Annotated in this window: 54 protein-coding genes (1 of these 54 running past the window's edge); 43 read left to right on the forward strand and 11 right to left on the reverse strand. The window is 55.3% G+C overall.

What is annotated here, in order from left to right:
* Positions 1-47 precede the first annotated feature (47 nt).
* The 5 genes from BUB22_RS12665 to BUB22_RS12685 all read left to right on the forward strand — a co-directional run bounded on the left by BUB22_RS12665 (position 48) and on the right by BUB22_RS12685 (position 4,259).
* Positions 48-359: a hypothetical protein gene (locus tag BUB22_RS12665; protein WP_073115632.1), complete on the forward strand. Its 312-nt coding sequence runs from the start codon at positions 48-50 to the stop codon at positions 357-359.
* Between the two features lie 16 nt (positions 360-375).
* Positions 376-837, forward strand: coding sequence for a GNAT family N-acetyltransferase (locus BUB22_RS12670; RefSeq protein ID WP_073115635.1), 462 nt, complete (start codon positions 376-378; stop codon positions 835-837).
* Between the two features lie 45 nt (positions 838-882).
* The gene (gene purB / locus BUB22_RS12675; protein WP_072812693.1) at positions 883-2,325 is read left to right on the forward strand and encodes an adenylosuccinate lyase; all 1,443 of its coding nucleotides are present in this window, start codon (positions 883-885) and stop codon (positions 2,323-2,325) included.
* A 272-nt stretch (positions 2,326-2,597) separates the two neighbouring features.
* Complete coding sequence (locus tag BUB22_RS16440; RefSeq protein WP_139258994.1) at positions 2,598-3,131, forward strand: hypothetical protein; 534 nt, start codon at positions 2,598-2,600, stop codon at positions 3,129-3,131.
* Positions 3,132-3,140: 9 nt separating this feature from the next.
* Positions 3,141-4,259, forward strand: coding sequence for a radical SAM/SPASM domain-containing protein (locus BUB22_RS12685; protein ID WP_073115641.1), 1,119 nt, complete (start codon positions 3,141-3,143; stop codon positions 4,257-4,259).
* Positions 4,260-4,381: 122 nt separating this feature from the next.
* Here BUB22_RS12685 and BUB22_RS12690 read toward each other — a convergent pair whose 3' ends face one another.
* Positions 4,382-5,359, reverse strand: a complete 978-nt coding sequence (locus BUB22_RS12690) for a M23 family metallopeptidase (protein ID WP_073115644.1) — start codon at positions 5,357-5,359, stop codon at positions 4,382-4,384.
* Positions 5,360-5,553: 194 nt separating this feature from the next.
* Between BUB22_RS12690 and BUB22_RS12695 the strand changes: the two genes are divergently transcribed.
* The 12 genes from BUB22_RS12695 (at position 5,554) to BUB22_RS12750 (ending at position 18,374) form a co-directional block, all read left to right on the forward strand.
* The gene (locus tag BUB22_RS12695) at positions 5,554-6,870 is read left to right on the forward strand and encodes a M23 family metallopeptidase (RefSeq protein WP_073115647.1); all 1,317 of its coding nucleotides are present in this window, start codon (positions 5,554-5,556) and stop codon (positions 6,868-6,870) included.
* Between the two features lie 27 nt (positions 6,871-6,897).
* The gene (gene rsgA / locus BUB22_RS12700; RefSeq protein ID WP_073115651.1) at positions 6,898-8,094 is read left to right on the forward strand and encodes a ribosome small subunit-dependent GTPase A; all 1,197 of its coding nucleotides are present in this window, start codon (positions 6,898-6,900) and stop codon (positions 8,092-8,094) included.
* Between the two features lie 22 nt (positions 8,095-8,116).
* Positions 8,117-8,515 (forward strand): hypothetical protein, encoded by a 399-nt coding sequence (locus BUB22_RS12705; protein ID WP_139258995.1) that lies wholly within the window; start codon positions 8,117-8,119, stop codon positions 8,513-8,515.
* 13 nt (positions 8,516-8,528) lie between these two features.
* On the forward strand, positions 8,529-9,143 hold the full coding sequence (locus BUB22_RS12710; protein ID WP_083535534.1) for a hypothetical protein: 615 nt from the start codon (positions 8,529-8,531) through the stop codon (positions 9,141-9,143).
* A gap of 14 nt (positions 9,144-9,157) precedes the next feature.
* Positions 9,158-9,787 (forward strand): nicotinate-nicotinamide nucleotide adenylyltransferase, encoded by a 630-nt coding sequence (locus BUB22_RS12715; protein WP_073115654.1) that lies wholly within the window; start codon positions 9,158-9,160, stop codon positions 9,785-9,787.
* A gap of 15 nt (positions 9,788-9,802) precedes the next feature.
* Positions 9,803-11,260 (forward strand): DUF2914 domain-containing protein, encoded by a 1,458-nt coding sequence (locus BUB22_RS12720; RefSeq protein WP_254794748.1) that lies wholly within the window; start codon positions 9,803-9,805, stop codon positions 11,258-11,260.
* Positions 11,261-11,271: 11 nt separating this feature from the next.
* The gene (locus BUB22_RS12725) at positions 11,272-12,222 is read left to right on the forward strand and encodes an RluA family pseudouridine synthase (protein WP_073115752.1); all 951 of its coding nucleotides are present in this window, start codon (positions 11,272-11,274) and stop codon (positions 12,220-12,222) included.
* A gap of 118 nt (positions 12,223-12,340) precedes the next feature.
* Complete coding sequence (locus tag BUB22_RS12730) at positions 12,341-13,654, forward strand: FKBP-type peptidyl-prolyl cis-trans isomerase N-terminal domain-containing protein (RefSeq protein WP_083535535.1); 1,314 nt, start codon at positions 12,341-12,343, stop codon at positions 13,652-13,654.
* A complete protein-coding gene (gene mnmG / locus BUB22_RS12735; protein ID WP_073115663.1) occupies positions 13,654-15,573 on the forward strand; it encodes a tRNA uridine-5-carboxymethylaminomethyl(34) synthesis enzyme MnmG in 1,920 nt (639 codons plus the stop codon). The genes BUB22_RS12730 and mnmG overlap by 1 nt, the downstream gene beginning before the upstream one ends.
* Before the next feature lie 126 nt (positions 15,574-15,699).
* Positions 15,700-16,005 carry a hypothetical protein gene (locus BUB22_RS12740; protein WP_072812656.1) on the forward strand — a complete coding sequence of 102 codons (306 nt, stop codon included), beginning with the start codon at positions 15,700-15,702 and terminating at the stop codon, positions 16,003-16,005.
* 63 nt (positions 16,006-16,068) lie between these two features.
* Positions 16,069-17,241, forward strand: a complete 1,173-nt coding sequence (gene nirJ1 / locus BUB22_RS12745; protein ID WP_072812654.1) for a putative heme d1 biosynthesis radical SAM protein NirJ1 — start codon at positions 16,069-16,071, stop codon at positions 17,239-17,241.
* Between the two features lie 95 nt (positions 17,242-17,336).
* Positions 17,337-18,374: an Lrp/AsnC family transcriptional regulator gene (locus tag BUB22_RS12750; protein WP_073115666.1), complete on the forward strand. Its 1,038-nt coding sequence runs from the start codon at positions 17,337-17,339 to the stop codon at positions 18,372-18,374.
* Between the two features lie 7 nt (positions 18,375-18,381).
* Here the strand turns inward: BUB22_RS12750 and BUB22_RS12755 are convergent, their stop codons facing one another.
* Positions 18,382-18,942: a hypothetical protein gene (locus BUB22_RS12755; RefSeq protein ID WP_139258996.1), complete on the reverse strand. Its 561-nt coding sequence runs from the start codon at positions 18,940-18,942 to the stop codon at positions 18,382-18,384.
* A gap of 8 nt (positions 18,943-18,950) precedes the next feature.
* Entirely contained in the window at positions 18,951-19,763 is an 813-nt protein-coding gene (locus BUB22_RS12760; RefSeq protein WP_073115672.1) for a hypothetical protein, read from the reverse strand.
* A gap of 237 nt (positions 19,764-20,000) precedes the next feature.
* Between BUB22_RS12760 and BUB22_RS12765 the strand changes: the two genes are divergently transcribed.
* The 9 genes from BUB22_RS12765 (at position 20,001) to hemL (ending at position 31,228) form a co-directional block, all read left to right on the forward strand.
* Positions 20,001-21,152 (forward strand): CotH kinase family protein, encoded by a 1,152-nt coding sequence (locus tag BUB22_RS12765; protein WP_073115675.1) that lies wholly within the window; start codon positions 20,001-20,003, stop codon positions 21,150-21,152.
* A gap of 95 nt (positions 21,153-21,247) precedes the next feature.
* Positions 21,248-22,678, forward strand: coding sequence for a hypothetical protein (locus BUB22_RS12770; protein WP_139258998.1), 1,431 nt, complete (start codon positions 21,248-21,250; stop codon positions 22,676-22,678).
* 21 nt (positions 22,679-22,699) lie between these two features.
* Positions 22,700-23,878 carry a hypothetical protein gene (locus BUB22_RS12775; protein WP_139258999.1) on the forward strand — a complete coding sequence of 393 codons (1,179 nt, stop codon included), beginning with the start codon at positions 22,700-22,702 and terminating at the stop codon, positions 23,876-23,878.
* Between the two features lie 27 nt (positions 23,879-23,905).
* Entirely contained in the window at positions 23,906-25,192 is a 1,287-nt protein-coding gene (hemA, locus tag BUB22_RS12780) for a glutamyl-tRNA reductase (protein ID WP_073115683.1), read from the forward strand.
* Entirely contained in the window at positions 25,185-26,249 is a 1,065-nt protein-coding gene (hemC, locus tag BUB22_RS12785) for a hydroxymethylbilane synthase (RefSeq protein ID WP_073115686.1), read from the forward strand. Before hemA ends, hemC begins: the two co-directional genes overlap by 8 nt.
* A gap of 29 nt (positions 26,250-26,278) precedes the next feature.
* The gene (cobA, locus tag BUB22_RS12790) at positions 26,279-27,985 is read left to right on the forward strand and encodes a uroporphyrinogen-III C-methyltransferase (protein WP_254794749.1); all 1,707 of its coding nucleotides are present in this window, start codon (positions 26,279-26,281) and stop codon (positions 27,983-27,985) included.
* Between the two features lie 39 nt (positions 27,986-28,024).
* Entirely contained in the window at positions 28,025-28,942 is a 918-nt protein-coding gene (locus BUB22_RS12795; RefSeq protein ID WP_073115689.1) for an NAD(P)-dependent oxidoreductase, read from the forward strand.
* 37 nt (positions 28,943-28,979) lie between these two features.
* The gene (hemB, locus tag BUB22_RS12800; protein ID WP_072812632.1) at positions 28,980-29,945 is read left to right on the forward strand and encodes a porphobilinogen synthase; all 966 of its coding nucleotides are present in this window, start codon (positions 28,980-28,982) and stop codon (positions 29,943-29,945) included.
* A complete protein-coding gene (hemL, locus tag BUB22_RS12805; RefSeq protein WP_073115692.1) occupies positions 29,942-31,228 on the forward strand; it encodes a glutamate-1-semialdehyde 2,1-aminomutase in 1,287 nt (428 codons plus the stop codon). Before hemB ends, hemL begins: the two co-directional genes overlap by 4 nt.
* Here hemL and BUB22_RS12810 read toward each other — a convergent pair.
* The 4 genes from BUB22_RS12810 to fabF form a co-directional block, all read right to left on the reverse strand.
* A complete protein-coding gene (locus BUB22_RS12810; RefSeq protein ID WP_073115695.1) occupies positions 31,225-32,976 on the reverse strand; it encodes an AMP-binding protein in 1,752 nt (583 codons plus the stop codon). The genes hemL and BUB22_RS12810 overlap by 4 nt on opposite strands.
* A 23-nt stretch (positions 32,977-32,999) precedes the next feature.
* The gene (locus tag BUB22_RS12815) at positions 33,000-33,770 is read right to left on the reverse strand and encodes a polysaccharide deacetylase family protein (RefSeq protein ID WP_073115698.1); all 771 of its coding nucleotides are present in this window, start codon (positions 33,768-33,770) and stop codon (positions 33,000-33,002) included.
* Positions 33,771-33,778: 8 nt separating this feature from the next.
* Positions 33,779-33,907 (reverse strand): hypothetical protein, encoded by a 129-nt coding sequence (locus BUB22_RS17195; protein ID WP_255252241.1) that lies wholly within the window; start codon positions 33,905-33,907, stop codon positions 33,779-33,781.
* Positions 33,908-33,993: 86 nt separating this feature from the next.
* Entirely contained in the window at positions 33,994-35,241 is a 1,248-nt protein-coding gene (gene fabF, locus BUB22_RS12820) for a beta-ketoacyl-ACP synthase II (protein WP_073115701.1), read from the reverse strand.
* Positions 35,242-35,411: 170 nt separating this feature from the next.
* Between fabF and BUB22_RS12825 the strand changes: the two genes are divergently transcribed.
* From BUB22_RS12825 to BUB22_RS12875, 11 genes are all read left to right on the forward strand, one after another.
* Positions 35,412-35,834, forward strand: coding sequence for a hypothetical protein (locus tag BUB22_RS12825; protein WP_073115704.1), 423 nt, complete (start codon positions 35,412-35,414; stop codon positions 35,832-35,834).
* Positions 35,835-35,917: 83 nt separating this feature from the next.
* Complete coding sequence (locus BUB22_RS12830; protein ID WP_072812620.1) at positions 35,918-36,304, forward strand: hypothetical protein; 387 nt, start codon at positions 35,918-35,920, stop codon at positions 36,302-36,304.
* Positions 36,305-36,345: 41 nt separating this feature from the next.
* Complete coding sequence (gene nirJ2, locus BUB22_RS12835; RefSeq protein WP_073115707.1) at positions 36,346-37,335, forward strand: putative heme d1 biosynthesis radical SAM protein NirJ2; 990 nt, start codon at positions 36,346-36,348, stop codon at positions 37,333-37,335.
* Between the two features lie 38 nt (positions 37,336-37,373).
* Positions 37,374-37,916 (forward strand): tRNA adenosine(34) deaminase TadA, encoded by a 543-nt coding sequence (gene tadA, locus BUB22_RS12840; protein ID WP_073115711.1) that lies wholly within the window; start codon positions 37,374-37,376, stop codon positions 37,914-37,916.
* A 44-nt stretch (positions 37,917-37,960) separates the two neighbouring features.
* Positions 37,961-38,791 carry a hypothetical protein gene (locus tag BUB22_RS12845; RefSeq protein WP_073115714.1) on the forward strand — a complete coding sequence of 277 codons (831 nt, stop codon included), beginning with the start codon at positions 37,961-37,963 and terminating at the stop codon, positions 38,789-38,791.
* On the forward strand, positions 38,791-39,510 hold the full coding sequence (locus BUB22_RS12850; RefSeq protein ID WP_072812612.1) for a right-handed parallel beta-helix repeat-containing protein: 720 nt from the start codon (positions 38,791-38,793) through the stop codon (positions 39,508-39,510). Before BUB22_RS12845 ends, BUB22_RS12850 begins: the two co-directional genes overlap by 1 nt.
* A 9-nt stretch (positions 39,511-39,519) precedes the next feature.
* Positions 39,520-40,434 carry a hypothetical protein gene (locus tag BUB22_RS12855; protein ID WP_073115716.1) on the forward strand — a complete coding sequence of 305 codons (915 nt, stop codon included), beginning with the start codon at positions 39,520-39,522 and terminating at the stop codon, positions 40,432-40,434.
* A gap of 8 nt (positions 40,435-40,442) precedes the next feature.
* Positions 40,443-42,149 carry a fimbrial protein gene (locus BUB22_RS12860; RefSeq protein WP_073115719.1) on the forward strand — a complete coding sequence of 569 codons (1,707 nt, stop codon included), beginning with the start codon at positions 40,443-40,445 and terminating at the stop codon, positions 42,147-42,149.
* A gap of 3 nt (positions 42,150-42,152) precedes the next feature.
* Positions 42,153-42,788, forward strand: coding sequence for an OmpA/MotB family protein (locus tag BUB22_RS12865; RefSeq protein ID WP_072812605.1), 636 nt, complete (start codon positions 42,153-42,155; stop codon positions 42,786-42,788).
* Positions 42,788-43,444 (forward strand): hypothetical protein, encoded by a 657-nt coding sequence (locus BUB22_RS12870; RefSeq protein ID WP_073115722.1) that lies wholly within the window; start codon positions 42,788-42,790, stop codon positions 43,442-43,444. The genes BUB22_RS12865 and BUB22_RS12870 overlap by 1 nt, the downstream gene beginning before the upstream one ends.
* A gap of 40 nt (positions 43,445-43,484) precedes the next feature.
* Positions 43,485-43,895 (forward strand): hypothetical protein, encoded by a 411-nt coding sequence (locus tag BUB22_RS12875; protein WP_072812600.1) that lies wholly within the window; start codon positions 43,485-43,487, stop codon positions 43,893-43,895.
* A gap of 233 nt (positions 43,896-44,128) precedes the next feature.
* Here the strand turns inward: BUB22_RS12875 and ilvN are convergent, their stop codons facing one another.
* Both ilvN and ilvB read right to left on the reverse strand, forming a co-directional pair.
* Entirely contained in the window at positions 44,129-44,623 is a 495-nt protein-coding gene (gene ilvN, locus BUB22_RS12880) for an acetolactate synthase small subunit (RefSeq protein ID WP_072812598.1), read from the reverse strand.
* A 15-nt stretch (positions 44,624-44,638) separates the two neighbouring features.
* The gene (gene ilvB, locus BUB22_RS12885) at positions 44,639-46,357 is read right to left on the reverse strand and encodes a biosynthetic-type acetolactate synthase large subunit (protein ID WP_073115726.1); all 1,719 of its coding nucleotides are present in this window, start codon (positions 46,355-46,357) and stop codon (positions 44,639-44,641) included.
* Between the two features lie 449 nt (positions 46,358-46,806).
* Here ilvB and radC point away from each other — a divergent pair, with 449 nt between their 5' ends.
* From radC to BUB22_RS12915, 6 genes are all read left to right on the forward strand, one after another.
* The gene (gene radC, locus BUB22_RS12890) at positions 46,807-47,514 is read left to right on the forward strand and encodes a RadC family protein (RefSeq protein WP_072812595.1); all 708 of its coding nucleotides are present in this window, start codon (positions 46,807-46,809) and stop codon (positions 47,512-47,514) included.
* 182 nt (positions 47,515-47,696) lie between these two features.
* Positions 47,697-50,672 carry an OmpA family protein gene (locus tag BUB22_RS12895; protein ID WP_139259000.1) on the forward strand — a complete coding sequence of 992 codons (2,976 nt, stop codon included), beginning with the start codon at positions 47,697-47,699 and terminating at the stop codon, positions 50,670-50,672.
* Between the two features lie 377 nt (positions 50,673-51,049).
* Entirely contained in the window at positions 51,050-51,289 is a 240-nt protein-coding gene (locus tag BUB22_RS12900; protein ID WP_073115730.1) for a hypothetical protein, read from the forward strand.
* An 84-nt stretch (positions 51,290-51,373) separates the two neighbouring features.
* The gene (locus BUB22_RS12905; protein WP_072812591.1) at positions 51,374-52,186 is read left to right on the forward strand and encodes a thymidylate synthase; all 813 of its coding nucleotides are present in this window, start codon (positions 51,374-51,376) and stop codon (positions 52,184-52,186) included.
* A gap of 66 nt (positions 52,187-52,252) precedes the next feature.
* Positions 52,253-52,741 (forward strand): dihydrofolate reductase, encoded by a 489-nt coding sequence (locus BUB22_RS12910; protein WP_073115732.1) that lies wholly within the window; start codon positions 52,253-52,255, stop codon positions 52,739-52,741.
* 154 nt (positions 52,742-52,895) lie between these two features.
* Entirely contained in the window at positions 52,896-54,188 is a 1,293-nt protein-coding gene (locus BUB22_RS12915; RefSeq protein ID WP_073115734.1) for an MgtC/SapB family protein, read from the forward strand.
* Between the two features lie 206 nt (positions 54,189-54,394).
* Here BUB22_RS12915 and BUB22_RS12920 read toward each other — a convergent pair whose 3' ends face one another.
* Positions 54,395-56,059 (reverse strand): diphosphate--fructose-6-phosphate 1-phosphotransferase, encoded by a 1,665-nt coding sequence (locus BUB22_RS12920; protein WP_073115737.1) that lies wholly within the window; start codon positions 56,057-56,059, stop codon positions 54,395-54,397.
* Between the two features lie 233 nt (positions 56,060-56,292).
* Positions 56,293-57,464, reverse strand: the 3' portion of a protein-coding gene (locus BUB22_RS12925) for a CotH kinase family protein (RefSeq protein WP_073115739.1). Its footprint extends 1,081 nt past the window's final position; only the last 1,172 of its 2,253 coding nucleotides appear in the window; its start codon lies off the right edge, out of view; the stop codon is at positions 56,293-56,295.

Consider the following 57,464-nt stretch of genomic DNA (forward strand, 5'->3'; position numbering starts at 1 on the left):
GTATACCACTTAACAAGAAAAAAGGATATATTTTAACTTAACCGGTAATGAATATGGTTGTTCATGAACCCACTATTAAAAAACCTACAAATCCACTGATGCATAAAATAGAGTCGCAGGGGAGATGGCTAGAAGGGAAGATTAATGAGTGGACGAAAAACCGTTATCCTGTGTATAGAGTTGGTATTATGATAGGGGCGTATGTGGATAATATCAATAAGGATTTCTCCAAATATTGGATAATTAATGATGGCGCCTTTGCCGGGTTGTTTGATAAGGAACGGGAAAAATATCCTTTAAACGATGTGTTAAGAATTGCGGATTCTCTTCAACGTTTTATAGAAAAGCCGATAAACTGATATAGAAGTTGTTTATATGCTTGATAACTCCAACAACATTGTAGTCCTGCGGGCGGAAGAGGAATGGCAGCGCGCAGGGGCGTATTCTGTCCGCATACAGGGCATGAACCGGCAGCACCATATTTCGCTGCGGGAGGAATTTGACGAGCACGATGGCGATGGCACGAAGTATATCGTGCTGCTTGATGCCGGGTACCCGGTGGCGACGTGCAGATTCTTTGAAACGGCTCCTGGGCATGTGACGCTCGGGCGGGTGGTCGTTCTGCCGGAATACCGCGGGCGAAAACTGGGCGTGATGGCGGTTTGCGAGGCGGAAAAGTGGATTGCGGAGTGTGGCTATTCCGAAATCGACATTGAAAGCCGCATCGAGGCGGTAGAATTCTACGAAAAACTCGGTTATGCACGGGTGGACGACAGCGTTGTCCGGAGCGGCGTATTTGACTGCGTCCGCATGAGGAAGTCCCTTCCGGCTAGGTAGTTTTTTCTAAATTTATCCTTGCAAAATTCAAACAAGGATAAAAACATGCGCGATCAGTTCGAAAGCCCGCTTATCAAGCGTTACGCCAGCAAGGAAATGAGTTTCATCTTCAGCCCGCAGTACAAGTTCCAGACTTGGCGGAGGCTTTGGATTTACCTCGCCGAATCCGAAATGGAACTCGGTCTCCCCATTACGCAGGAGCAGGTGGACGAACTGAAGGCCCACGAGAAGGACATCAACTTCGAAGTCGCCGAAGAAGAAGAAAAGCGCCGCCGTCACGACGTGATGAGTCACGTTTACGCTTACGGCGTGCAGTGCCCGAAGGCCAAGGGCATTATCCACCTCGGTGCAACGTCTGCTTTCGTGGGCGACAACACCGACCTCATCCAGATGCAGCAGGCCATGATTCTCGTGCGCAAGCGCCTTTGCCGCGTGATGGACAAGCTTTCCAAGTTTGCGATGGAATACAAGGACATGGCCCAGCTCGGTGCAACGCATTTCCAGGCGGCCCAGCTTACGACGGTTGGCAAGCGCGCTTGCCTCTGGCTCCAGGACATGCTCATCGACCTCGAAGAACTCAACTTCCTCATCGAAGTGCTCCCGTTCCGCGGCGTGAAGGGCACCACCGGTACGCAGGCGAGCTTCATGGACCTGTTCAATGGCGACGAAGAAAAGATTATGGAACTGGACCGCCGCGTGACCGCCAAGGCGGGCTTCAAGCGCGTGCTCACCATCACCGGCCAGACCTACACCCGCAAGTGGGACAACCGTGTGAACCAGGTTTTGAGCTCCATCGCTCAAAGTTTGCACAAGTTCGCCACCGACATGCGCCTCATGCAGGGCGTCAAAGAAGTGGAAGAACCGTTTGAAAAGACTCAGATCGGCTCCAGCGCCATGGCTTACAAGCGTAACCCGATGCGCAGCGAACGCATTTGCTCCCTCGCTCGTTTCGTGATGGCCCTGGTGAACAGCACCGCCTTTACGCAGGCGACGCAGTGGTTCGAACGTACGCTTGATGACAGTGCGAACAAGCGTCTCGCCATTCCGGAAGCGTTCCTCGCCATGGATGCCATGCTCATCATCGCCGAGAACGTCACCAACGGCCTCGTGGTTTACCCGAAGGTTATCGAAAAGCGCATCATGGCCGAACTCCCGTTCATGGCTACCGAAAACATCATCATGGAAGGTGTGAAGAACGGCGGCGACCGTCAGGAACTCCACGAAGAAATCCGCGTGATGTCCATGGAAGCGGGCAAGGTCGTCAAGGAACAGGGCAAGGACAACGACTTGCTCGAACGCGTCCTCAAGAACGAAAAGTTCCAGAAGCTCGGCATCACTGAAGCGAAACTCAAGGAAATCCTCGACCTCCGCAAGTTCGTGGGTCGCGCTCCGGGCCAGGTTGTGAAGTTCGTGACTGAAGAAGTCCGCCCGGCGATTGAAAAGATACCGGATTGGGCTAACATCGACGCCGGCGAATTAAAAGTGTAAAATCGCTTTATAACACATCGCAATACTTTGTCACGCGAGCTCTCGCAGTATGTTTTATACAGCTTCGGCTCGCGTTTCGCGTCTTGCTCGGTTCTAAAGCGATTTTTTTGCTCGTTTCTGGGCGAATTGCGTTCTAAAGCGATTTTTGCTTTTTATGAAACAAATTGTTCTATATAGGCTGTTTTGCTTGGGAAACTTGCGAAAAAAATGCATTTGCATGTTAGTTTTGGGGTGATTTAGTTTATATTTTTGTGTGTAGAGGAGAAAAACTTATGGATATCAAAAAAGCAAAAGTTTCCGGCAACTGTGAGTGGTCGCCTTCCACGCAAAAGAAGCTCGCCTCGATGCTCGGGGTGTCGGCGGCAACAGTGCTTGCCAGTGCGGCGCTGACGGCATGTGATACGACATCAGCTACCAGTGGCGATGTTGTAGAACCCACATCTTCCGAGCAGATGACTTGCGGGGAAATGCCATGCGATTGGGAGTATCATGAATCCAGTTCGTCGGTGGCACAGTCCAGTTCTTCCCAGACAAGATATTCCTCGAGTATTGACCCAGTCGGCGGGATTTCTTCGAATAGTGAACCGCCAAGGCCTTTGTCCAGCAGCTATGAAATTGACTCGCTCGAAGTGACTTCGGGCGAGCTAATTCCGCCGGAATATATTGAACCGGAATCGGGCTCCAACATTGATACCGGGCACCTGGAATCTTCTAGTTCGTCATCCTCTGGTGATGCGATTCCGCCATCCTCCTCTTCTATGGAATTGGTGCCGCTTGCGGGCGACCCGGTTGTACCTGAACAGTAATTTTCGTCAATGAACCTGGTTCTTTCTCTAACGGAACGGTGTAACCTGCGTTGCACCTACTGCTACTACAAGGTGAGCCATGAGACCCGCAGCCTGGTGATGTCGAATGACATTATGGAGGCGGCGATTAGGCTTGCTTTTGAACGCACGCTTTCGCTGAACCAGCGTTTTTTGAACATCACTTTCTTTGGCGGGGAGCCGTTACTTTGCATGGATTCCATCCGCAGGGGAGTGGAGCTTGCGAAAGGCTTGGTGCATGAACGATTTGGCGAAGACGTGTTGCTCGGGCCGCCGACTTCGAATACGACATCGCCGAAGTTTCGTTTGCGTTTCGCGGTCAACACGAACGCTACCTTGCTGAACGAAGATATCATCGAGTACCTGAAGCGCGAAAAGTTCCGTATTTACCTCTCGCTCGACGGCCCCGAGGCTCACCACAATATCTGCCGCAGGCAGGTGGGCGGGGAGGGTTCCTTCAAGCTGATTGAGCCGCATATTCCCGTGCTCACCAAGCTCGATACGGTTGTGCTTTCGGTGGTGACCCGCGACAACATGCGCTCGCTTACGGATGCGGTCCGCTGGATACAGGCGCAGGGGTTCAGGAACATGACCGCCGCCGTGGATTTCGACGGCAAGTGGACGGGGGAGGAATTCGATGTCCTTGCCGCAGAATACGAGAAACTTGCCGAATTCTGGCTCGAACTCAAGCGCAAGAAAGTCCCCTTCTACCTTGGAACAATTCAGGACAAGTTAAAGTTCAGGCTTACTGGGCAGCGCCACCGCACGTCTAGCTGCCAGGTGGCCGAGGGCATTGTCGCCTGTGCCGCGAACGGGAACCTTTTCCCCTGCACGCGGTTTATCACGAGCAAGCCGGATGCTCCCTACATTTTGGGCAATGTCTTTGACGACCCAGCGCAAATCTGGAATGGAGCGGTGGCCCGCGATATCCTGGACTTCTTCAGTCGCGACAAGGAAGACTGCAAGGGTTGTGCCATACGCTTCCGCTGCCATGCGCACGAATGCGCCTGCACGTCGTTCTATTCCACGGGCAGCATTCACGGGGTTTCACCCGAGGTGTGCACGCACGAACGCATGCTCGCCGCCATATGCGACGATGCAATAGTTTAAAAATGAAGAGTAGTGTGAGCGGTTGCCCGTGAGCAAAAAGCGACCGGTATCGACCGGTCGTGTTTGCGAGAGTGAGCGCAATCCGGAGTAATTTAAAACCGGAATGTAGCGCGAACGGTCGCTTAAGAGCAGCGGAGTGTCTGGCCGATGCGGAGTATCGATGTGCGCTTGATGCCGTTCAGGCGGCAGAGCCTCTCGATGGTCGTTCCGTACTTGATGGCAATACGCCCCAGTGTATCGCCCGGGCGAATCCTGTGATAACGGTGTTTTGAGAGTTCCTTCTGGATTTCGTTGTGGCTTTCTACAGCCGGGGCGAGAGCGTACTGTTCGGAATTTTCGAGCAGGGTGCCTTCTTCGAGGTTGAAAACCGTTGCCGGGTCGATGTTGATTTCGCCGTAACGGATTTCGAAATGCAGATGCGGGCCGGTCGATCTGCCGGTATTGCCGCCCCAACCGACAAGCTGGCCGCCTTCAACCATGTCGCCCACTTTCACGAGCCTCTTTTTCAGGTGGCCGTAGAGCGTGCGGGTGCCGTTCGCGTGCTCGATCATCACGTAGTGGCCGTAGCCGCGACGGTTGTACTTGGAAACGATGACTTTTCCCGGGTAGACGGCCACGATGGAGTCGCCAATGGAAATGTGCAGGTCAACGCCCCTGTGCAGGCGGAACTTGCGGATACCGTAGGGGGAATTGATGCGTGCCCCGTGCAGTGTCGGGAAATGCGCCCCGCTAAAGTCAAGAAACTGGAGCGTTCCTTCTGCAAGGTTGGAATTCTCGAGAGAATCGAGTTCCTCGGATTCTTCTTCGGGTTCGGCGACGGCGACAAATTCTACCGCCGATGCGGAATTGCCGAGGGTGGAATCCGCTGTTGCGGAACTGGAACCTGCGGCGATGTCTGCCTCCGAGGCGTTTTCTGCCGGGGCGACCGCCTCGGTAACTTCGGACGCAACGCCTTTTGCAATTTCGTCCTTTGCTGCTTCGTTCTCTTCGACTGTCTTTTCGACGGCGCTCTCGACCGCGTTTTCGGCAGGAACTTCTTCGCCGAATGAGAGCGCGGGGAGCATTCCCAGACAGAGGATGGATACGTTCAGCAGTTTCATTGTGGTGCGAAAGTTAGAAATTTTTTGCAATATTTCAAGTTTATAAATGAATGTCAAGTTTGGACAAATTTTCAAACGGCTTCAAAAACGCCGAATTTGACTTAAAAACGGCGTTTGCGTGCCGCGCCTGTTTCGGAATCCCATCCATTTTTCTAAATTAACGTGATAACCGACAACAATTATTTGGTCATTTCATGAAATTTTTTTACCCGTTCCTTTGTGCGTTTTTAGTGTTTTTTTCGGCGTGCCATGAAGAAGACAAACTGGCTGCGCTCCGGAAAGATGTTGCTGCTCTTGAAAATAGCGTCGATTCCCTGCAGAAGGCGAAGGAAAAGTTGCAGAATGTGCCCAACTATACCATCCTCTCGGATACAGTCCGTGCGGGTGAGGGGCCGTTCCATGTGTTCTCGCGCCTGAAGGCGATGGTGGAGGGTGGCGATGCCGACCTGGGCAAGGTCTACCTTGCCATGCAGGATAGCGTGGAGTTCAAGTTGCGCGTGGGCGAGAAGTTCTATATCGCGGTGGATGCGGACAGGCATGTGCAGCGGTTCCGCTATGCGCCGAACGTGATTACTTCGCATGTGGTGGTGCGGACCGACTCGGGCTTTGTCTATAAGCTGATTGAAAAGCCTGTGGTACGCAAGCTCTCCGTGTACGAGGGCGCGCTGGAAGAGGGGAGCACGCTGAACGGCATTCTCCTGAAGGTGGGCATCCCGCGCCGCATGGTGGGCGTGGTGAGCGGCGTGTTGCAGTGCAAGGTGGCGTTCCCGCTGGCCCGCGCGGGTGACCGCTTCCGTATTTTGCTGGAAGATTCCTATTTCCAGGATTCCATCTGGGTGTCGGGCAAGGTCGTGTATGCCGAATTTGAGGGCAGGAACGTGGGGCATCACGAGGCTTTCCGCTATGAGGACCCTGACCCGAAGAGTTCCTACAATGCGCACTACACCGAGTCGGGCGACGCGCTTGTGTTTGACGGCCTGCGCTACCCGCTGGAACACCTGCGCATCACGAGTTCGTACGGTTCGCGCGTGCACCCGATTACGGGCCGCGTGACGGTGCATTACGGCGTGGACTACGGTGCCCCGACGGGTACTGTGGTGCATGCGGTTGCCGAGGGCGAGGTGACTGTTTCGGGTTTCGACAACCTGAGCGGCAACAAGATTGCCATCCGGCACAGGGACGGCACGACCAGCTGGTACATGCACCTCTCGGCGCGCGGCGTCGGGGTGGGCGCGAAGGTTTCGCCGGGGCAGGCGATCGGGCGCGTCGGCTCTACGGGCAGGAGCACGGGGCCGCACCTGCACTACGGTTTCAAGAATGCGCAGGGTCAGTGGATAAACCCGCTCTCGAAAACCATGATTGCGACCCCGAAGCTTTCGGGCGAGCGCCTTGCCCGCCTGAAGGAACAGGTGAAGGATATCCGCAAGGAGATAGACCTCACGCTTGCCGCCCCCGCGGTGAAGGTGAACGATTCCACCGACGTGATGGTCCGTACCCGCGTATTGAACTAGAGGCACGCTTTTTTGAACCGGTAAGGCATGATGCTTGAAGATGATGAACTGCGGGAAGTAAGGACGTCGAGGCGCGCACACCGTTCGCGCCGTATCGACGTGATGCGCGAATGGGATTCGGGCATCGTGGACGACCGCCCGACCAAGGAGCGCTTTAGCCGCGAGTTCAAGAAGGCTAAAATCAAGCACCTGAAGAACCCGGTGGAAAATATCGGCGAGGAGAACTGCGTCGAGGGCCTGGTGCTGGAAGTGCACCGCCGCACCTGCGAGGTACGTTTAGACGAAAGAGATATTGATGAAAAAAAAGATAATCTATCGTCTATCGTCTACCAGCGAAGCGGTCTTTCGTCTAATACAGTTACCGCGATGTACCGCGCGACCACGTCCAAGCAGTTGGGGGAATTCCCCGCGGTGGGCGATCGTGTGCTTCTCGGGCTCGTGAACGACGGCGAAGATTCGGGTGACGGCGTGGGTTCGCAGAAGTATTGCGTGGTGCGCGTGCTCCCGCGGAAGAGCGAACTCAAGCGCCCCGGCCCGCGCGACACGTTCTACAAGCAGCAGACGCTTGCCGCGAATATCGACCAGGTGGTGATTGTCGCGAGCGTGACCCAGCCGGAGTTCAACTACGGGTTCATGGACCGCTTCTTGCTCGCCTCGAACCTGAATAGCCTGCCGTTCATTCTGGTGCTTACCAAGATGGATTTGCTCCCGAACGGGGAGGCAGACCTTTCGGAAGATATTCGCGATTTTATGAGCATCGCCGACAAGGTGATTCCCGTGAGCGTCAAGACGGGGGTCGGCCTCGACGACCTCCGTAACGAGCTTCTGGGCAAGTCGTCGGTGTTTAGCGGCATGAGCGGGGTCGGCAAGTCCTCGCTGGTGAACGCGCTGGTGCCGCACGCCGCGCTTGCGACGGGCGAGGTGCGCGAGCGTGACGGCAAGGGCCGCCATACCACTATCTCGTCGAGCCTGTTCGACTTGCCGGGAGGCGGGATTGTCATCGATACGCCTGGGATCAGGGGTATCGGCCTCATGGATTTGGACAAGGAAACCCTGGCGAAAATCTTCCCGGGATTCTTCGAGGACGATATCTTTACGTGCAAGTTCAGCAACTGCATACACGTGAAGGAGGCGGGCTGCGCCGTGCGGGCCGCCGTCGAGTCGGGCAAGCTCTCCAGGGCGCGTTATCGGAGCTACCTCCGCATACTGAATTCTTCGGATTGATTATATTGTTGATATGGATGTCGTGTCTAAAATAACTCTGGTGGCCTCCATCGTGCTGATGGGTTACAGTGCATCGCAGCTCGTGGCAAATTCTGCCGAGTTGAGCGAGAAGGCAGACGAGATCAAGACGCTCATGAAGGTGAGCGAATCTCGCGAACGTGGAATTCGCCTGTTTAATTTTGCGATTTCGTTCTCGTTATTGCTGGCCTATGTGTTTCTTGCCCATTTTTCGGGCCTTGCGTACTGGGTTTCTGCCGTTATAGCCTTGAAACTTGCGTTTACGCTCTTTTTTTCGGACCGGGAACTCCGCATGGAAATCCGTGGCGAGGATATGGGCCGGCGTGGAATCCTGATGGACAAGGCGGATTCGTTCTTGAACGTTTTGCTCGGGCTTTCCATCGCCCTGGTTTTGGTACTGTAGCATGGGAAACAATATGAAAAAGATTCTCCTTGGCGCTGTATGCGCGCTGATGTTCTGCTTCGGGACTGTCGCTGCTCAGACGAATTCCTCGGGTGCGTCTGCAGCATCTGCTTCATCGGGTGCCGCCTCCCAGGCATCGCAGACGACCGGGATTCACACGCCGCTCTTTTTGGGCAGTGCGCTCGGCTTCGGTACGGGTACGGGCGTGGGGTCCGAGAGGGGTGTTGGCCTCAGACAGATTGAGCCCATGTTCGGGATATGGTTCCCGCACGTGGCGTTCTTCCGCGCAGGTTACGGATTCTTTGATTTTGATGGCGAAGGCGAAGACGGTTCCGAAACGGAAATCGAGCATTACAACCTCGACGTGGAGCTGGGCGTTCACGTGTTTGGCGACTTGTATGTAGTCGGCAATTTCTCGAGGGCAAAGGAACTCTCCGATGTGGGCGATGTCTCGTGGAATGAATGGGGCGCCGGTTTCGGGACAATCTTCAGCATATTCTCGAAGACGATGCTCTTTGCCGATGTGGGCTACCGTTGGGTGCTTGACCACTACGACCCCTTCTTGAACAAGAATGTTTCGGGCAGCCGCCTGCAGATGAACCTGGGTTTCATCACTTACATTTACTAGGGCAAGGTTCCGCGATGAAGAATGTTGCCATTATGGGTGGTGCGTTTGATCCGGTTCACATGGACCATGTTGCGGTTGCGAGGCTCTGCCTGAAGCACGGGCTTTGCGACGAAGTGTGGTTTGTGCCGAGCCCTGACAGGTGGGATAAGACGCTCAACGCCTCTCCCGAAGACCGCTTCGCGATGCTTGAACTTGTAACCTCCGACGAACCGCGTTTTGTGCTTTCGGACGAAGAAATCCGGCAGGGAGATTTTCGCGGGTCTTACGTGTTTTTGAAGGGCCTTGCGGAAAAGTACCCCGAGGTGAATTTTCGCCTGCTTGTAGGGGCGGACAGTTACGAGAATATTCCGCACTGGCGCGACCCCCTGCATTTTTATGGCACGGAGTACAACGGCCACCTGCTGTTGCGCGACTTCAGCCTGATTGTTTTTGCGAGGAGCGGCTACCCGCAGATTGATATCGATGCGCATCTCGCTAAGGGGTATGCCCCGCTGTTCTGGCTAGGGGAAAAAGAAGGCTTTGTGGGAAAGTTCTCGAGTACTGCGATACGCAGGGAGTTGCTCTACAACAGGGGCGTAAGGCCTGCGGGATTAGCCCCTGCGGTGTACGACTACATTCTGGAAAATGACTTGTATAGCGAATAATTTGGGGTAGGACAAATGAAATTTGTAGATAACTTGAGGCAGAAGCCCTTCGTGCAGAAGGTGGAGAAGTTTTTCCCGGCGATTGCTTTCCTCGGCGGTTTCGGCTGGGATTCCATAACGCTTGGGCGGCAAATCGACAATACCGACCTGCTGTTCCTGCTGGCATACTATACGGGTGCGTTTATACTCGTGATTCTTCTTTCGGCACACCTGGAGCATCCGGAGGGCTGGACCCGCGAACGCATTATGGCGGCGAAGGCATCAACGGGCGGTAACGCCCCGGCGAAACCCGCGGCTCCGCAAACGGCAGCACCTGCAAAGCCTGCCGCCCAGCCTGCGACGGCAAAGCAGCCTGCAGTTCAGGAGGCGAAGGCTCCGTCTCCGACGAACGCTAAACTTGCAGCCGTGGCGGGGAAGATGGCGAATATCGCGAAGCCCGCGACGACTGTGGTGGCCTCGAAAATCAAGAACGTGGCCGACGCATCGGCGACGAAAATCAAGAATGCTGCGGATGCCTCGACCGCCGAGGCGAAGAAACTTGCCGACAAGATTGGGTATGAATCCATGGCGGTTCCCAAGAACGCCATTGTGGTGGAACACCGCTTTTTGGACCGCGAGTGGAGCGAAGTGTGGAAGGACCGTTTCTCGTGGATGTTGCAGTTCCTGTTCGGCGGCATGTTCAGCGCGCTCGTGGTTTGCTACTTCAAGAGCAGCGGCTCGCTTGCATCGCTCCTGCTCGTGATTGTCCTCGCGGCCCTTCTGGTGGGTAACGAATTCCTGAAGAAGAAATATGAAAGTTTCGGCGTGAGCCTCGCGTTTTTCTGCCTGCTGGGCACGATGTTCATGAACTTCACCATCCCGCACGTGGTCCACAGGATTGGCTTTATCTGGTTCCTTTTGAGTACGGTTGTCTCGTTCCTCATCTGCGTGGGAATCCAGAGGCTCTCGCACCACAAGAAGCGCGTGCTCATCGCCCCCGCAATCATAAGTTCTCTCCTGGTTATTGCCTATGTAATGAACTGGGTCCCGCCGGTCCCGCTCGTGCTCAAGCAGCAGATGGTGTGCCAGAACTTCGACCGCAAGACATATTCCTGCGATATCGACGCCCCGACATTCTTGCAGACATTGGGCATCAAGTTGCCCTCCGTTCACCGCACGGACAGTTCCGAGGTGTATTTCCTGTCGTCGGTCTACGCTCCTACTGATTTGAAGGCCGAACTCGAATACCGCTGGTACTATATGGACCCCGCTACGGGCAAGTACAGCCTTACCGACAAGATATCCTCGGGCAGGATGACCATCGTGGGCGGGCGCGAGTCTGGCTACCGCAGCTTCACGAAGAAAAAGAACATTCCTGCGGGCCGCTACAATGTGGAGGTCGCCTACAAGAACGGCGCCGTCATCGGTTCGCAGAAGTTCGAAGTGTTTGAGGGCGAACCTCCGAAAGGCTTTGCCCGCGATACGTTGAGGTAGTGGCGTTCGTCATGAAGGCTCCCCGCGACATGTACTTCGAGAGCGTCGTCCGGCCCGAACACGACCGGATGCTCCTGCTCGATAGCCTCTGCTACCGCTTTACCTACCATAGCCGCGAGCAGTGGAAGGAAAACCTGGAGCGCGGGCTCGTTACCGTCAATGGGGAGGTCGCGGGGCCCGAAACGGTTGCCCGCAAGGGCGACAAGGTCGTGTACCATGTGGAAAATTACGACGAGCCCGAGGTGCCGACTGATTTTAGCATCGTGTTCGAGGACGAGGAATTCATGCTGGTCGCAAAGCCTGCGGGAATCCCGGTCCACCATACCGCCCGCATATTCTACAACACGTTTGTTTCCGTAGTGCGCCGCGAGACCGGCTACGAGACGGCGACGCCGATGCACCGCCTGGACCGCGATACGGGCGGGCTCATGCTATTCGCAAAATATGCGGAGTCGGCGGCGCGTTTCCAGAAGAACCTTGACCGCATACTGCTCCGCAAGTTCTACATGGCGGTGGTGCGCGGGGAATTCCCTCACGAGGAATACCGCTGCGACACGCCCCTTCGCGAAGACCCCGCAAGCAGAATCCGGCTCAAGATGTACCCGTTCGATGACGGCAAGCCCTGCACGACCATATTCCGGAAGGTGCGCTCGGTTGTTCGCGACGGCGAAACGTTCACGGCCATCGAATGCGAACTCCTGACCGGCCGCAAGCACCAGATACGAGCCCACCTCGCGAGCCTCGGGTTCCCGATTGTGGGGGACCGCCTTTATGCCTTCGATGGCCTGTACTACGAAAAGATGGCGGAAGGCGCCCTTACGGAAGACGATTTCCGCGTTTTAGGCGCGCATAGCCATATGCTCTATGCGTACAAGGTAGAACTCCTGCTCCCGTACTGGGATACACCGCGTACGTTTGTGTGCGAGAATTTCCCGACTGAAATGAAGGACTTAATCCGCTAAATTCGCTCAAAAACGTCTTTTGTGGAGGCTGAACCCGCGCAAATTCATGCTCCGGGCTCCCTGTTTTTTGTATCTTTTATGCGTAAAATTTTGAACCTACGGTTCAAGGAGTTGAAAAATGAAATCTAGAGTCCTGTTGGGCCTGGCCTGTGTCTCCATGATGATGGCCGCCTGTGATTTACAGAAAAACGATGCTCAGAATGCCGAAGCCAAGGTGACTGGTACCTCTACGGACGACCAGAAGTTCGCCTACATGCTGGGTGTGCAGTTCGGTATGCAGAATTTCAAGATGCTCCCGCTCCAGATGGGTGAGGAACTCGACGAGGACGTGGTCGTGCAGGGTGTTCTCGATGCCATGAAGGCTGAAAAGGACACGAACTTTAAACTGCAGATACCCGTTGATACTTTGAGGCAGGTCAGTTTTGACTACAATTCCGTGGCTCGTACCCGTATGGAATCCATTCGCCCCGATAGCGCGACGAACGCTTCCTTCAACGGCGACCAGTCGAAGTTCCGTGCCTACATGGATTCTGCGATGAAGGCCCTTCCGGTGGTTCCCGCTCCTGCTCCGAAGAAGGCTCCGGTGACGATTGGTGAAACCCCGACCAAGAACCAGAAGCTCTCCTACTTTATCGGCGTGCAGTTCCAGAACCAGTTCAGCGCGATTGGTGGCCAGTTCCAGACGGAATTCGACGTGAACTACTTCGTGCTCGGTATCCGCGATGCCGGCGCCAAGACCCGCGATACCACGCTCACGAACGCCTTGCCGGATGATTCCCTCAGGGCTGTTGGCGAACGCTACAACGAGAAGATGAAAGTTCTCCGTGAAGAAGCCATCAAGAAGGCCCAGGAAGAAGAAGCCAAGCTGAAGGAAGAGGTGAAGGGCCTCCGTGGCGATACGCTTGCGAACGGCATGCCTGCCAAGATGAACTACAAGGTGAAGGTTACTGGCATCACGAACAAGGCCGAAAACCTCGAGACCTGGGCTGGCAAGCCTCTCCTGATTTTCTACTTCTCCGCGACCTGTGGCCACTGTGCACATGCCGCTCCGCAGATTCTCGACATCGCGAAGGAATTTGCCCCGAAGGGCCTTACGACGGTTGCCGTTGCCAGCGGTGGAAACAACAAGAGCGGCATCCGCAAGTTTGCCGACAATGCGAAGTTCGACGACACCATCAACATCGTGTGGGATGAAGCCCGCCAGTTCGGTGAACTCTACAGCGATGGCTATGTGCCGAAGGTCTACCTCGTGAACCCGGATGCATCGTACAAGGAATACGTTGCCTTCGAGGGCGAGAAGGAAACCCTCAAGGCCGAAATTGCCGCCCTCATGGATGGCAAGCCGGTCGTTTGGAATCCGGAACCGCCGAAGCCGGCCGTGGTCGATACGCTCAAGCCCGCCGCCGCTACTGCTCCGGCTGCCAAGAAGTAGTGTCTACAAACGCACAATTTGATGTCGTCGTAGTCGGTGGCGGCCATGCCGGCATTGAGGCGACGCATGCCGCCTGGAAGCTCGGTGTGAAAACCGCCATGCTCACGATGGATGTGAATGCCATCGGGCGTATGAGCTGTAACCCGGCCGTAGGCGGGGTGGCGAAGGGCCAGATTGTGCGCGATATCGATGCGCTCGGTGGCCTGATGGGCCTTTTGACCGACAAGGCCGGGATCCAGTTCCGCATGCTCAACATGAGCAAGGGGCCCGCCGTGTGGGGCCCGCGCGCCCAGTGCGACATGAAGTATTATAGCGAGATTGCCCGAGAGGTCATTACGAACCTTCCCGGGCTTTCCGTTATCCAGGGGGAACTCGCCGCGTTCGAGCGCATGCCCGATGGCCGCCTGGAACTTACACTTTTGAATGGCGAACGCTACGTGACCCGCGCGCTCGTGATTACGAGTGGAACTTTCCTTGCCTCCAAGATGTTCACCGGGCTTGAGACGAGCATCGGTGGGCGAGTGGGCGAGCCGAGTGCAGACAAGCTTTCGGAATGCCTTGCGGCTAACGGCATTGCGCTGCGCAGGCTCAAGACGGGTACGCCGAGCCGACTCGACCCGGATACCATCGACTTTAATGAATGCGACGTGCAGCACGGCGACGATGTTGCCTGGCCCATGAGTGACCGCCATGTTGCAGAAACGGTCCCCGGCCGCGATGCGGATTATTTCTGGGGAGACGCTACGAACAAGTTTGTGCGTAACGATTGCGTGTGCTGGATTACGCGTACGAATTTAAAGACTCACGATATATTGCGGAGCGGCTTCAAGGACAGCCCGATGTTCAGCGGTCGTATCCACGGCAAGGGCCCGCGCTACTGCCCGAGTATCGAGGACAAGATTAACCGCTTTGGCGACCGCGACGGTCACCAGCTGTTCCTTGAACCGGAACAGGCGGACATAGGTCGCGTGTACATCAACGGTTTCAGTTCCAGCCTGCCTGCGGATATCCAGCTTGCTGCAATCCACACGATTCCTGGCCTCACGCGCGCTCGCGTGTTGCAGATTGGCTATGCGGTGGAATACGATTCCGTAGATGCCACGCAGCTTTTCCCGACGTTTGAATGCAAGAAGGTCCCGGGACTCTACTTTGCGGGCCAGGTCTGCGGTACGAGCGGCTACGAAGAGGCTGCGGGTCAGGGTCTTTTGGCCGGCATCAACGCGGCTCTGAAAATAAAGGGCGATTCGCCCTTTATTTTAGGTCGTTCCGACAGTTACCTCGGGGTGATGGCGGACGACCTTACGAACATCCTGCTCGACGAGCCGTACAGGATGTTCACGAGCCGCGCCGAATACAGGCTCTTCCTCCGGAGCGACAATGCGGAAACCCGCCTGAAGGAACGCGCGCACGCAATCGGGATGATTTCGGACAGCGACTACGCCGACTGGAAGCGCCGCTGCTCCCTTGTGGAAACGGCCCGCATGCGCCTCGCCGAAGAATCCGCGCTCCCCGAGCAGGCGAACCGCATTCTCGAGGCCGGTGGCCAGGCGCCCGCGACCGAACGCACCCGCTGGATCAACGTGCTCCGCCGCCCGGGTATCGACCCCGAGCAACTGTTCACGGTTGCCCTCCCGGACTTGCCGCTCACGCGCCGCGACCGCTGGTTCATGTATGCCGAGGAAATCTATGCGGGTTTCTTCGACAGGCAGGCCCGCGAAATCGAGGACCAGAAGAAGATGGAATCCGTGCGCCTGCCCGAAGATTTCGACTACATGCAGGTGACTGCCGTAAGTATCGAGAGCCGCCAGCGCCTGAACGCCCACAAGCCGCTCACGCTGGGCCAGGCAAGCCGCATTCCTGGCGTTCGCCCTGCCGATATTACCGTGCTTGCGCACTGGCTCGAGAACAAGTCCTGCTAACTGCGGGCTTGTGTCTCAGAATTGCCAACTCGAGGCACGCTCACTTGATAATTTCGGCAAAAATTGCTATCTTTGCGCCGTCAAATTAACATAATTGTCTAAAGACAAAATTCCAAGAGGTATATCATGGCAGAAGAAAAAGAAGTCAAATCCACAGAAGAAGTCAAGCCTCAGGAACCGAAATCTACAGAAAAATCTCAAGAAAAGAAGGCTCCGGCCAAGAAGAAACGCCCGATGAACGCAAAGCGCAAGGGTGCCGCTCCTGCTGCCAAGAAGCCCGCCATCTTCAGTGATTCCCTGGAAGACCGTTTCCCCAACCTCGCTGCTAAGCTCAAGAAGTCCATCGAGGACGGCATCAAGCAGAAAATCAAGGAAGCCCAGAACGACCCGAAGGTCAAGGCTGCATCCAAGAAGTTCGCTGCTGAAAAGTAATCTGACTTTTTAGACTTTAGAACACCCTCGGTTCGCCGAGGGTGTTTTTCTATATTTGTGCTCATGATTAGCATTACCAAGCTCTTGATGGATACCCCGAATTACGGAGATCAGCTGCGTTACGAACCTCGTGCCCACGAAAGCAAGAATGGCGTGGCGCCGGGACGCGGTCCCGTGGTGGTATGGAACTGCACCAAGACGTGCAACCTGAGTTGCGTGCATTGTTACGCCCGCTCCGAGGCCATCAAGTACCAGAATGAACTGACGCACGAAGAAGGCTTGGCGCTTATCGACCAGCTTGCCGATTTCAAGGTGCCGGTAATCCTCTTTAGCGGTGGTGAACCGCTGCTTCGCCCCGACTTTTTTGAACTTGCGAACTATGCGGCAAGCAAGGGAATCCGCCCGACCATCAGCACGAACGGCACCTGCATTACGCCCGACGTTGCAAAGAAGTTGAAGGACATGGGCGTGGGCTACGTGGGAATCAGCCTGGACGGCTGCGAGGCGACGCACGACAAGTTTCGTGGCAAGGAGGGCGCCTACAAGCTTGCGCTCCGCGGTATCCGTAACTGTGTGGCGACCGGCCAGAAGGTGGGGCTACGCTTTACGATTACGCGCTACAACGTGCAGGACCTGAATGCGATTTTTGACCTGCTTGAAAGCGAGAACATTGACCGTGTGTGTTTCTACCACCTGGTTTACAGCGGGCGCGGTTCCGCGATGGTCGCAAATGACCTGAACCACGAAGAGAGCCGCAAGGCGATGGACCTGATTATTGACCGCACGCTCGACTTCAAGAAGCGCGGGATAAACAAGGAAATTCTGACCGTCGATAACCACGCCGATGCAGTCTACCTTTACTTGCGCATGAAACGCGAGGACCCTGCCCGAGCAGAGAAGGTGCTGGAACTTATCCAGCGTAATGGCGGTAACCGCAGCGGTATGGCCTTCGGGAACATCGATAGCATCGGGAATGTTCACCCCGACCAGTTCACGCAGTACATTACCCTCGGGAACGTGCGCGAAAGGAACTTCGGAGAAATCTGGAGCGACGAAAGCAACCCGATTATGGCGGGGCTCAAGAACAGGAAGCCGATTTTGAAGGGACGCTGCCCCAAGTGCGCCTACCTGAACCTGTGTAATGGCAACTTCCGCACCCGCGCCGAGGCCGTGACCGGAGATTTCTGGGAACAGGATCCGGCCTGCTACCTGACGGACGAGGAGATTAATGGATAATTGATAATGGATAATGGATGATGTGAAATTATCAATTATCAATCATCAATCATCAATCGTCAATCAACTTTTTCACTCCTCACTTCACATTGAATATGACTGAACTTGAACAGCGTCTTCTCTCTGTCATTCAGGACGCCTTCCCGCTGGAAGAGCGCCCTTACCGGCGGTTGGCGGAGGTGCTGAACGCGCAGGAAGCGTGTGCTGGCGGCGAAGCTCGCGGGCATCTCACGGAACAAGCGGTCTTCGATGCTGTCGAGAACCTGCGTCGCTCGGGCATTGTCCGCCGTATCGGTGGCATCTACGATTCCCGCAGGCTCGGTTTTATTTCGCGCCTCTGTGCGGGCAAGGTTACCGACCTCGACAAGTTCGCATCCGCTGTCAACGGGATTCCCGCGATTACGCACAACTACGTGCGCTCCCACGAATACAACGTGTGGTTTACCGCCATCGCGGAGTCGGAAGGCGAAATCCGCGCAATTGTTGACGGGCTCTGCGCAAGTACGGGCCTGCACGACGTGCATATCCTTACCGCGACGAAGAAGTTCAAGATAAACACGGTAATGCGCGTCTTGAAAGAAAATGAAGATTCCCGCCTACGCGGGAATGACGATCGAGGTGGGGAATTCATTGCTGCGTTATCGTCGTCCGACAAGGCACGCATTCGCATTGCCTGTGACGATATCCCGCACACGCTCACTCCGTTTACGGACTGGGGAGTTTCCCTTGAGGCTCTTCGCGACGACCTCGTGCAAAAGAGAATGCGACGCTTCGGGGCAATCCTCCGGCATCAGGACGCCGGCTTCGCGTATAATGCTATGGTCTGCTTTAAATTAGACGAGAGATTAGAGACGAAAGACGAGAGAAGTGTCATCCTGAGCGACCCCTGGAAGGGGGAGTCGAAGGATCCTGCTGGTGCAATCCTTGCAAACAAGCCATACATTTCGCACTGCTACGAGCGCCCCGCCTTCGAAGGCTTCCCGTACACGCTCTATGTGATGATGCACGCGCAGTCCGCCGAAGAACTGGATGCGTTCATAAAGGATGCCGCTGTCTCTATCGGCAATCCCGAATACGCGGTGCTCCATTCCGTTAGGGAACTCAAGAAGACGAGTTTCAGGTTCTTCGCGTGATTCTTGGCTAGAACTTGCAGCCGAGCGAGGCGTAGAATATGCCTCGCTGCCCGAAACTCAGCAAGTTTAGGGTCAGGGGTAGAGTCTTTCCCAGTTCAAGCCCGAGCAGGGTCGCATGGAACATGGGGGCAGCACCATTCCCGTTGAAGGCAACGCCCGCATCCAGCTCCATAAACGGATTCACGAACCCGTTTACGTTGAAATTCAGTTTTGCCCTTGGCATGATGGTGTAGAGCGACTCGTCCTTGATAGGCATGGAGTAGTTGAAGACGAGGCCTGTTTCAAATATTTCATTGACCTTGTAGCCGTAGTCTATGGAAACTGCGCCCAGGATTCCAAAGGAGTCTTCTCCGCCGAATATGCTTATGATTGCAGAGCCAACTATGCCGACAAAGTCCGAAATGGTCAAGATGCCGTAGCCGATGCTTATGGAATGGCGCTTGAATTCGGGTTCATTTTTGACGGACTTTTCTGTGTCGGGCTGTACGTCGGTATAGTTCTCCGGTTCCTGTGCGAAAGACATTGCAGCGGAAAGCATGAGTGACAAGAGAATGACTTTAAGTTTCATATATCCTCCTAATACAATTTAGTTTCTATTGCGATGCGGTGGCCGGCCTCGAAGCCAAAAATCGTGCCGTCGTGAATCTCGTAGTTTATACCGAACCCGACGGAGCGCCCGAACATGTGGAAAAAACGCGTGACGTCGAACTTCATCTTGTAACCGTGGTACTTGTCGTCCATCTTGCGGTACGCGCGGGCGAGGTTCCTGTTTTCGGATTCCTCGATGCGCGCCTGGTACAGGAATACCTCGCTGAGTTGCCAACCCGTATGGAGTGTGTCGTTCCAGCCGAGTTTCCACACGAGCGATGCCTTGAACCCGATTTCGTCACCGGGCTTGTAGTTCTTGTCTTCGAGGAAGGCATTGTACCGGAACGCCGTCCCGAGCGAAAGCGTTCTCGAAAATTGCAAATAACTGAACGGTTCGATATTCAGGCGGTGGAAGCGGTTCTTTTGCGAGCCCTCGCCGGGAGGGAACCGCCAGCCCGCATTGAGCCCCAGGAAAGATACGGGTAGGACCCTTATTCCGGCGTATGTCTCGTTGAACCCGTTCACGTGCAGGTTGCAGTAGTTGTGGAGATACCCTTCTGTTGAATACTCGTAACTCACGCCCAGGAATCTGAATGCCCCGTCCACATAGAGGCTCAGGTATCGCGGGATTATCGCGTATTCCGCCGCAACGTCCATGTCGAGGCTGTACACGTCTTCGTCGAGCTCAAACGCCCCCTGCACGGCAAGTCCCGTTGTAGGCGGCAAAATCGGGTGCAGGTTCTCTGTGGCCAAGGCTGCCACACAGAGAAACGGTAATATGCATCCGAAAACTTTGTTCATGTATGGAAATATATCAAATTTTTGTTGCCATGCACCTTGCATATATTATATTTCTTGCAGATGCTTTCGTTTATCCTGCATAGGGCGGCCGCGCGTTTTAAACTCGCGTTACAATCGCGTTTTAAACCCGCGTTGCATGCGCATTTTTATCCCGCGCAACTCGTCGTAGTCACGGCGTTATTTTGTCTGTGCGCCTGCCTGGACGAGCCCACCGAATCATCGCCGGATTTTCTCCCGATGGACGATTCCGTGTACCCGTATGCGAATCTGCCCCGCATTGTCATCGAAACGAAGAATTTCGCTGGAATTCGTGACCGCGAAACGGAAATCCCTTCACGCCTGCAGATATACGGCAAGGACGCCCCCGAAAGCGAAGTCTACGAACTCACCGTGCGCGGGCGGGGCAATTCCAGTTTCAAAATGCCCAAGTATGGCATGAAACTTGAATTTAAGGACAAAGTAAGCTTGTTCGGGATGCCCAAGAACCGTGATTGGGCGCTGGTGGCGAATTTCGGTGACAAGAGTCACCTGCGGAACTACATGGCGACCCGCCTTTCGGAATGGCTGGGCATGCCCTATACCCCGCGATGCAAGTTTGTCGAGGTGTACCTGAACCGCAATTATGTGGGCCTCTACCTTCTCATGGAAACTGTGAAGGTGGCTCGCGAACGCGTGAATATTCCCGAAAACGATACCACTTTCCTCTTCGAGAAGGAAAACGACAAGAAAATCGATGAACCGTTTATCCGCTCGAGCATCGGGTATGCGTTCCATGTAAAGTCCCCGAAGAATCCTTCCGAGGAATCGCTTGAACTCTTGCGCAGCCATCTCGCCGATTTCGAGGATGTCTTGCTGCATTTCAGTACCTCCGATACGGGGGCTATCGCGCGGTGGATTGACATGGACGACTTCAAGCCTTACTACTGGGTGCAGGAATTTTCCAAGAACGAGGATGCCATCTTTGCGCGGAGCATTTTTATGACCTGGCAGAAGGGGAGCCCGATCCATTTTGGCCCCATCTGGGATTTTGACATTTCGTTCGGCAACGAGTCTCGTGAGCTCAATCGCAAGTTTGAAAACTGGCATATCCGCAGTTATCGCTGGTTCTACTATTTCTTCAGGGACGATGCTATCCGTTCGCAAATAAGGGAGTACTGGTTTGAACACCGCGAAACCTTCCGTGCCCTGGTAGATAGCGTGCCGTTGTACAGGTCTATTATCGAGGATGCCGTAAAGAACGAGTACCGGCGCTGGCCTATCATGAGCAATACCGAGAACTGGGCGCTCAAGGACCCCTACGAGGATTACGACGAGGCTATCGATGTCATGGTCCAGTGGATGAAGGACCGCTTTGACTGGATAGAAACGACACTGAAAGAGGAAAAATAAAGAAAAAGTCGGAAATTTTTAAGAAAAAAGTAGGCCCTAATCTGAGCGGTTATGGAAATAAATTAGTTTTATGCTATAACAATATGGAGCAATCTATGCTTTTTAAACGTTTGTCCCTTCTCGTTTCATTCTTTGCCGTTATGGTGTTTGCGCAGGAGCCAGCCTCCTTCACGGAAGTGCCCCTGCAGGCTTCGACCAACGTCGAAAAGAAGGACGATAATTCCTCCACGATATCGGTGTTCGTCAAGAACCCCGAAGAAATCCGTGCATTGCGGGAGGACTTGAAGAACTTGCAGACCATGGTGGGGGATTCGAACCCCGAGGTCGCGGCTCTTTTGAAGAGGGCGAACCGCGTGGCGGAGATGAACGACCGATGCGCCTCCATTTCGCTGAATGACCTCCTGGATACGACATGTGCCCGCTTCTATGAAGTGGAACTCCCCGCGTTCGAAAACGAGTACATGGAAGTGACGGGCGAGGTCAGGCTCGGTTCCATGCGTATGGCGACCACCCTTGAGGAACGTACCCGCCAGTTGGCGAGCTGCTCCGAAGCGTTGACCAGCATTATCATTAGCCGTGAACAGTTGCTCCGCCTTCGCGGTAACGTGTACCTGGAACCCATCAACTTCGATGGCGATTTTGATGCCGAATACATCTTCTCGCTTTCCTATGACCCGGCGCGTGTGGAACAGCAACAGCGCCTAGCGAGCCTCTGGATTGAAAAGTGCGGCCCTATCGTGGTTCGCCAGTCCGGGTCGGAATTTGCCCCGATGTTTATCGCCACGTTGAAGGTAAAGAACGATTCCTTGAAGAAGGCGGGCTCGAACGTGAAATTCATGCTGAACAAGAAGACGCTTATGCTCCGCATAGATATGCGTAGGCCGGTGAGTGGCGCTTACTACCTGAACGGCGTGCGCCTTTTCGAAAAGACCATCGACGCTGACCAGAAGCAGTCGAACCTCCTCTTCGATATCAAGAACAAGAAGGCCGTTCTGAACCAGCCCAAGGATGCCGAAATCCAGAAGTTCCATGGCAAGGAAGTCTTCAAGAAGTTGAAGAAGATGGAAATGGTTGGCCGCTGGGCTTGGGACGAGGAAAAGTTGCCCGATGAAGTTGTCAAGACGGAAGTTCACGAAGAATCCGAAGTCATGACGGCCGAAGACTCCCTTACGTACAAGCAGGGAATTGCTGAACTTGAACGTGCCATCGCCGAAGAAAACAATGAAACAGCCGCTGACGAGGCTTCTGCTGCCGAGGCGGCAAGTGATGCCGCTGGAGGTGAAGGCAAGAAGAAGTCTATCCACTGGATTCCGCTTGCGATTTCGGGAGCCGTACTTGCGGGTGGTGTCGCTATTGCGTACGTGTTCAACAAGAAGGCGAAGGATGAAAGGGATGCGTTTGAAAATGGTAGCACCGGCTATGAAGAAAGCAAGAAGGCCGTGCAGGATTATCAACGAAATCGTACAATCGGTGTGAGCTTCGCGATTATCGGTGCAGTCGGTGTTGGTCTTTCATTTGTTTTCTAAGGCAGGAGTGTCGAGGTGAATATGAAAAAGATTCGTTTGTCTGTTGTGATGCTCTCCGCAGCCATGATGACTGCCTGTACGGACTATGTGGCTGAAATTGAGGATATTCAGCAAGAACGCGCGGATAATCTAAATGCTATGTACGAAAATAGTCAAAAAAATGATCCGTCGGAACTCATTTTCTTCTCGGGATGTTCTTGCGAAGTGAACAGGGGAAACCTTGTCGAGAATGGTGGGCAGCTGTATTACAATACGGAGTCCAATTTCCCAACGATTTCCTACGCTCTCGTAAATTGTGCAAACATGCCGGATAAGGTTGAACGCCTAACGGGATACTACGAAAACATGTTCATAGAATCCTACAATGTTTATCAAAAGGAGGGTGTCTGGTGGGCGGATCTTCAACTGAACGGAACTGCACAGAACGCTTTACTTGGTGGTACGGTTTCCACAGCTTTGAGTACGTATGGTAATAGTAAGCCTATGGCTAGCTCTGTTGAATGTCCCTCGGTAAGTTTCGGATACAAGAATACGGTTGAAGAAACTGCTCCGGTACAGAACCCGTCGTCAGTTCAACCATCTTTATCCAGTAAAATTCCCTGTGGTGACCTGTGGTGCGGACCTACGGATACGGAAGGCAAGGTTGAAACAGGCTCTGATGATGAAACAGCCGGTTACTGGTTTGAATTCAATGATGCTAACGACTACGGTACGTCTTCTATCTCTTATCCGCCCGATGTCTCGGTGAATGAATATGATAATTTCTTCGGCCCACTCACTGAAGCGTATCAAGGAATCAAGGGTACTGTTATGATAGGTGCTGGCTATGATTACCCTTATGTCGGCTTGGGCTTTAATCTTGTGAGCGGAGATCAGGAGGGCACGGATATCTCCCGTTGGGAAGGAATCTGCCTGGTCTATTCATCCAACTTGAATTTTGCAATAGAATTGCAAGTAGAAGATGAGGCCACAGTTACGGAATACAATAACTATAAGGCATCCGTTGCACGCTCGGCAAATATGACTACCATTGACTACCCTTGGTCTAAATTTAAGCAAGAGGTCGGTTGGGGTAAAACGGTTGTAATTGATTCTGTACTTAGAAAGACAGCTGCAATCAAGCTAAAGTACCAAGGCGTAGCCGGTTCTACGGGTGATTTCGTATTCTATTCCATCGGCCGCTTGGGAACCTGCAAATAGTCTAGCCTCTTTTTCTATCTTTGGGCCATGCGCAAAATCTACATGGCAGGCATGAGCCACAAGGTGGCCGAAATCGCAGTCCGCGAAAAGTTCTACATCCCGATGGATGTGAAGACGGAAGCGCTCGGCCATTCTCCGTTTGACGAACTCCTGATTCTTGCGACGTGCAACCGTACCGAAGTCTACGTGGCATCGGACAGGGAAATTGCCGAGGCGGAACTCGTGCAGTACGTGTGCAAGCTTGCGGGGCAAAGGTTCGAGGATTTTGCGAAGTTCTTTTACTTCAAGGCGGGTGATGACGTTGCGCATCATGTGATGAACGTGTGTGCGGGGCTTGATTCGGTAGCGGTGGGCGAGGACCAGATTCTGCACCAGATTGGCCGTGCCTACGAGACGGCGCATAGCCTGCATGCGACGGGCAACAGCCTTAACAAGTTGTTCCAGGGGGCAATCCACACAACCAAGCGCATCAAGACGGAAACAAACCTGAGCAAGCTCAGCTGCAACATCCCGTTTTTGGCGATGAAGCAGGTGCAGCGCACGTTCGATGACCTCGAAAACCGCTCCGTGTATATCGTGGGTCTAGGCGAGATGGGTTCCCTGATGCTCAAGTACGTGCAGGAATACACCACGAACATCTTCGCGAGCAGCAGGACTTTCGCGAATGCCGAAAAGTTTGCGGACGTGCTCACCCCCGTAAAGCTCGAGGACCGCTACAAGGTGCTGGGCAAGTGCGATGTTGTCGTACTGTGCAGCATCTGCCAGGAACCCCTTATCACGAAGGATGAATTCGAGAACGCTTTGTCAGAGTGTCATTCGGAGCCCTTCGGCAAGCTCAGGGCAGGCTCCGCAACTAGCGAAGCGATAGAATCCAAGCGTCTAATCATTGACCTCGGTAGCCCGCGCAATGCGGAAGCCTCCATTGGCGAAATTCCCGGTGTGCAGTACGTGTGCGTCGATGACCTCGAAAAGATTGTTTCGGAGAACCGCCGCCTGCGCATGGTGGAACTCGAGGCCGCACAGAAAATTTTGAAGGAAGGCCTGGACGAGTTCTTGCAGTGGTACCGCATGGACGAGGTTTCGAAGGATATCCGCGTGCATGCCGACAGGATGGTTGCAACCGCGAACGAGGAATCCGAAAAGCTGTTGCGCTCGATGCCCGACTTGCCGGAAAATGAACGCGAACGCATCCGCATGATGTACGAACGCTTTGCGAAGAAGATGGCGAACGATTACCTGTACAAGGTAAAGGCGGGCAATTCGCCCGAAGACGTGAAGGTGTTCCTCAAGTGCCTGGAGGCAAGCGATGAATAATGCCGTTTTTTCGCAGGGCGGAAATGTGCGCCCGCTGCGGATTGCGACGCGCAAGAGCGCCCTTGCCGTGGCGCAGACTACGCTTGCCGCCAACGCCCTCGTGTCGGCGAACCCGGGCCTCACGTACGAACTCGTGACGATGACGACCGAGGGCGACCGAAGGCTCGACAAGTCCCTTGCGAGCTTCGGTGGCAAGGGCGTGTTCATCAAGGAACTTGAAGTCGCCCTGCTTGAAGGTCGCGCCGATATTGCGGTCCACAGCCTGAAGGACATGCCGGCAGAAGTCTTGCCGCAATTCAGGCTGGCCGCTGTCCTCAAGCGCGAAGACCCGCGCGATGCGTTTATTGCCCGCGAGGGTGCAGACGGCGTGCACTTTATGGACTTGCCCTCGGGAGCCCGCGTCGGTACAGGCAGCATCCGCAGGGTGGTGCAGCTCAAGGCGCTCCGTCCGGACTTGGAATACGTGCCCATCCGCGGGAACATCCAGACGCGCCTTTCGAAGCTCGAGGAACTTGATGGCGTAGTGCTGGCGGCTGCCGGCCTCAGGCGCATGGGCCTAGCCGACCAGGTGACGGAATACTTCGATACCGACAAGGTTTTGCCTGCATCCGGTCAGGGAATTCTCGCGATTGAAACTTTGGCCGATTGTCATTCTGGAGGGAGCCTTGCGACCGATAGAATCCAGACAATCCTCTCCCGTGTGAACGACGCTCCCACTTATTGCATTGCCGTTGCCGAGATGGCCTTCCTCAAGGCGCTCAATGCGGGCTGCCAGTTCCCGGTGGCGAGTTTCGCCGAATTCGTTTCTCTTGCAGGGAAAGGCGAATTTGCGAACGATTCGCAAATTCATGGCAGGGAGGAAGGCAACCAGCAGATTATGAAAATCCGCGGCATCTACTGGGACGAATCTTCACAGCGGTTGCTCCGTGCGGAACATGGCGTGCAGTTTGGTGCGCTTGAATCCGGTGTGGGCGAATCGTTTGAAAATGCTGTGACGCAGGCCCGCGACGCGGGAATTGCTCTTGCGGGTAAAATCCGTGAACAGCTTGCGCGCTGATTCCCTATAACTTTCTATTTTTACACTCGATGAAAGGAACCGTTTATTTAATCGGTGCAGGTCCCGGCGATCCCGGGCTATTGACGCTCCGTGGCAAGGAAATTCTGGAAAAGGCCGACGTGGTGGTCTATGACCGCCTGGTTTCGCCTGCAATTCTTGGCATGTGCAATCCGAAGGCCAAGATGGTGGACGTGGGCAAGATGCCGACGCACCATAAGGTCAAGCAGTCCGAAATCAACAGACTCCTGGTGCAATTTGCTTGCGAATTTCCCGGCGGTGTGATAGCGCGCCTCAAGGGCGGCGACCCGTTCGTATTCGGACGCGGCGGTGAGGAGGCTCTTGAACTTGTTTCTGCCGGTGTCGAATTCGAGGTTGTTCCGGGAATTACTTCCGCCATCTCCGTGCCTGCATACGCGGGCATACCCGTAAGCCATCGCGGGATTGCGACGAGCTTTCACATCATCACCGGCCATGAAAAGGCGGATGGAAGAACGTGTCATCCTGAGCGGAGCGAAGCGGAGTCGAAGGATCCAGGCCAGAATCTCTCTCTTGACTTCGAGACTCTCGCGAAGTGCCCCGGCACGCTCATATTCCTGATGGGCGTCGCCAACATGGATTTTATTGCCCGCCGGCTTATGGAATGCGGGAAGGACCCGAAAACTCCGCTCGCCTTTATCGAGAAGGGCACGACTCCGTACCAGCGCACCGTCATGGCGACGCTCGAGACTGCGGGGGAGACGATTGCCCGCGAAAACGTGACTGCCCCCGCGATTACGATTATGGGTGGCGTCGTGGAACTCGGGCAAACGCTCGCGTGGAAAAAGAACTTGCCTCTTGCCGGCAAGCGCCTCGTGGTGACCCGTGCCGCAAAGCAGGCCAGCGGGATTACCGCACGCCTCACTGCCCTCGGCGCCGAAGTCATTGAAACCCCGATGATTGAAACCAGGGATGTCATCCCCGCGACTTCATCTGTCATCCCCGCTGTCATTCTGGAGGGGCAAAGCCCCGATAGAATCACGGGGATCTCCTCAGCCGATTTCAATGCCCTCGCGAATTTCGACATCCTCGTCTTCACGAGCACGAACGGCGTGGAAAGTTTCTTCAGGCAGCTGTTCGCCGCAGGTTACGACGTGCGCGTGCTTGCCGGCAAGAAGATTGCGAGCGTCGGCAAAATTACCGAAAAGAAGTTGCTTGAATACGGCATCCGCTGCGACTACGTGCCCGAAGACCACACCGGCGAAGGATTAGGTCGTTTGCTGGCTTCGCTCCTGGTGGACCATTCCCGCATTCTCCTTCTGCAGGGCAATCTCGCTGACGATACCCTGCTCAAGCTGCTCCCGCAGGCGACCCGCTGGGTGGTCTACGAGACGCTCCCGGTCGCTGAACTCCCCGAATGGAAACGCGAGGCCGTTGTCGGCGCCGATGCCGTCGTTTTCGCGAGCACCAGCGCCGTCGAAAATTTCTGCAGTGTCATCCTGAGCTATACGACACTAGGGGCTTCGCCCCTTAGTGGCAGTTATGCCCTTTGGGTAGGAGAGCGTAGCTCGGAGTCGAAGGATCTTAATAGAGAATCTTTGACTACGCCTGCTTCTTGTTTTCCCCGTCTCGCATTCTGCATTGGCCGCATGACTGAATCTGCCGCCCGCAAGCACGGATTTGAAACCGTCACTTCCGACGAGACGACGATGGACTCCCTCGTAAAAAAGATTGTGGAGCATTACAAAAAAGAATCCTAATCCCACACTCCACATTCCACACCTCACACTCCACATTGTATGAAAGCTATCCTGATTATTGCACATCATTGCATTTTGCCTGGGGCCTACAAGGGCTTTGAAGGTATTTTGGACAAACTTCATCATGATTTGCCCGGTACGCGTGTGGCAAGCACGAGCTTGCTCGATTTGGAAAACGACCTGCGCACGCTCCTCCGCGAAGATGTGGAATCGGTGACGCTCCTGCCGTTCCTGCTTTTAAACGGCCAGCATACGAAAAACGACGTTCCCCGCGTGGTCGCTAAGCTACAGGAGGAATTTCCGCAGATTCCTATAACGCTTATGCCCTGCCTCGGCGACTGGAAGGAATTCTCCGACATGGTCGTCGCCGGCATCCGCAGCGCTCAAATAGACGATAGAACGCCCGCTGACACGGGCTACAGACGAAAGACGAAAGAAAATAATGGCATTGCTGAAGAAAATCATCTTTCGTCGAAAACATCAAGCCTTTTCTCCATCGAACTGAATCTCGAAGGCCGTAACGTTCTCGTTGTGGGCGGTGGCCGCATTGCACTGCGCAAGGTCAAGACGCTCCTCCCGACGGGAGCCCACATCACCGTTGTTGCCCCGCAGCTCGATCCTGAATTTACCACAATCCCGTCTATCGTCTTGAAAAATCGTCCCTACGAACCGCTCGACCTTCGCGGAATATTCATGGTCTTTATCTGCACCGACAAGCCCGCTGTCAATGCACAGGTCAGCAACGATGCCCGTGCCCGCCGCATTCTGGTCAACAACGCCTGTGATTACCTTGATGGCGACTTTATCGTGCCCGCCCGCATGGATTTCGGCGAAAACATCGCCGTGACCGTCTCCACGCAGGGCCGCGCCCCCTCGCTCGCTAAGCAACTCAAGCAGAAAATCCAATCCGAATGGGCCGAAGGCCTCGAACAGGTCGAGCGCGATTTTTTACATTAAATAGTAATCATTCCACATTTCACATTCCACACTAGATATGATTATCCGTCCTCGTCGTTTACGCAAGAATGAAACTATCCGCAACATGGTTGCGGAAACCGCAGTGAACCCCGATTCCCTCGTGTACCCGATGTTCGTGGTCGAGGGGGAGGGCGTCAAGGAAGAGATTCCGTCGATGCCCGGCCAGTTCCGGTTCTCCATCGATGAAATCCTCCAGGAACTCGAATCCTGCGTCATCGCGGGCATCAAGTCCATCCTCCTGTTCGGCATTCCCGATTCCAAGGACGAAATGGCGACTTCGGCTTACGACGACGATGGCATTGTGCAGCGTGCGGTGCGCTCCATCAAGGCGAAGTTCCCCGCGCTCTACGTGATTACGGACGTGTGCCTTTGCGAGTACATGAGCCACGGCCATTGCGGGATTATCAAGGACGGCGACGTGGATAACGACCCGACGCTCGAACTCCTGGCGAAGACTGCGGTTTCGCACGCGCGTGCGGGTGCCGACATGGTTGCCCCGAGCGACATGATGGATGGCCGCGTAGCTGCAATCCGCGAAAAACTCGATGCGAACGGTTTCGCGAACACCCCGATTATGGCTTACAGCGCGAAGTTTGCAAGCGCCTACTACGGCCCGTTCCGCGATGCGGCGGATTCCGCCCCGCATTTCGGCAACCGCAAGAGCTACCAGATGGACGTGCGTAACGGTCGCGAGGCTATGCGCGAGGTGGCCCTTGATATCGAAGAAGGTGCCGACATCGTGATGGTGAAGCCCGGGCTTGCCTTCCTCGACGTGCTACGTGCAACGGCCGAGATGAGCGACGTGCCTGTCGCGGTCTATAACGTGAGCGGCGAGTACTCGATGGTGAAGGCTGCCGCGAAGATGGGCTGGATTGACGAGAATTCCATCATCCGCGAGAACCTGCTTGCAATGAAGCGTGCCGGTGCCGACATCATTATTACCTACCACGCGAAGGAAGCGCTGGAAAAGGGATTGGTATGAACCACTCCTTGAGCGAAAAACTTTTTGCAGAAGCCAAGAACCTGATGCCCGGTGGCGTGAACAGCCCGGTGCGCGCCTACGGTAACGTGGGGGCCACTCCTCCGTTTATCGCCCGTGCGAAGGGCTGCCACATCTACGACGTGGACGGCAACGACTACATTGACTACGTGGGCAGCTGGGGCCCGATGCTCTTGGGCCACGCGCACGATGCGGTGATTGCCGCCGTTGCAGAAACGGCGAAGAACGGCCTCAGTTTCGGGGCTCCGTGCGGGCTCGAATCCGAACTTGCAAAACTCGTGATGAGCCTCGTGCCGAGTGTCGAGATGATACGCATGGTGAACAGCGGGACCGAGGCGACGATGAGTGCCATCCGTGCTGCCCGCGGGTTTACCGGTCGCGACAAGATTGTGAAGTTCGAGGGCTGCTACCACGGCCATAGCGATAGCCTGCTTATCAAGGCGGGCTCGGGCATGCTCACTACGGGCAAGCCGAGCAGCAAGGGCGTTCCGGCGGACCTTGCCAAGTACACGCTCACGCTCCAGTACAACGATGTGGCGGGCGTGAAGGAACTTTTCGATAAGATAGGCGACGAAATCGCTGGTGTCATCGTGGAGCCTGTGGCAGGGAATATGGGCGTGGTGCCCGCGAAGCCAGAATTCTTGCAGACGCTTTCCGCAGAAACTAAGAAGCACGGTGCGCTCCTGATTGTGGACGAGGTCATGACGGGTTTCCGCGTGGGTATCCACTGCGCGCAGGGCCTTTATGGCATCAAGCCCGACCTCACGACTTTCGGGAAGATTATCGGCGGCGGTATGCCCGTAGGTGCATACGGCGGCCGACTCGACGTGATGCAGCAGATTGCACCGCTCGGCGGTATATACCAGGCGGGTACGCTTTCGGGTAACCCGGTCGCGATGGCGGCGGGGCTTTCCACTATGCGTGAACTGCATACTCATCCGGAGTACTACGTTCACGCCGAAGCGATGACCAAGCGCCTGATTACGGGCCTCCAAGATGCGGCAAAGTCTGCGGGTATCCCGCTGGCAGCAAACCAGGTGGGTTCCATGGGGTGCATCTTCTTTACCGAAGGCCCTGTGGAATGCTTCGCCGACGTGCAGAAATCCGACCTGGAACTTTTCCGCAGGTACTTCCTTGGGATGCTAGACGAGGGCATCTACCTTGCCCCGAGCCAGTTCGAGGCAATCTTCGTGAGCGCCGCGCATACGGAAAGCGACATCGACCGTACCGTCGATGCCGCCAGGAATGTCTTCAAGACTCTTTAGGATTCTGCGCCGCTAGAGCCTTGCGTCGACTTGTCATCCCCGGCTTGACCGGGGATCTTTTGTTCGGTGGTCTGTTCCGCCTTTTGCGCTTCGGCATCCTTGTCGCGGATGGTGGCGCGGCGAATCTTTCCGCTAATCGTCTTGGGCAGTTCCGTCACGAAGTCGATGATGCGCGGGCTCTTGTAGGATGCCGCGACGTTCTTTGCGAAAAGTTGCATTTCCTTCGCGAGTTCCTTCGAGGCTTCGTAGCCCTTCTTCAAGACGACGGTCGCCTTCACGGCCTGGCCGCGGTCCTTGTCCTCGACGCCCGTCACCGCCACTTCAAGGACGGCGGGGTGCTTGTGGAGCACTTCTTCCACCTCGAAGGGGCTGATGCGGTAACCCGAACTCTTGATGAGGTCGTCGGTGCGGCCCACGAACCACAGGTATCCATCCTTGTCGCGGGTGGCGGTGTCGCCCGTATGGTAGACTCCGCCCTCGAACACCTTCTCGGTGCGTTCCGGGTCGCGGTAGTAGCCGCCGAACATGCCGAAGGGTTTCCCCTGGTCAATCTTGATGATGAGTTCGCCCACCTCGTCGGTGGCGCAGGGCTTGCCTTCGGCGTCCACGATTTCCATGCGGTAGCCCGGCGAGGGCTTTCCGATGGAACCCGGACGCGGTTCGTTGAACCCGAAGTTGCCTGTCGTGAGTGTGAGTTCCGTCTGGCCGTAGCCTTCCTGCAAGCGGATTCCTGTCTGCTCGTAGAACTTGTTGTAGATGTCGGTGTTGAGCGATTCGCCTGCGGTGGTGCAGTACTGGAGGCTAGAAAGGTCGTAACGGCTCAGTCCGTGGTGCAATATGTAGCGGTAGACGGTGGGCGGCGCGCAGAACGTGGTCACCTTGTATTCCGCCATCTTTTCGAGCAGCTTGCCCGGGATGAACACCTTCATGTCGTAGGTGAACACTGCGCTACCCGCAATCCACTGCCCGTAAATCTTGCCCCAGAGGGCCTTGGCCCAGCCGGTCTCCGCGACGGTGAGGTGCCTGCCCCCGTCCACTACGTGCTGCCAGTACTTTGCCGTCACGATGTGGCCGAGCGGGTAGGTGAACGTGTGCGCCACCATCTTCGGGTTCGAACTCGTACCGCTCGTGAAGTACACGATCATGATGTCGTCGTTGTGGGTCGCCTCTTCGCCTTGCGGGCGCGGGAACTTCGCGGGGTAGATTTCGTAGTCGTCGTAGAAGCTCACCCAGTTCTGGCGGGCGGTCTGGCCTACGGTCACGAGCTTTTCGACGGACGGGCATTTTGTTTTTGCCTTGTCCACTTCCTTTTGCAGCGAGGGTTCGTCGTAACTCACGACCATCTTGATTTCGGCCGCGTTGAAACGGTATTCCAGGTCTTCTTCGGCGAGCATGTTCGTCGCGGGTATTGCAATCGCGCCAATGCGGTGGAGCGCCAGGAGGAAGAACCAGAACTCGTAGCGGCGGCGCAGGATGAGCATCACGCGGTCGCCCTTCTTGATTCCCTGTTCGCAGAGGAAGTTCGCCGTGCGCATGGAGGCAAGCGAGAGGTCCTTGAACGTAAAGATGTGGTCTTCGTCGTTGTCGTCGCACCACACGAGGGCTTCGCGCTTGGGTTCGGTCTTCGCGTATTCGTCAACCACGTCGTAGGCGAAGTTGAAGTTTTCTGGGATAGTTATCTTGAAATTCTTGTAGAGGTCCTCGTACGAATCGAATTCGATACGGGAAAGAAACTTGCTTAACATCATGTTCGAATCCTGTCGTATTGGTTTTAGAGATCCCTGTACATGATTTTTTCTCGCATGGTGGAAACGTAGCGCACCATGTTCAGAATACGTTTTTCGCCGATGGTCCTGAAATCCTTGTCGTGGAACACCAGGCGGTGCGTGCCACCCGGCAGGAGCATGCGGAGGCAGGCGTAGGTCTGCACGATTCCGAGCATTGCGGGCGGGTAGATGGAGAAACTGAGCGGCCTTGACTTGGTCTTCTTGATTCCGTTTTCCGTCTTCTGGTAGATGCCGTGATAATCCTCGTAGTAGTCGAAGATGTCGAGGGCGAGGTTCTTGAGGTATTTGTTGCCGAACCAGATGGGCGGAATGAACCCGGAGGGCTTTTCGGTGCCGTGGGCGTTCCAGAGGGCGAGGCTACGCTTGAGGAGCGTCTGCGTGAGTCGCTCGTTCAGGCCGGCGAATTCTGCCTCGTTGTTCGAAATCCAGAGGGCGAACTTTCCCTGCAGGCTACGCTTGATAAAGAGGTCTGCGCGGTGGCGTGCCCCGTGGAGCATAATCTCGTAGCCTTCCTTCACGAACTTCTCGAGTTCTTCGCGGAATTCGTCCGCCTCGGATTCGGGCACGGCCCCGATGGAGGGCACGACTGCGATGCTGATAGGCGCACCCGCGGCGTCCGCGAGTTTACGGATTTGCGTGCGGGCCCTCTTGAAGTTGGTCGCGCTGAAGCTGTGGTAGCACAAAATGAACTTTTTCTTCTTGTGCTGGTTCGCTTCGGCTGCCTGGATGTCGAGGATGTCCTTGTTTTGTTCCATGGGGTTACCTACTTGTCCTTGTTGGAGGTGAAGGATTCTTCCTCGAGTTTCTGAGAAATGAAAAGGTGATAAAAGAAGAACAGGATTGCCGTCAGTGCGGAAATCTTGAGCCACGATTTAAACAGCCAGTCGGACATGGTCCACTCCTTGGTTCGGTGCGGTACAACGCCCGCACTCTAACCGAAAAATACATAATTTGGCCTGGAAAAGCGCGATTTTTGCGTTATTCCTTGAATTTCTTGATGACAACCACACCGTTGTGGCCTCCGAACCCGAGCGATGCGGAAACGGCGACGTCGATGTTGCCTTCGATGCCCTTGTGCGGCACGTAGTCGAGGTCGCATTCCGGGTCGGGGTTGTCGAGGTTGATGGTCGCGGGGTAGAACGAGTTCTGCACGGCGAGTGTCGAGATGATTGCCTCGATGACGCCCGCGGCGCCCACGCAGTGGCCGGTCATGCTCTTGGTGCTCGACACCTTGATCTTGTAGGCGTGCTCACCCAGTGCGATTTTCAGCATCTGCGTCTCGGTGAGGTCGTTCAGGTGCGTCGAGGTGCCGTGCGCGTTGTAGTAGTCCACGTCGGTAGGCGCGATTCCGGCATCCTTCAGGGCGCGGGTCATGGCTTTCGCGCAGGTTTCTCCACCCGGGCGCGGGCTCGTGATGTGGTATGCGTCCGCAGAGGCGCCATAGCCTGCGAGTTCCGCATAGATCTTTGCCCCGCGGGCCTTCGCGTGCTCGAGTTCTTCCAGAACCATTACGGCACCGCCTTCGCCCATGACAAAGCCGCTCCGGTCTTTGTCGAATGGGCGCGACGCCTTCGTGGGGTCGTCGTTGAACTTGTCGGTGAGGGCGTGCATGCCCGCAAAGCTCTTGATGGAGTATTCCGTAATCCCGCTCTCGGAACCGCCGGCAAGGCACACGTCGAGCCTGCCACTGCGGATGGCGTCCAGGGCGACCCCGATGGCGTCCGTGCCGGAGGCACAGGCGGTGCAGACCGTGTGGGCGAGTCCCGTAATCCCGAGTGCAATCGAGACGTTCGCGCACGCCTCGTTCGGGATGAGTTCCGGCATGGCAAGCGGCGAAACCCTGCGCTTGCCGCCTTCGATATACTTGTTGTACGTTTCGTCGAGCACATCCATTCCCGAAAGGCCGTTCCCGGCGACGATGCCCGTGGTATCGGCGGCGAGCTCTTCGCGGGTAAGCCCCGCATCCTGGACGGCCTCGTTCGCTGCCCCCATCAGGAACTGCGTGAAGCGTGCCATGCGGCGGGCTTCCTTCGGGTCTATCCCGTGTTCCTCGGGCTTGAAGTCCTTGATTTCTGCGGCAATCTTCACCGGGCAGTTGCTGGCGTCGAACAGCGTGATGGGGCCAATCCCGCACTTGCCCTCGCGGATGGAGTTCCACATGTCGGGGACGGACTTGCCTACGGGGGTCACGGCGCCGAGGCCGGTAATGACGATTCTTCTATTCATGAAAACCTTTGATTATTGTTTTTTAACGCGTAAAAAATAGTTTTTTTGCCGTTTTTTGAAAATTTTTTAGAGTGTTTTCGTCTTGTACAACAAAAAAAACAAATTTTTTAACGTTTGTTAAGTTTTTTTATTATATTCTACACACACGAAAATAAAAAAAGGACGTGATTATGAAAAAACTTCTCCTCCTCGGCGCAGCTTTCGCTGCAGCTTCTCTTTTCACAGCCTGTGAATCCTCTGATACCTCCGATGTCACTTCTTGTGAAATCAAGGTTCTGGGTGTCAGCTATGCATGTACGGAATCTTCCGACGCTGCTGTCGCAGATGTGTGCAGAGACGTCAAGGAAGAATCCATGGGCTTGGGCGAAGGCACTATCGGTTCTGGCTGCCCGGGTGGCGCTGTGAAGACCTGCACTGGCACGAGCGACGGCATTACTGGAACGTTCTTCTTCTACACCTCTGCCGCTAATGAAGCTACTTGTGAAGAACTTCTCTCGGATGAAGAAGATTACGATGACGAAGACGATTACGGCTTCACACCGGACGATGACGAGTACTACATGAAGGCGCTCAAGAAGGCTGCCAAGAAGTAAGGCTTGTTGAACGAAATTGAGGCCCGGCTTTGTCCGGGTCTTTTTTTATATTTGGGCAAAGAGTCTTTAACAAAGGATTGGATATGAAGAAGGTTTTGGTTGGACTGCTGGTTGCCGCTGCCGCTGTTTTCACTGCCTGTGGCGATGACGATTCCTCGAGCGCTCCCGAGAGCACGTATTCTTGCAACGTCGACCTCGATCTTGGCGTTCTCGGTAACATTCACATTTGTGCGGAATCCTTTGACCAGGCCAAGATTGAGAGTGCCTGCGGTAAGGCGAACGAGATGGCCAAGGCTCTTGAATCTATCGAGAATGCGGGCACGCTGGGTTCCGTTTGCCCTGGTGGCGCAAAGAAGGTGTGTGAAGGTAAGCTTAGCGGTGTGCCATACACGGCCTATTTCTACGAGGAAGATTCCGCAGAAGAATCTTGCGACGACCTGCTCGCCGGTGTTGACGGTTTCGGTTTCTAGTTCTTGCTGTTTGCTCAACGACCATTTTATTTTAGGTAAATATGATAGTATCTTGGATGACCACCAACAAGTGTAACCTGACCTGCAAGCACTGCTACCAGGACGCGGGCGAGAACAAGGCTGCAGAACTCACGACGCCGGAGGCCCTCAAGCTGATTGACGAAATCGCGAAGGCGGGGTTCAAGATCATGATTTTCAGTGGTGGCGAGCCGATGACCCGCCCGGACATCGTGGAACTGGTCACGCACGCCTCGAGCAAGGGACTTCGCCCGGTGTTCGGTACCAACGGTACGCTCATCACGCACGACCTGGCCTTTGAACTCAAGAAGGCGGGCGCCATGGCGATGGGCATCAGCATCGACAGTATCGACCCTAAGCGCCACAACGACTTCCGCGGGCTCCCGAACGCCTTCGAACTCACGATGATGGGCATCGAGAACTGCAAGGCGGCGGGCCTCCCGTTCCAAATCCACACGACCATCATGGACTGGAACCAGAACGAAATTTTTGACATCATGGACTGGGTCAAGGAAATCGGTGCAGTGAACCACCAGATTTTCTTCTTGATTCCCGTGGGTCGCGGCAAGGAAATTGAAGGTCACGCGCTTCGCGTTGCCGAATACGAGGGACTCCTCCGCAAGATTATGGAAAAGAGCCGCACGCTCGGAATCCCTGTCAAACCCACATGCGCCCCGCAGTTCCTCCGCATTGCAGACCAGTTGGACATCAAGACGCGCTACAGCCGTGGCTGCCTTGCGGGCATAGACTACTGCATCGTGAGCCCCATTGGCAAGGTGCGCCCCTGCGCCTACATGATGGAAGAAGCGGGTGATGTTCACAATACGCCGTTCGACGAAATCTGGGCCAATGCGGACGTGTTCAAGAAGCTCCGCACCAAGGCTTATTCCGGTGCCTGTGGCAAGTGCAAGTTCAACGACCGCTGCGGCGGTTGCCGTGCCCGTGCCGCCTATTACCACGACGGTGACTACATGCAAGAAGACTCCTACTGCGCGTATGGGAGAGGACTTTAATAGTTCAGAGTTCGGAATTCAGAATTCAGAGATGAAATATGAAATGTGAAGATTTAATAGAAAAAAACAACTCCGAACTCCGACCTCCGAATTCCGAATTAGACGAAAAATTCATGCGCATGGCGCTCCGCGAGGCGGAGAAGGCTTTCGATGAGAAGGAAATTCCCATCGGTTGCGTTATCGTTAAGGACGGCGTGGTGATAGGGAAGGGCCACAACCAGATAGAGATGCTGAGGGACGCTACCGCCCATGCCGAAATTTTATCCATCGGAACCGCCGCGGGCAAGCTCGAAAACTGGCGCCTGGACGGTTGTACTTTGTATGTAACGCTCGAACCCTGCCCGATGTGTGCGGGGGCCATCCTCAACAGCCGCGTTTCCCGTGTGGTGTACGGGTCCCCGGATACCCGCTTTGGCGGTTGCGGCACGACCATAGATGTAATCTCGAACAACGCCCTCAAGCGCGAGGTCGAAGTTGTGGGCGGAGTGCTCGCTGACGAGTGCCTGGGCCTGTTGAAGGCCTTCTTCCAGCGGATGCGACTTGAAAAGGGCGATTCTGGCAACAAGGGCCCCCAGAACTAAGTTCTGTGGGCAGCCAACTGCCAACTATTTACTACATTCAAGGTATGAATTTTATCAAATTTTGCGCTTCTTCTGCGGCGCTCCTTTTCTTGTGTTCTTGCGATAGCAATGAAGTTTCCCTGGCGTTCAATACCGAGAACGCTCCCGTCCAAAAGTATTTCCTGGAATCCTCGCTCGATGCCATGCTCCCGAGCGATTCCGGCGTAACCGTCCCCGAGGCGATGGAAACGCACCTGAAGGTGCAGGCCACGCTTTCCGAACTGGTTGCCTATGACAATGGTTCGGGCCGTTTCGAGATGAAAATTGATTCTGTCGAGTACAAGAGCGACAAGCGTACCGTGGAAGACTACCTCTACATCCAGAAGTACCTGCTCACCCAGCATTTCCAGTACAAGATGGCTCCCGACGGTTCCGTGAGTGAACCTGCTGTCGAAGACGTGGCTCTCCAACCGGGTACCGAGGAACTCAACCTGCTCAAGCTGTTCATGAAGGTGCAGCCGATTCTTCCGGGCACCCCCACGAAGGTCGGTACCACATGGGAACGCGAGGTGCAGATTCCCGAAAGCGGCAAGACGACCTCGGTCTACAAGTCGTTTACGCTCGAGGAAGTGTTCATGCACGATGGCGCCCAGATGGCAAAGATTGGTATGAACGTCAAGTACCGCGAGGTTGCAGATTCCAGCGCGAACGTGCAGATGGAAAGCAAGGGATTCATTGTCGGTACGGGTTCTATCCTGTTCGATATGACGCATGGCGTTATCTCTACGGTGAATCTCGGCCTTCAGGGCCACGTGAACGTGACGGACCTCGTCGCGGGTAGCGTCATTCCCGACATGCACATCCTCCAGAAAATCAAGCTGAGGGGCGAGTTCTAATGTTCAGGTGCGGTTTAAGGCAAGTCATTTGTGGTACGCTTCTGCTGGCAGTCGCGGTTATTGCGAGCGACATGCCGTTCCCGCACCCGGAGAACGGCGCGGTCCGCTTGACGGAGAAGGACAGCCCTTACGTGCTTGAACAGGGAATCGTGATTTCTGCTGCCGACACGCTGTTTATTGAGCCGGGGGTTACCGTGCTCATGGGTGAATACGCGAAGATTACGGTCCGCGGTCCGGTGCATATCCTCGGCAGCGAGTCCAAGCCGGTCGTGTTCCGCAGTGCCGATTCTAGCGAGAGCTGGAACGGGCTCCATTTTGTTTCGACGAACCGCCCCTTCGAGGTCAAGAACTTCGTGGTAGAAAACGCATTCCGCAATACGGTGTTCCGTTCCCGCGGCATTTTCGAGAACGTGAAGTTCGTGAACAACTACTACGGCCTCTGGGTCGACGACGTTCCCGAGGTGTTTCTCGCGCGTTGCGATTTCGTGCGCAACAGGTTCGCGCTTTCTGTCCGTGCGGGCAAGGTGATTTCTGCTGACACGAAGATTTCGGGCAACGTCTATGGTCTCTACCTGGAAGCGGGCGGGGACTTCAATGGCGACAAGTCCATGATCAAGGACAATCTCGAATCGGATGTCCGCAAGGAATCCGATGAACTTGCGGGTAGCGGCAAGCGCGTAAGCCGGAGCGTCTGGCACCGCATAGAGACTGGTTTCTAAGGGGTAGATGTGGAAGAATCGTTCCGTCGTTCCATACGCAAGATGACCGGTGCAAGCATTCGCCTGAATGCCTGCCCGAACCGTTCGTCTATGGTGGCGGAACTTTCGCAGTCCATGATGGTTACCTGGTCCATCGCCTTGTTCGAACACCTCGACGCGATGCTCAACAACCTGGACCCTTCTGTAGGCAATTCCGAGCAGATATCGTTTAGCGAGACGGCGTGGAAACTTGCGGATACGAGCTTCCCGCAGATTGCCGAAGCGGCGAACAAGCTTTATGACGAGTTCCGTGCCAAGTGGATGCAGCGCTTTTCGACCGACGAGGTCTTGCGCCTGCTGCTTGAAGGCGGCGACTTTATCCATCACGACGAGGAGAAGGGCTGGGCCCTTACGGTCAAGAACAACAAGCAGGATATAAACGCTTTCTATTCTGCGACCATACACCTGCTGGTGAGCGATGCCGAACCGCTGTTCGTGCGCATGCACGGCCGCGTGATGCAGCTGCAAGAAAAGTTGTGCAAGTACTGGCATTCCGAGAGTGCCGTGGATGCGGTATCCAAGTTGCTCCCGTGTCTGGAATCCTCGCTCCGCGACAAGGAGAACGCGATGATTACGTCGTTGCGTTCTTCGCTCAATGTGCTTGCCAAAAAGCGCTTTGCGCTTGCCTTCACGGGCAAGGGGCCGCAGCGCTATTACCGCAGCGCCGCCTCTTGTGCGCGTAATGTGGGCAGGTTCTGGAACCCGCACTACGCCTACGAGAACGGCTTCCTCGCTTTTACCGATGAATTTTGTGACTACGCGCGTGACTTGACACTCTATATTATAGATTGGTATCACGACAAGTGGTCTGTTTTCCTCCGCGGGTTCTCCCGTGGTCAGTTGAACTTGTTTGAAACAACGGCCTCGGCCGAGGCTAAAAATTAAGGATAAACATGAAGAACGCATATAACTCGATTCTGGTTCTTACCGTCGTCGGACTGCTTGTACTGGTTGCGGGCGCCCTCTACTTCGGAGCCCCGCTCTTCGGCTGGATTATAATGGCGGCAATATTTGCAGTGTTCATTATCGACCAGTTCAAGTTGCTTTCTGCTCTCAAGAGTATCCGTTGCGAAGAAGCCGAGATAGAATCCTGCGAAAGGTCGGGCATGTATGCTGTTGCCGGCGAAGGCATTGTGGCGCGCCGCCTCAAGCTTGCCCGCGACCTGATGGGCAAGGGCGTGCGTCTTGATTCCGCGATTGCGTTCGAGGTGCTTTCGAACAATGCGACCGTTTCGACTCCGCGCAGCTCGGGCGGTACGGTGATTCTCCTCGGCCTTATGGGTACGTTCTTCGGCCTCATGTATTCTGTCGCTACTGCGGGTGTTGCTATCGACAATTCCTCCACGCAGGGCACGCTCGATACCATCCAGGTGCTGTTCGGCAACATGAAGGGCATTTTCGGTACTAGCCTTTGCGGCCTGTTTGCTGCCCTCGTGCTCGGCGCTTCCCGCGGGCTGTTCCTGAATTCGCGCGATGCATTTATCGCTCGCCTCGATACGCTTACGCTTGGCCTGCAGGGCGAATCTGCGGGTGAGAACGAGAAGAGCAAGGATGAACTTGGTCGCCTGTTCGATTCTGTCGAGAAGAACCTGTCCGCTGTGGCCGCTTCTGTACAACAGGGGCTGAATGGTATTGTTTCCAAGGTGGGCGAGGAACTTTCTTCGACAACCGCCAAGCTGAATTCTGACCTTGGCTCGATGGTTGCAAAACTGGAAGGCACGCTTGGCAACCTGGGCGGTACTGTGGGTGCGGATGTCGCTAATGTGCTCAATCCGCTGAACGACTACATGAAGAACCTCCAGACTTCCGTGGAATCCTTGCCTTCCAAGCTGGACGAAAAACTGAATGCGATTTCTTCTGGCCTGAACTCCAGCCTGGATACAATCTCTGCAAGCGTGAAGGATGGCCTTTCGGGCGTTGCCGCATCTACCGAGAAGTCGATGGATGGCGCGGTAAAGAACATCGCCGAATCTGTTGCCGCTCAGGTCAAGCAGTCCGACGACCAGTGGAAAACCTTTATGGACAAACTCGCGTCCGAGACGAGCGCGAATGTGGATGCTCAGAAGGAAGGCCTCGAAACGCTCAAGAACGTGGCTCTCCAGGTGGCAGAGAAGGCGCAGGCGGGTTCTGCCGAACTTTCGCAGTCCGTTGCCGAAAAGCTCAGCGCGCTTTCGACCGATATCCTCGCCGCGTTCCAGAAACTTTCCGATACGTCCGCCGTGCTGCTTGAAGCCCAGAAGGCGCTTACCGAGAGCATTGACAACCGCGTGGTGAAGGAGAAGGAAGCGACCGACGCGCTTGGCGGAAACATCGTGGAAACGGCAGAACTCATGCGCGTGAACCAGAGCGAACTCAGCGCGAACCTCGAAATGCTCCGTGCGGGCCTCGAGACGATTCTCGAAAAGCTCAGCGGCGATACTGCCGAACACGAAGACGAAGAGAACTTTGTGGAACACCTCAACCAGTCTCTGGAAGCGTTCCACGAGCGTGCAAGCGAAGTGCTTATGGAAAACGCGGTCAAGACTCAGGAAATCCTCCTGGAGGTCCTCGAGCAGACGCAACGCGCCGCAAGGCAGGCAACCCCGAAGGCAGAGGGCTAAGGTATGCGCTTACGTCGCGAAGAAGGCAGCAATCCCTGGATGGCCTATACCGACTTGGGCATCGCGCTCGTGTCGCTGTTCATCCTTGCGTTTGTTGCCATGGCTACCCTCAAGGAGCAGAAGGCGGAAGACCTTACCCGCACCGAGGAAGAGGTATTGAGCTGCCAGGAAGAAATGCGCAAGATTGCCGCCGAACGCAATGCGCTTTTGGCGAAGAGCCTGCAGACCTCTATCGAGGCGGGCCTTATCGCGCTCGAAGACGGCAAGATTCAGATTCAGGCATCGTTCCTTTTCCCGACAAACGGCGCCAAGCTCACTACGGAAGGCGAGGGTGTTATCAAGGGAATCAGCAAGGGCCTGCTCGACGCGCTCGATACGGGTGACGTGATTATGGTGAGCGGCTTTACCGACGATATCCCGTTCAGCGGGTCTACCACCTACACGAACTGGAACCTTTCTACCGAACGTGCCGTGAACGTGGTGAAGATGCTTATCAAGGAAGGGTTCCCTTCCGACCGTATATTTGCAGCGGGTTTCGGCGAATTCCAGCCCAAGTACCCGAACGATACCGAAGAACACCGCCGCCTCAACCGTCGCGTAGAAATTGGCGTTACTCCGCTTAGACTGGAGAAGCATTGATGCAGGAACGCGTTGATTCCATAAGGCGATCGATTGATTCTATCCGCAAGACGGGGACGATGCCGCATTGGCGCATGGCCTATGCCGAAAATCTCCTGACGCGCGCGGGTGAATACATTGCCGTGGATCGCGAACCCGAGGCACGCATGGTTTTGGATAAACTAGCGCGCTGGGTGGAAACGCATACCCCGAAGGTGGCAGAAAGTTCCGCGATGGAAAAGAACCCCATGATGTTCTGGAATGCAGACATGCTCCGGGGTATAATCACGCAGGTTCGCAAAACGCTTACCGACAAGAAGATGCTCGTGCCTTCCATGGAACGGGATGCCATCTCGCGTCGTTTGGACCTGGTGGAAAAGTGGATTGCGGAAAACAACATTCTTGACGCTCACCAGGAACTGCTTGCGCTCCGCGGCGCTCTGATTGCTCGCCTGCGCCGCTCGTACAGGGCGCGCCTTGCCTCAAGCGATTACCGTTCCGGTACCTTCGTGCAGCCCGCGGGCACGCTTGTGGGCCCGTACAATGCCCGCCATACGCTCGAAGAAACGTTCCAGGTGGTGGGTGAACGCGACCCGATTTGGGTAGAAGACTTTCTGGATATTTACAACGACCTGTTCCGCATTGTGGAAAGGCTCGTGCCGCAAGACAAAAAGTAGGGACCTGCGCGGGTGAACTGCGCCAAAGGTGGGAGGCTTTATGGAAACGAGATTCTTGATGCGCTTTATCGGGAGCCGCACCGAACTTGCCCAGATATGGGACGAGATTATGGAGCAGTTTCCGGAGGCTGACCTGCCCAGCGAAGATACGGGAGACTGGTACACCGTCAACGACGTGATGGTCGACGAGTACGAGTGCCGTTTCGAGGAGTTGCCCGAAGAGGAGCTCATCGCGATGGATGGAAGCCTGCTTGTGGAAGAATTCCCGGAAGATTTCCTTACCGACCTGATGGAACGCTACGAGCGCGTGTACGGCGTGTTCAAGTGGGCTTCGATGGATGTCGGGGTGGGCTGCGGCGAAAGCGAAGGTTGGGGTGAGTTTACCGCAGACTTTGTAGACGACTACTCCGACGAGGCGAACGAAATCTCCGAAGCCGTCCTCGGGTTTTAATTTTTTGCGCCGATAGGCGCCCACGCAAATAATCCGCTCGTACCATAGTCTTGAAACTTGAATGAAGCGGATTATTAAGTGTCAGGAGGGTCTTAGGGAGGGCTTGGAGCCCTCCCTTGTCGTGTTCGCACGCTCACACATAGCAAAAACCGCCTGGACTTGCATCCAGACGGTTTAATTTTTGCATTTTCTAGTAACTAATAACTAGTGACTAGTAACTGCGGCGGAGCCGCTTACGTCTTGTCTTCGCCACGGAGCATGATGACCTTGCCCGTGCGGATGTACTCGACGATTTCGAACTTCTGCAAGAGGCTCTTGAGCGTGTCGACCTTCTGGCTGTTGCCCGTAATCTGGATGATCATCGAGGTGGCAGTCATGTCCACGGTATTCGCGTGGAAGTGGTCGCACAGCTGCAGGATTTCCGTACGCTGGTCGGGAGTGCAACGCACCTTGATGAGCGCGAGTTCTTTCTCGACGGCGTCCGTGCCGGTATGGTCCTTCGCCTGCACCACGTCCACGAGTTTCTCGAGCTGCTTGATGATCTGCATCAAGATTTCGGGATTGCCGTGTGCGATGATGTTCATGCGGCTGAAGTTTGGGTCGAGCGTGGGGGAGACAACGAGGGAGTCGATGTTGTAGCCACGGCGGGAGAACACGAGGGCGATACGCACGAGCACGCCCGGGCGGTTCGCAACCAACAAACTAATAGAATGTGCAATGTCTTTCATTTTTAAAACCTCCTGTTACGTCGATCCCGTGGGCTTTTCGATTTTTGCCTTGGGTGCTTCCGTAAGCATGGCGGTAAGCGGTGCGCCAGCCGGAATCATCGGGAACACGTTGTCTTCCTTTTCGCATTCGCAGTGAATGAGAATCGGGCCGTCGTTGTAGCTGAGCGCCTTCTGGATAACGCGTTCGGCATCGGCGGGGCGCTTGATGCGGAGCCCAGGAATGCCGTAGGCTTCGGCGAGCTTCACGAAGTCGGGGTTGCCCATCATGTCCACGCTGGAGTAGCGGTGGTCGTAGAAGAGTTCCTGCCACTGGCGCACCATGCCCAGGTACTTGTTGTCCATCACGAAAATCTTGATGGGCAGCTTGTGGATGGCTGCAGTTGCGAGTTCCGCTTCCGTCATCTGGAAACCGCCATCGCCGCTGAAGCTGAGCACCGGCCAGCCGGTCTCGTTACCGAATGCGGCACCGATAGCGGCTGGGAAGCCGAAGCCCATCGTGCCTGCGCCACCGCTGGAGTGCAACTGGCGCGGATAGTTTATATGGAAGAACTGTGCAACCCACATCTGGTGCTGGCCCACGTCGGTCGTGACGATGGCCTTGCCGCCGGTAAGTTCGCTTGCAGTCGCAATCACGTGCTGCATGCGGAGACCACCCTGCTTCGCGTAGGTGAGCGGGAAGCGCTTCTTCCAGGTCTGGCAGGTCTTGATCCATTCGGCGGTATCGAGCCTGTTCACCATCGGGAGCAATTGCTCGAGCACGAGCTTCGCGTCGCCGCACATGAACACGTCGGGCTGCAGAACCTTGCCTTCTTCGGCAGGGTCGATATCGATATGCATCTTTACCGCGTTCTTGCAGAATTCATCGAGCTTGCCGGTAATGCGGTCATCCCAGCGGCTACCGATGGAGAGAATCAGGTCGCAGTCGAGCACGGCCTTGTTCGCGTACACGGTGCCGTGCATGCCGAGCATGCCGAGCGAAAGCTCGTGATCAACGGGGAACACGCCGAGACCGAGCATGGTGCAGCACACCGGAGCGCCAATCTTTTCGGCGAGTTCGCGCACCTGGCGGCTGGCCCCGCTGATCATGGCGCCGTGGCCCACGAGAAGCAACGGCTTCTTGGACTTGCGGAGGAATTCCGCCGCCTTCTCGACGCTTTCTGCGGAGGCGTAGGTGGGAATCTTGTAACCCGGAAGGTCCATCTGGTCGGTGAACGGGGCGGTGCATGCACCTGCGGTCACGTCCTTCGGGAGGTCGATGAGCACCGGGCCCGGGCGGCCAGTGCGGGCGATGTGGAAAGCTTCCTTCATCACGCGCGGGAGGTCGTTGGAATCCTTCACCAGGTAGGAATGCTTGACGGCCGCGAACGTCATGCCGCTCGTGTCGCATTCCTGGAAGGCGTCCTTGCCGAGGTTCGGGGTCGTTGTCTGTGCGGCGAGCACCACGATGGGGCTCGAATCCATGAGTGCCGTGTAGATGCCGGTGAACGTGTTGGTGGCACCCGGACCGGAAGTCACGAGGGCGACGCCGACCTTGCCGGTCTGGCGTGCGTATCCGTCGGCCATGTGGGTCGCGCCCTGCTCGTGGCGGGAAAGCACTACTTTAATATTGGAATCAAGGATCGCGTCGAACATCGGGATGGCGGATCCACCGGGGTAGCCGAAAATCGTGTCGATGCCTTCGCGTTTGAGGCATTCGATAATCACTTCGGCACCATTCAAGACCTTGTTTGCCATAGATTTTCCTGGTTGAATTTGAAAGTCTGTTAAAAAGATTGATGAAAATATAGGTGTTTTTGTGCTTTACGGCAAGATGAATTTGCTGAAAATCTTAAAAAACTTTAAAAATTTCTGAAAACTTTTGACTTTTGTTTAGGCGTGCTTTGAAAAATGTTGAAAAATTTGCGTAATTTTTGCTGTGTTTTGAAAAATTATGTCTAAAAATTTGTGATTTTTCTAATAAAATTGTCTAAATGGGGTCGAATATACTTTGAAAACTTGAATATTTGCCCTGAACTGATGCCCGTGTCCCTCAAAATACGTCCCTTTCCCTCAATTTTACGCCATCTTTATAAAAAATATGCCCTTTTGGCCGATTTCCCGGTTTTCGGCGTTTATAGAAGTAGAGACTTCAACATAGACTTTCAAAATGGAGACTCTAGATAGACTACCTCAAAGGACTTCTCATGGAAAACGGACTAATCGAAACCGAAATTCTCCCGCGCGAAAAGCTCCAGCAATGCGGGGCGACGGCACTCTCGAACGAGGAACTTATCGCGCTCATTCTTGGCAGCGGCACGCGCGAAAGCAGCGTGTTCGAACTTTCGCGGCATGTTTCGGACTACCTTTCTTCGGCAACATCCATCCCGACGGTCGAGAACCTGCGCCATATCCGCGGGCTCGGTACGGTAAAGGCGACCCAGATTCTTGCGTGTCTCGAGCTTTCGAGCCGGTATATCCTCACGTCGCGTGCGGTTTCTGTCATTGCGCCCGAAGACCTGCTCTCGCGCCTTGCGGGTCTCAAGTTCGAGCAGCAGGAGCATTTCGTGGTGGTAACGCTCAATTCGGCGAATTACGTGATAAACGTGCACGATGTCACCTCGGGGCTCGTGAACCAGGCCCCCATTGCCCCGCGGGAGGCTTTCGCGAAGGCCATCGAGGACCGCGCCGTATCTGTCGTGCTTGCTCACAACCATCCCTCGGGTTCCACCGAACCTTCCGAACAGGACTTCGCGATAACCCGCTTGCTGTGTGCGGCGGGGAAGGTGCTCCAGATTCCCGTAATCGACCACATTATCGTGGGCAGGGGCGGCTACACCAGCATGTGCAGGCTCGATCCGGATATGTTCGAGAAGGGCGTGCGGCACGCGAATATCGATTCTTTGGCGGTCTAGAAGTGCTTTTTCGTGAAAAAAAAGCGGAAAATTGCTGTAAAAAATGCGAAACAAACGCCGAAAAGTGCGAAATTCTGTGTTTTTTGTCGCTTTTTGGGAGGGCGTTCAATATAACGTTTGTTAAAAAAATTATATTAATGGTAGTTTAGTTTAGGGATCACCCTGTTTTTTAAGGAGACTCTATGAAGAGAGTAGTAGCAGGATTGGCGCTCGCAATGGCCGTGCAGGCTTTTGCAGACCATCCGCAGACAATTAACAAGACAGGTTTTGTTGGTGTCAACAAGACTCAGTCCGCCCAGTCGCTCGGGCATTCCAAGTTGTCGTTCTACGGCTTGATGGATGCCACGACTGATGTGCAAAATATAGCCCCAGAAGGCGTTCGTGAAAGGTATACGGGTATGTATTTGCCGGCAGACCAGAACAACGGTATGCAGTATGGCCTCGAATATAACACCCTCATGCGTCAGGGCATGGTCGAAGACTATGTCGCCCTGGGCGCGCAGGTCGGTTTCGGTATCGGTATATGGCATTACTTTGACTTGGGTGTCGGCATCCCGGTCTACTACGACAAGTTTACCGTGAACAATACGGGCTGTCCGTACGATCCGTATGTTGGACCCAAGAATGAAGTTGGTCCGGATGGCCAGCCGATGGTTTGCCAGCAGGGCCAGATTTCCGGTACCAATATCGGATACATCGGCAACCTCAAGGCCGACTTGAAGATTAGGCTTCCGCTCCCCGAAGACCAGCCGGTCGACATCGCGTTCTTCGGCGAAGGCAACTTTGGTACGTCTAACCCTGAAAAGGACGGTCTCTGGATTCGTGAGGCCGAATTCATCAACAAGGGTGAACCGACTGATGGTGGCGGATCCGCCCAGGCTTACGGCGTGCGCTCTACCATCGCGAAGGGCGGTGTTGCCTTGACCCTCGACTTCGACAAGATTGACGCGGTCCCGTTCCTCATCCACGTGAACGGCGGTTACGTCTACTCGACGAACAAGAACTACCTTTCGTACCCGTACATGACTGCGGCCGCTGAAATCTACTTCATGGATTTCCTCTCGCTCTTTGCGGAATACTACATGATGTTCCAGCTGGATGAATACCGCGATGCCGTGAAGCTCGACGTGAAGGACCTGACTGGCGCAATCGTGTTCCACCTCCCGATTGGTCTTGACCTCCACCTGGGTGGTTCCTACTCCCTGGGTAGCACCGACATCGAAAAGTACACGACTGTCCGTGCCATGGAAAACAACAACCGCACCCTCGAGTACAAGACGACGATCAATCCCAAGTACAAGGTCTACGGCGGTCTCACGTGGAGCGGATTCCTGCTCCCGCAGGATCGCGACGGCGATGGCGTGACGGATGATGAAGATAACTGCCCCGACGACTTTGGTCATCGCCTCAACAAGGGCTGCCCGCTCGGCAATCCTGACGTTGACGAAGATGGCGTTTGCGATGCTTGGGTTTCCGAGAAGGGCTTCGGATCTGAATTCCAGGATGTGTGCGAAGGCATCGACGCTTGCCCGAACGAACAGGGCGAAGGCGAAGATGGCTGCCCGCTCGACGAACCGGACCCGGATGGCGACCATGTGTGCGACGCCTGGGTGTCTAAGAAGAAACTCCAGAAGAAGTTCAAGGACGTTTGCGAAGGCATCGATAGCTGCCCGACTGAAAAGGGTACTGTTGCCAACAAGGGCTGCCCCGAAGACAATCCGGACCCGGATTCTGACGGTATGTGCTCTCCGTGGGTGACCGACAAGAATAAGCTTGGCGATTACGCGAACGTCTGTAAGGGTTACGATATGTGTCCGGGCGAAGCCGGTCCTAAGGCCAATAAGGGTTGTCCGTGGGATGATCCGGATAGCGACGGCGACGGCCTCTGTGACGAATGGGTGACCCAGAAGAAGATGGGCTTCTACTTCGAGAAGGCTGCCGAAGACGACAAGATTAAGAACGAATGGTTCATCGAGAAGACCTGTAAGGGTATCGACAAGTGCCCGACCGAATTCGGTCCGGCCACCAACGAAGGTTGCCCGCTTGGCGACCCCGATACCGACAAGGACGGCATCTGTGATGAATGGGTGACGCAGAAGAACATGCTCGACCAGTACGACGGCATCTGCACTGGCATTGACAAGTGCCCGACCGAACCTGGTGAAGCATGGGCCAACGGCTGCCCGATGGACAACCCGGATATTGACGGTGACAGCCTCTGTGCCGACTGGGTTGCCGAGAAGAACATGCAGGAACAGTTCAAGGATATCTGCCACGGCATCGACAAGTGCCCGACCGAAAATGGCCCGGCCTGGAACAAGGGTTGCCCGGCCGAAGATCCGGATAGCGATAAGGACAGCGTCTGTGATGCCTGGGTCTCCAAGCAGAAGATGACTGAACAGTTCAAGGATGTTTGTACCGGCATTGACCGTTGCCCGGATGAAAGCGGCCCGGCCTGGAACAAGGGCTGCCCGGCTGAAAATCCGGACTCCGACGGCGACAGCCTGTGCGACGCCTGGGTTGGCAAGCAGAAGATGTTCGACCAGTTCAAGGATGTCTGCCACGGTACTGACCGTTGCCCGGACGAAGCCGGTCCTGAATGGAACAAGGGCTGCCCGATGGACGACGATCCGGATGCCGATAAGGATGGCGTCTGCTCTGAATGGGTGTCCACCAAGAAGCTCCTCAAGCAGTTCGAAGGCGTCTGCACTGGCCTCGACCGTTGCCCGGATGTTGCGGGTGATGACGGCCACGGCTGCCCGAAGAAGGCTGTCGAGAAGCTCACCGGCGTGACCTTCAAGCCGGGTAAGGCAACGCTCGAATCCAACGCCAAGAGCATCCTCAAGGCTGTTGCGAAGAAGCTGAACGAAGATGATAGCTACAAGGAACTGAAGATTGTTATCCAGGGCCACACCGACAACAAGGGTAAGGACAAGACCAACCAGAAGCTCTCTGAAAAGCGTGCTCAGGAAGTCATGAAGACCCTCATCAAGTACGGCGTGAAGAAGAACCGCATCAAGGCCGTGGGTCTCGGTGCAAGCTGCCCGATTGAGGACAACAGCACCGAAGACGGTCGCGAAATGAACCGCCGTATCGAAATGCACTTCGCTACGCCGGAGAACGACGGTACCAAGTGTGAGTCCGAGTTCCAGCAATAGAGTCTGATCAACAACTAAACTAAAATCCCTGGCCGAAAGGCCGGGGATTTTTTGTTGTTGGTCATCCCCGCGCGGGCGGGAATCTCTCATGTAGAGACTGAATTTGTAAAAATAGCAGACTAAATGCCTGGTTGGCTGTCTTTTGGTCTGTATAAAATTAGTTTGTCTGTAATAAATGTGGGCTGTTTGAGGTGCTTCTGCGCAGATTCCGCGTTAAATGTGCTTGTGATGGCCTTGTTTTTCTAAAAAAGTTGGCAAATGCGGTTACTTTATCTGCAAAATGGCAGACCAACTGACCGCTTTTAATTGATTTAGTCTGCTAAAATGCCCAAATGAAGGTATTACGCACACATTTTTCTTTTTTTATATTTACCCGTATGACAAAACTTGACGAAATTTTGCAGGCGCTTGGCGCATCGAACCACGACCTGGTGGAAAAACTCCCCACGAACTTGAACCACAAGATGGTGCAGAAGGCGCGCCTCGGCAAGAAGCCCGTGCCCAAGCACACGCAAGACCTGATTTTGCAGGCGGTGAACATGCTCATGCGCGAGAAGGCGGTTGCCGAGGACAAGGCGGTAAAGCAGTACAAGCGTGTAGAGATTTTTGGCGAGTGAATGTGGAATGACTATTAGGGCGCCAAAGCCTTCGTTGTCATTCCCGGCTTGACCGGGAATCTTCCTTTTTATTAAATTACAGATATGCAGCAATACTTAGACTTACTCAGAGATATTCTTGAAAATGGCGTGGACCGTTCCGACCGTACGGGTACGGGCACGCGCTCCGTGTTTGGCCGCCAGTGCCGTTACGACCTTTCGCAGGGGTTCCCTTGCCTTACCACAAAGAAATTGCACCTGCGCTCGATTATTCATGAGCTGCTGTGGTTCTTGAAGGGCGACACGAACATCAAGTACCTGCACGACAACAAGGTGACCATCTGGGACGAGTGGGCCGACGAGAACGGTGACCTGGGCCCGGTTTACGGCCACCAGTGGCGCAGCTGGCCGACCCCCGATGGCGGGCACATCGACCAGATTCAGAACCTGATCAACAGCCTCAAGAACAATCCCGATTCGCGCCGCCACCTGGTGTGCGCATGGAATGTGGCCGAAGTTGACAAGATGGCCCTGCCGCCTTGCCATTGCCTGTTCCAGTTCTACGTGGGCGGCGTAGGGAAGTCCGGCAAGCGCAAACTCAGTTGCCAGCTTTACCAGCGCAGTGCCGACACGTTCCTCGGGGTGCCCTTCAATATCGCGTCGTACGCGCTCTTGACGCTTATGCTCGCGCAGGTATGCGACTACGAGCCGGGTGAATTTATCCATACTCTCGGCGATACGCACCTGTATTCCAACCACTTCGAGCAGGCCCGCGAGCAGCTGACCCGCACGCCGCGCAAGCTCCCGACCATGAAACTCAATCCCGAAATCAAGGACCTTTTTGAATTCAAGTTCGAGGACTTCGAGCTCGTGGATTATGACCCGTGGCCGACGATTAAAGCACCGATCGCAGTTTAATTTATTGTGTCATCCTGAGCGAAGGCGCGAAGCGCCGAAGTCGAAGGATCTATAGAATGGTTTAATATGCTTATATCCGCTATTGTCGCAATTTCAAGAAACAACGTCATCGGGCGTGACGGGCACCTGCCGTGGCACCTGTCTGCCGACCTCAAGCGTTTCAAGGCCATCACGACGGGGCATTCCATTATCCTCGGCCGCAAGAACTACGATGATATCGGGAGGCCGCTCCCGAACCGCACGAACTACGTGCTCACGCGGAACACGGCGTTCGAGGCTCCGGGTTGCATCGTTTGCAGTAGCCTCGAACTGGCCTTGAACAAGGCTAGCGCCGCCGGCGAGAGTGAGTGCTTTATCATTGGCGGCGCCGCCGTGTACCGCGACGCGATGCCCCTCGTGAAAAAGCTGTACGTGACCCGCGTGCTTGCCGATGTCGATGGCGACGTGTTCTTCCCGGAATGGGGCGAGGGCTGGCACAAGGTGAGCGAAGAGCAGTTCGGCGCAGATGAGAAGAATGATTTCCCGACTGTGTTCGAAGTCTGGGAACGGGAATAAGATGTGTAGTGTGTAATGTGGAATGTGGAGTGTGAAATTCACATTTCACATGTCGCAATCATATATTCGTTTTTTGCTACAAGTTGGAATAATTTTTAAAGAATTTATTTCCCCGCATTTTGTCGGGGACTTTTTTTTAGTATAGATTAATGTTATGCTGGATTTTAACGTGTTTTACCGCTTGGCGGCTGCAATCGGTATCGGGCTGATTATCGGCCTGCAGCGCGAGCATACGTATTCGGACCAGTCGGATAGGCACCCGGCGGGTGTTCGCTCGTTTACGCTCGTGGGCCTCGCGGGGGCGATGACGGCGCTCCTTTCGGGAGAAATGGGCGGTGTGGCTCCGTTCGTGACCGGCTTTGTCATCATCGGGATGTTGCTTGTCGCGTCGCACATATCGTTTGCCATCGCGCACAAGCCGCAGGAGGGCCGCCCTGTGGTGGGGAGTGACGGTGTTACTACGAGTGTCGCTGTGCTGGTCGTGTACTTGCTGGGGGCGCTCTCGATGTATGGACGGCTTCTTGAATCTTGCGTCGTTGTTGTCGTGATGCTCTGGGTGCTTTCGGCGAAGGAACAGCTGCACGCATTCGCGCAGAAACTCTCAAAAGAAGATATCCTTGCGGCGGTGAAGTTTGCGGTCATATCGCTGTTGATTCTGCCGTTCTTGCCGAACCAGGCGTATGGCCCGCCGGGGCTCGAGGTGCTGAACCCGCACACGATATGGCTCTTCGTGGTGTTTATTTCGGGCATCGGCTTTGTGGGCTACGTGCTGATAAAGCTTGTGGGCCCGGGGAAGGGAATCTGGCTGACCGGCCTCCTGGGCGGGCTTGCTAGCAGTACCGCCCTCACGCTGAACCTGGCGGGCCGCAGTCGCGAAAACGAGGGCTATGCGCCCGATTTTACGCTCGGGATTGTGCTCAGCTGGGCGGTAATGTACGTGCGGCTCTACCTGATTTGCGTGTTCCTGAGTGCATCGCTTGCGCGCCCGCTCGCGTTGCCGCTCCTGTTGCCCGCGGTCCCTGCGCTAGGGTACGCCGCGTACCTCAAGTTCAAGGCGTCGCGCGACCACAGGGAGAACGCTGCCGGATTTTCGAACCCGTTCAAACTGTTGCCTGCAATCAAGTTCGGCGTGGTGTTTACCTGCGTGATGTTTGTCGCGAACGCCGCCCGCGTGTATCTGGGTGCGGGGGCGCTCCTGGCGTGCAGTTTCATTGGTGGTGCCGCCGAGATGGATGCGGTTGCGTTTTCCGTGATAGACATGAACCTGAAGGCGGGGCTCCCGGTGCGCGAGCTCGTGCTTGCGCTGATGCTTGCGAGTATCGCGAATACGCTGACCAAGGGCGGCCTGGTGCTTTTCCTCGGGGCGAAATCCATGCGTCGGCCTATCGCGCTGGCGGTCGCGCTCATTAGCGTGGTGACCCTCGGGCTAATTGGTTTGTATATATGACAATGGAGGGGGCCAAACCCTCCGCTCCTTCACTCACCGTAGTAAAAAATCCCCGGCCGAAGCCAGGGACTTTTCAATGCTTGGAGATCCCCGCCTTCGCGGGGATGACATTGGGTGAATTGACGCCTTCGGCGTCCGCCCTACGGCTCAAAAATAAAAGAGAAGTCCTTTGGACTTCTCTTTTGCTTTATTCGCCTTGTAGGCTATTACTTCACCTTCAATGCACCTCTTTCGAGTTTGATCGTAAAGTTCGTAACGTCGCAAACTTCGCTCGGACCCCAGTACTGGATCGGACCCGGGTAGGTGTAGCTTTCAGTCTTGGCCCAGACTTCGCGGTTCTTGGCGAAGAACTTGAACGGAGCACCGTCGAGTTCCACGAGAGCCTTCTGGATCACCGGCTTGTCGGCACCGTGACGACGTTCGATGTTCATCATCATGGTGATAGGAATGCCACCGGCAGTCCACTTTTCGATGCCCTTCGTGAGGTCACGCACAGAGCTCATGTAGCCGTTCATCTTGTTGAAGGCGAGCACAGAAGCGGTGAAGCCCAGGCTGTAGCAGTAGTCGGCGTCGAAGTTCGACGGAGCGGCGCAGCGGCCTTCGTAACCGAAGAAGTGGTTGAGGGCGGAGAACTTGCCCTTGAAGTTCTTGCGGCTCTTGAGTTCCTTCTTGACCATCTCGATGACGAGCTTTTCGGTTTCGATGAGAGAAACCTGCACGTTGCCGTGGCTGTCGCGGTCGAGCATCAGCTGGCCCTGAGTGGTAGAGGGGAGGCTCTTGAGGACTTCGGCAGAAGCCTTGGAAATCCACTTGCAGAGCAGTTCCACCTTGGCGGCGGTGTCGAGGCCTTCGACTTCCTTTTCGTGGTGGGCGAGGGCTTCGGAGAGTTCGGAGATGAGCACGCCAACATCCGGGATGAATTCGAGGAGGCCTTCCGGAATCAGGCAGACGCCGAAGTTCTTGCCGTCAGCAGCACGGGCAGCGACGATGTCTGCAACGTACTTGATGACCTGCTTGAGCTTCATCTTCTTGGCCTTGACTTCTTCAGAAATCAGGCAGATGTTCGGATGGGTCTGGAGAGCGGCTTCGAGAGCGATGTGAGAAGCGCTACGGCCCATGAGCTTGATGAAGTGCCAGTACTTCTGAGCGGAGTTGGCATCGCGCATGATGTTGCCGATGAGTTCGGAGTAGGTCTTCACGGCGGTGTCGAAACCGAAGGAGGTTTCGATGTATTCGTTCTTGAGGTCGCCGTCGATGGTCTTCGGGCAGCCGCAAACCACGCAGGTAGCGCCGTTGGCCTGGAAGTATTCACCGAGAACAGCAGCGTTCGTGTTGGAGTCGTCACCACCGATAATCACGATAGCGTCGAGCTTCTGGGCCTTGGCGACAGCCATGCACTTTTTGAACTGTTCTTCAGTTTCGAGCTTGGTACGGCCGGACTGGATGATGTCGAATCCACCAGTGTTGCGGTAGGCGTCCATGATCTTTTCGTTGATCACGATGAACTTGCCGTTCTCGAGGCCGGAGGGGCCACCGAGGAAGCCGAGTAGCTTGGAATTCTTGCTGATGCTCTTGATACCGTCGAAGATACCCGCGATCACGTTGTGTCCACCAGGAGCCTGGCCACCGGAGAGCACCACGCCCACGTTGAGAGCCTTACCGGCAGCGGCCTTGGTAGCCTTCTTCATGCCGATGTACGGAGCGCCGTAGGTGTTCGGGAACAGGGCCTTGATCTTGGCCTGGTCACGCACGGACTGGGTGGGCTTGCCCTTCACGAGAGCAACTTTGAGAGCGCCGTCGCGGAGAGCGGCGGGGAGTTTCGGCTGGTAGGCCTTGCGGGCCTTGCCGAGGACGGACAGATTGTCAGCCATTGTTGTTTCCTTTTGAGTTTGCGACGGCTTGCGGGAAGGCGAAGCGTCGGCTTTGGGTTAAAAAATTACGGGAGTAAATATAGAAAAATTTTTTGTGACAACGCCACGTTAAAAAAGATCCCCGGTCAAGCCGGGGATGACAAGAAGGAGGCTCAGGATGACGCTTCGCGTCGATTAAATGTCTTGGACACGCTTGTCGCTAAGCGACTGCGGTGTGACGGCTTGTGCTGCCGTCACTTAAACTGCGCGGTGATGCTTGCGGAGCCGCCGTTCAGCTGGAACTTGCGCGGGTTTTCTGTCGAACCGTCGCTCCAGCCGGTAAACACGGAGCCGTTGCTCGGCACAGCCTGCAACAACAGGTCGTTACCCGCGTAGAACTTGCCCTGGTAATTGCTCTTCGGGAGTTTCATGCCGTCAACCGTCACGCTGCCGCTCCCGCTCACGTTGATGCTCACGTTCACTGCATTCTGCAGGCCAAAGTACTGCTCCATTTCCTGGCGTACAGTCTGGGTGCGGTTCTGGGCATACTGAATAAGGTCGCTACCGTCGGGAGACCAACGGAAATTGCCCTGGTTGCGCGGCCATCTCTGCTGGTCACGCTGCTGCTCGCTCGCGGGAATTGCAGTCATCATCTCCTGCACCTTCTTCTGCACATTTTCGTAGGTCAGGTAGTTGTCGAGCAATATACATGCGTTGTTGATGAACAGGCGCTTGAAATCGTTGTTGTCGAGAAGTTTGTTGAGCATCTGCGCGGGGCCCTGCTTTGCGCCGCCAAAACCCCAACCGCCGCCGATATCCCAGCCGCCCATGCCGGGGAACTGGCCCTGACCAGGCTGTTGCTGGCCGGGGTTCTGCTGGCCGCCCTGCTGGCTGTTGTCCCTCGTGGCAGAGCCCAGCGCCCACTGGAACATGTTCTGGCTTTGCACGTCAAACCCGCTGATGCCCGGCGAGAAACCGAATCCGTGATCGGTATCGAATGCGACAAACTTGAACGGATTGCCGTTGCCGCCCCAGGCGCGGATGTTGTTTTCGGGCCAGTCGCCGTTGTGGAAGTAGAATTCGGCGAGCATGTACTGCGCGAAGCTGTTCATGTTGACCTTCTGCTTCATTTGTTCGTAACTCTGGTTGTTGTCGCCCGCAAAGTTGCCGCTGGTAATCTGGTTCGCGACCTGCTGGTACTCGGTGGCCGATGCCCCGTTCGTACCGCTCGCCTCGGCACTGTTGCCCTTGATGTTAATCATGTTGATGGACTTGCTGTCGATACCGTAGTTCGTCTCGACAAAGCTCCTGTTCAGGCGCTCGCGCAAATCGTGGATGCCGAAGTATTCACCGTTGTAGAACACCACCACCTGCAGGCTGCGCTGGTAATCCACGTCGGTGCCTTCCATGAGGCTCGTCATCATGG

Source organism: Fibrobacter sp. UWCM (genome assembly GCF_900129735.1).
Taxonomy (GTDB): Bacteria; Fibrobacterota; Fibrobacteria; order Fibrobacterales; family Fibrobacteraceae; genus Fibrobacter.

Bases quoted from the DNA above. Each gene is read 5' to 3' on its own strand.
- BUB22_RS12850 (WP_072812612.1), top strand. From the start codon at position 38,791: ATGTTCAGGTGCGGTTTAAGGCAAGTCATTTGTGGTACGCTTCTGCTG.
- BUB22_RS12920 (WP_073115737.1), bottom strand. From the start codon at position 56,059: ATGGCTGACAATCTGTCCGTCCTCGGCAAGGCCCGCAAGGCCTACCAG.
- ilvN (WP_072812598.1), bottom strand. From the start codon at position 44,623: ATGAAAGACATTGCACATTCTATTAGTTTGTTGGTTGCGAACCGCCCG.
- BUB22_RS12665 (WP_073115632.1), top strand. From the start codon at position 48: ATGAATATGGTTGTTCATGAACCCACTATTAAAAAACCTACAAATCCA.
- BUB22_RS12815 (WP_073115698.1), bottom strand. From the start codon at position 33,770: ATGGAACAAAACAAGGACATCCTCGACATCCAGGCAGCCGAAGCGAAC.
- tadA (WP_073115711.1), top strand. From the start codon at position 37,374: ATGAAATGTGAAGATTTAATAGAAAAAAACAACTCCGAACTCCGACCT.
- BUB22_RS12810 (WP_073115695.1), bottom strand. From the start codon at position 32,976: ATGATGTTAAGCAAGTTTCTTTCCCGTATCGAATTCGATTCGTACGAG.
- BUB22_RS12875 (WP_072812600.1), top strand. From the start codon at position 43,485: ATGGAAACGAGATTCTTGATGCGCTTTATCGGGAGCCGCACCGAACTT.
- BUB22_RS16440 (WP_139258994.1), top strand. From the start codon at position 2,598: ATGGATATCAAAAAAGCAAAAGTTTCCGGCAACTGTGAGTGGTCGCCT.
- BUB22_RS12730 (WP_083535535.1), top strand. From the start codon at position 12,341: ATGAAATCTAGAGTCCTGTTGGGCCTGGCCTGTGTCTCCATGATGATG.
- BUB22_RS12910 (WP_073115732.1), top strand. From the start codon at position 52,253: ATGCTTATATCCGCTATTGTCGCAATTTCAAGAAACAACGTCATCGGG.
- BUB22_RS12770 (WP_139258998.1), top strand. From the start codon at position 21,248: ATGCTTTTTAAACGTTTGTCCCTTCTCGTTTCATTCTTTGCCGTTATG.
- rsgA (WP_073115651.1), top strand. From the start codon at position 6,898: ATGATGCTTGAAGATGATGAACTGCGGGAAGTAAGGACGTCGAGGCGC.
- ilvB (WP_073115726.1), bottom strand. From the start codon at position 46,357: ATGGCAAACAAGGTCTTGAATGGTGCCGAAGTGATTATCGAATGCCTC.
- BUB22_RS12915 (WP_073115734.1), top strand. From the start codon at position 52,896: ATGCTGGATTTTAACGTGTTTTACCGCTTGGCGGCTGCAATCGGTATC.
- BUB22_RS12830 (WP_072812620.1), top strand. From the start codon at position 35,918: ATGAAGAAGGTTTTGGTTGGACTGCTGGTTGCCGCTGCCGCTGTTTTC.
- BUB22_RS12895 (WP_139259000.1), top strand. From the start codon at position 47,697: ATGAAGAGAGTAGTAGCAGGATTGGCGCTCGCAATGGCCGTGCAGGCT.
- BUB22_RS12795 (WP_073115689.1), top strand. From the start codon at position 28,025: ATGAAAGCTATCCTGATTATTGCACATCATTGCATTTTGCCTGGGGCC.
- nirJ1 (WP_072812654.1), top strand. From the start codon at position 16,069: ATGATTAGCATTACCAAGCTCTTGATGGATACCCCGAATTACGGAGAT.
- radC (WP_072812595.1), top strand. From the start codon at position 46,807: ATGGAAAACGGACTAATCGAAACCGAAATTCTCCCGCGCGAAAAGCTC.
- BUB22_RS12775 (WP_139258999.1), top strand. From the start codon at position 22,700: ATGAAAAAGATTCGTTTGTCTGTTGTGATGCTCTCCGCAGCCATGATG.
- BUB22_RS12710 (WP_083535534.1), top strand. From the start codon at position 8,529: ATGAAAAAGATTCTCCTTGGCGCTGTATGCGCGCTGATGTTCTGCTTC.
- BUB22_RS12755 (WP_139258996.1), bottom strand. From the start codon at position 18,942: ATGAAACTTAAAGTCATTCTCTTGTCACTCATGCTTTCCGCTGCAATG.
- BUB22_RS12900 (WP_073115730.1), top strand. From the start codon at position 51,050: ATGACAAAACTTGACGAAATTTTGCAGGCGCTTGGCGCATCGAACCAC.
- cobA (WP_254794749.1), top strand. From the start codon at position 26,279: ATGAAAGGAACCGTTTATTTAATCGGTGCAGGTCCCGGCGATCCCGGG.
- BUB22_RS17195 (WP_255252241.1), bottom strand. From the start codon at position 33,907: ATGTCCGACTGGCTGTTTAAATCGTGGCTCAAGATTTCCGCACTGACG.
- BUB22_RS12870 (WP_073115722.1), top strand. From the start codon at position 42,788: ATGCAGGAACGCGTTGATTCCATAAGGCGATCGATTGATTCTATCCGC.
- fabF (WP_073115701.1), bottom strand. From the start codon at position 35,241: ATGAATAGAAGAATCGTCATTACCGGCCTCGGCGCCGTGACCCCCGTA.
- nirJ2 (WP_073115707.1), top strand. From the start codon at position 36,346: ATGATAGTATCTTGGATGACCACCAACAAGTGTAACCTGACCTGCAAG.
- BUB22_RS12905 (WP_072812591.1), top strand. From the start codon at position 51,374: ATGCAGCAATACTTAGACTTACTCAGAGATATTCTTGAAAATGGCGTG.
- BUB22_RS12690 (WP_073115644.1), bottom strand. From the start codon at position 5,359: ATGAAACTGCTGAACGTATCCATCCTCTGTCTGGGAATGCTCCCCGCG.
- BUB22_RS12695 (WP_073115647.1), top strand. From the start codon at position 5,554: ATGAAATTTTTTTACCCGTTCCTTTGTGCGTTTTTAGTGTTTTTTTCG.
- BUB22_RS12760 (WP_073115672.1), bottom strand. From the start codon at position 19,763: ATGAACAAAGTTTTCGGATGCATATTACCGTTTCTCTGTGTGGCAGCC.
- BUB22_RS12825 (WP_073115704.1), top strand. From the start codon at position 35,412: ATGAAAAAACTTCTCCTCCTCGGCGCAGCTTTCGCTGCAGCTTCTCTT.
- BUB22_RS12725 (WP_073115752.1), top strand. From the start codon at position 11,272: ATGAAGGCTCCCCGCGACATGTACTTCGAGAGCGTCGTCCGGCCCGAA.
- hemL (WP_073115692.1), top strand. From the start codon at position 29,942: ATGAACCACTCCTTGAGCGAAAAACTTTTTGCAGAAGCCAAGAACCTG.
- BUB22_RS12860 (WP_073115719.1), top strand. From the start codon at position 40,443: ATGAAGAACGCATATAACTCGATTCTGGTTCTTACCGTCGTCGGACTG.
- BUB22_RS12670 (WP_073115635.1), top strand. From the start codon at position 376: ATGCTTGATAACTCCAACAACATTGTAGTCCTGCGGGCGGAAGAGGAA.
- BUB22_RS12750 (WP_073115666.1), top strand. From the start codon at position 17,337: ATGACTGAACTTGAACAGCGTCTTCTCTCTGTCATTCAGGACGCCTTC.
- BUB22_RS12865 (WP_072812605.1), top strand. From the start codon at position 42,153: ATGCGCTTACGTCGCGAAGAAGGCAGCAATCCCTGGATGGCCTATACC.
- hemB (WP_072812632.1), top strand. From the start codon at position 28,980: ATGATTATCCGTCCTCGTCGTTTACGCAAGAATGAAACTATCCGCAAC.
- BUB22_RS12715 (WP_073115654.1), top strand. From the start codon at position 9,158: ATGAAGAATGTTGCCATTATGGGTGGTGCGTTTGATCCGGTTCACATG.
- BUB22_RS12720 (WP_254794748.1), top strand. From the start codon at position 9,803: ATGAAATTTGTAGATAACTTGAGGCAGAAGCCCTTCGTGCAGAAGGTG.
- BUB22_RS12685 (WP_073115641.1), top strand. From the start codon at position 3,141: ATGAACCTGGTTCTTTCTCTAACGGAACGGTGTAACCTGCGTTGCACC.
- purB (WP_072812693.1), top strand. From the start codon at position 883: ATGCGCGATCAGTTCGAAAGCCCGCTTATCAAGCGTTACGCCAGCAAG.
- hemA (WP_073115683.1), top strand. From the start codon at position 23,906: ATGCGCAAAATCTACATGGCAGGCATGAGCCACAAGGTGGCCGAAATC.
- hemC (WP_073115686.1), top strand. From the start codon at position 25,185: ATGAATAATGCCGTTTTTTCGCAGGGCGGAAATGTGCGCCCGCTGCGG.
- BUB22_RS12740 (WP_072812656.1), top strand. From the start codon at position 15,700: ATGGCAGAAGAAAAAGAAGTCAAATCCACAGAAGAAGTCAAGCCTCAG.
- BUB22_RS12765 (WP_073115675.1), top strand. From the start codon at position 20,001: ATGGACGATTCCGTGTACCCGTATGCGAATCTGCCCCGCATTGTCATC.
- BUB22_RS12845 (WP_073115714.1), top strand. From the start codon at position 37,961: ATGAATTTTATCAAATTTTGCGCTTCTTCTGCGGCGCTCCTTTTCTTG.